Annotated in this window: 49 protein-coding genes (2 of these 49 running past the window's edge); 26 read left to right on the top strand and 23 right to left on the bottom strand. The window is 72.5% G+C overall.

From position 1 onward, the window contains the following. A protein-coding gene (locus ACQPZK_RS04065; RefSeq protein ID WP_433537006.1) for an acetyl/propionyl/methylcrotonyl-CoA carboxylase subunit alpha crosses the window boundary here: on the top strand, window positions 1–1,477 show its 3' portion. Its footprint begins 275 nt before the window's first position; the window shows 1,477 of its 1,752 coding nt (coding positions 276–1,752); the start codon falls outside the window, past its left edge; it ends in the stop codon at window positions 1,475–1,477. A gap of 104 nt (window positions 1,478–1,581) precedes the next feature. Continuing rightward, a complete protein-coding gene (locus ACQPZK_RS04060) occupies window positions 1,582–3,021 on the top strand; it encodes a GuaB1 family IMP dehydrogenase-related protein (protein ID WP_433537005.1) in 1,440 nt (479 codons plus the stop codon). Between the two features lie 212 nt (window positions 3,022–3,233). Here ACQPZK_RS04060 and ACQPZK_RS04055 read toward each other — a convergent pair whose 3' ends face one another. Continuing rightward, window positions 3,234–3,785, bottom strand: coding sequence for a TetR/AcrR family transcriptional regulator (locus ACQPZK_RS04055; RefSeq protein ID WP_433537004.1), 552 nt, complete (start codon window positions 3,783–3,785; stop codon window positions 3,234–3,236). Window positions 3,786–3,869: 84 nt separating this feature from the next. Between ACQPZK_RS04055 and ACQPZK_RS04050 the strand changes: the two genes are divergently transcribed. From ACQPZK_RS04050 to ACQPZK_RS04035, 4 genes are all read left to right on the top strand, one after another. Then, window positions 3,870–4,316 carry a DoxX family protein gene (locus tag ACQPZK_RS04050; protein WP_433537003.1) on the top strand — a complete coding sequence of 149 codons (447 nt, stop codon included), beginning with the start codon at window positions 3,870–3,872 and terminating at the stop codon, window positions 4,314–4,316. Window positions 4,317–4,340: 24 nt separating this feature from the next. Further along, window positions 4,341–4,823: a MarR family winged helix-turn-helix transcriptional regulator gene (locus tag ACQPZK_RS04045; protein ID WP_433537002.1), complete on the top strand. Its 483-nt coding sequence runs from the start codon at window positions 4,341–4,343 to the stop codon at window positions 4,821–4,823. Next, a complete protein-coding gene (locus ACQPZK_RS04040; RefSeq protein WP_433537001.1) occupies window positions 4,817–6,550 on the top strand; it encodes an ABC transporter ATP-binding protein in 1,734 nt (577 codons plus the stop codon). The genes ACQPZK_RS04045 and ACQPZK_RS04040 overlap by 7 nt, the downstream gene beginning before the upstream one ends. A gap of 185 nt (window positions 6,551–6,735) precedes the next feature. Further along, window positions 6,736–8,655 (top strand): ABC transporter ATP-binding protein, encoded by a 1,920-nt coding sequence (locus ACQPZK_RS04035; RefSeq protein WP_433539103.1) that lies wholly within the window; start codon window positions 6,736–6,738, stop codon window positions 8,653–8,655. 4 nt (window positions 8,656–8,659) lie between these two features. On the opposite strand, the gene thrS is transcribed toward ACQPZK_RS04035, so the two are convergent. Then, complete coding sequence (gene thrS, locus ACQPZK_RS04030) at window positions 8,660–9,874, bottom strand: threonine--tRNA ligase (RefSeq protein ID WP_433537000.1); 1,215 nt, start codon at window positions 9,872–9,874, stop codon at window positions 8,660–8,662. 506 nt (window positions 9,875–10,380) lie between these two features. Between thrS and ACQPZK_RS04025 the strand changes: the two genes are divergently transcribed. Together ACQPZK_RS04025 and ACQPZK_RS04020 are read left to right on the top strand one after the other, a co-directional pair. Further along, the gene (locus ACQPZK_RS04025) at window positions 10,381–10,995 is read left to right on the top strand and encodes a DedA family protein (protein ID WP_433536999.1); all 615 of its coding nucleotides are present in this window, start codon (window positions 10,381–10,383) and stop codon (window positions 10,993–10,995) included. Window positions 10,996–11,227: 232 nt separating this feature from the next. Then, window positions 11,228–11,854 (top strand): DUF998 domain-containing protein, encoded by a 627-nt coding sequence (locus ACQPZK_RS04020; protein WP_433536998.1) that lies wholly within the window; start codon window positions 11,228–11,230, stop codon window positions 11,852–11,854. Here ACQPZK_RS04020 and ACQPZK_RS04015 read toward each other — a convergent pair. Beyond that, on the bottom strand, window positions 11,832–13,235 hold the full coding sequence (locus tag ACQPZK_RS04015; RefSeq protein WP_357130303.1) for an NAD(P)H-quinone dehydrogenase: 1,404 nt from the start codon (window positions 13,233–13,235) through the stop codon (window positions 11,832–11,834). The genes ACQPZK_RS04020 and ACQPZK_RS04015 overlap by 23 nt on opposite strands. Window positions 13,236–13,400: 165 nt before the next feature. Here ACQPZK_RS04015 and ACQPZK_RS04010 point away from each other — a divergent pair, with 165 nt between their 5' ends. Beyond that, window positions 13,401–13,856: a gamma-glutamylcyclotransferase gene (locus ACQPZK_RS04010; protein WP_433536997.1), complete on the top strand. Its 456-nt coding sequence runs from the start codon at window positions 13,401–13,403 to the stop codon at window positions 13,854–13,856. Between the two features lie 72 nt (window positions 13,857–13,928). Here the strand turns inward: ACQPZK_RS04010 and ACQPZK_RS04005 are convergent, their stop codons facing one another. From ACQPZK_RS04005 to ACQPZK_RS03990, 4 genes are all read right to left on the bottom strand, one after another. Next, a complete protein-coding gene (locus ACQPZK_RS04005; protein WP_433536996.1) occupies window positions 13,929–14,888 on the bottom strand; it encodes a GNAT family N-acetyltransferase in 960 nt (319 codons plus the stop codon). A 63-nt stretch (window positions 14,889–14,951) separates the two neighbouring features. Next, complete coding sequence (locus ACQPZK_RS04000; RefSeq protein WP_433536995.1) at window positions 14,952–15,686, bottom strand: SCO6745 family protein; 735 nt, start codon at window positions 15,684–15,686, stop codon at window positions 14,952–14,954. Window positions 15,687–15,762: 76 nt separating this feature from the next. Beyond that, window positions 15,763–16,734 (bottom strand): hypothetical protein, encoded by a 972-nt coding sequence (locus tag ACQPZK_RS03995; protein WP_433536994.1) that lies wholly within the window; start codon window positions 16,732–16,734, stop codon window positions 15,763–15,765. 4 nt (window positions 16,735–16,738) lie between these two features. Further along, on the bottom strand, window positions 16,739–17,371 hold the full coding sequence (locus tag ACQPZK_RS03990) for an MBL fold metallo-hydrolase (RefSeq protein WP_433536993.1): 633 nt from the start codon (window positions 17,369–17,371) through the stop codon (window positions 16,739–16,741). Window positions 17,372–17,464: 93 nt separating this feature from the next. On the opposite strand from ACQPZK_RS03990, the gene ACQPZK_RS03985 reads away from it, so the two are divergent. Then, window positions 17,465–18,424, top strand: a complete 960-nt coding sequence (locus ACQPZK_RS03985) for a DUF4349 domain-containing protein (protein WP_433539102.1) — start codon at window positions 17,465–17,467, stop codon at window positions 18,422–18,424. Here ACQPZK_RS03985 and ACQPZK_RS03980 read toward each other — a convergent pair. Further along, window positions 18,381–19,640, bottom strand: a complete 1,260-nt coding sequence (locus tag ACQPZK_RS03980; RefSeq protein WP_433536992.1) for an amidohydrolase — start codon at window positions 19,638–19,640, stop codon at window positions 18,381–18,383. The two genes, ACQPZK_RS03985 and ACQPZK_RS03980, sit on opposite strands and share 44 nt — an antisense overlap. A 443-nt stretch (window positions 19,641–20,083) precedes the next feature. Further along, window positions 20,084–21,667, bottom strand: a complete 1,584-nt coding sequence (locus ACQPZK_RS03975; RefSeq protein ID WP_433536991.1) for an acyl-CoA mutase large subunit family protein — start codon at window positions 21,665–21,667, stop codon at window positions 20,084–20,086. Between the two features lie 205 nt (window positions 21,668–21,872). Here ACQPZK_RS03975 and ACQPZK_RS03970 point away from each other — a divergent pair, with 205 nt between their 5' ends. Both ACQPZK_RS03970 and ACQPZK_RS03965 read left to right on the top strand, forming a co-directional pair. Continuing rightward, window positions 21,873–23,936 (top strand): serine/threonine-protein kinase, encoded by a 2,064-nt coding sequence (locus ACQPZK_RS03970; protein WP_433536990.1) that lies wholly within the window; start codon window positions 21,873–21,875, stop codon window positions 23,934–23,936. Between the two features lie 47 nt (window positions 23,937–23,983). Beyond that, window positions 23,984–25,645, top strand: a complete 1,662-nt coding sequence (locus tag ACQPZK_RS03965; RefSeq protein WP_433536989.1) for a phospho-sugar mutase — start codon at window positions 23,984–23,986, stop codon at window positions 25,643–25,645. 132 nt (window positions 25,646–25,777) lie between these two features. On the opposite strand, the gene ACQPZK_RS03960 is transcribed toward ACQPZK_RS03965, so the two are convergent. Next, on the bottom strand, window positions 25,778–26,455 hold the full coding sequence (locus ACQPZK_RS03960) for a GOLPH3/VPS74 family protein (RefSeq protein WP_433536988.1): 678 nt from the start codon (window positions 26,453–26,455) through the stop codon (window positions 25,778–25,780). A 74-nt stretch (window positions 26,456–26,529) separates the two neighbouring features. Beyond that, entirely contained in the window at window positions 26,530–27,162 is a 633-nt protein-coding gene (upp, locus tag ACQPZK_RS03955; protein ID WP_357130340.1) for a uracil phosphoribosyltransferase, read from the bottom strand. Between the two features lie 124 nt (window positions 27,163–27,286). Here upp and deoC point away from each other — a divergent pair, with 124 nt between their 5' ends. The 10 genes from deoC (at window position 27,287) to ACQPZK_RS03905 (ending at window position 38,989) form a co-directional block, all read left to right on the top strand. Beyond that, window positions 27,287–28,246, top strand: coding sequence for a deoxyribose-phosphate aldolase (gene deoC / locus ACQPZK_RS03950; protein WP_433536987.1), 960 nt, complete (start codon window positions 27,287–27,289; stop codon window positions 28,244–28,246). Window positions 28,247–28,252: 6 nt separating this feature from the next. Further along, the gene (locus ACQPZK_RS03945) at window positions 28,253–29,683 is read left to right on the top strand and encodes an aldehyde dehydrogenase family protein (protein WP_433536986.1); all 1,431 of its coding nucleotides are present in this window, start codon (window positions 28,253–28,255) and stop codon (window positions 29,681–29,683) included. Next, the gene (locus ACQPZK_RS03940; RefSeq protein ID WP_433536985.1) at window positions 29,676–30,500 is read left to right on the top strand and encodes an aldehyde dehydrogenase family protein; all 825 of its coding nucleotides are present in this window, start codon (window positions 29,676–29,678) and stop codon (window positions 30,498–30,500) included. Before ACQPZK_RS03945 ends, ACQPZK_RS03940 begins: the two co-directional genes overlap by 8 nt. Before the next feature lie 411 nt (window positions 30,501–30,911). Beyond that, window positions 30,912–31,409, top strand: coding sequence for a BlaI/MecI/CopY family transcriptional regulator (locus tag ACQPZK_RS03935; protein ID WP_433536984.1), 498 nt, complete (start codon window positions 30,912–30,914; stop codon window positions 31,407–31,409). A gap of 7 nt (window positions 31,410–31,416) precedes the next feature. After that, window positions 31,417–32,322 carry a M56 family metallopeptidase gene (locus ACQPZK_RS03930; protein WP_433536983.1) on the top strand — a complete coding sequence of 302 codons (906 nt, stop codon included), beginning with the start codon at window positions 31,417–31,419 and terminating at the stop codon, window positions 32,320–32,322. A gap of 183 nt (window positions 32,323–32,505) precedes the next feature. Next, window positions 32,506–33,759 carry a cytochrome ubiquinol oxidase subunit I gene (locus ACQPZK_RS03925; RefSeq protein ID WP_433536982.1) on the top strand — a complete coding sequence of 418 codons (1,254 nt, stop codon included), beginning with the start codon at window positions 32,506–32,508 and terminating at the stop codon, window positions 33,757–33,759. Window positions 33,760–33,770: 11 nt separating this feature from the next. Continuing rightward, window positions 33,771–34,778 carry a cytochrome d ubiquinol oxidase subunit II gene (locus ACQPZK_RS03920; protein ID WP_433536981.1) on the top strand — a complete coding sequence of 336 codons (1,008 nt, stop codon included), beginning with the start codon at window positions 33,771–33,773 and terminating at the stop codon, window positions 34,776–34,778. Further along, a complete protein-coding gene (gene cydD, locus ACQPZK_RS03915; protein ID WP_433536980.1) occupies window positions 34,775–36,451 on the top strand; it encodes a thiol reductant ABC exporter subunit CydD in 1,677 nt (558 codons plus the stop codon). The genes ACQPZK_RS03920 and cydD overlap by 4 nt, the downstream gene beginning before the upstream one ends. Then, a complete protein-coding gene (gene cydC, locus ACQPZK_RS03910; protein WP_433536979.1) occupies window positions 36,448–38,247 on the top strand; it encodes a thiol reductant ABC exporter subunit CydC in 1,800 nt (599 codons plus the stop codon). Before cydD ends, cydC begins: the two co-directional genes overlap by 4 nt. Before the next feature lie 67 nt (window positions 38,248–38,314). Then, window positions 38,315–38,989: a permease prefix domain 1-containing protein gene (locus ACQPZK_RS03905; RefSeq protein ID WP_433536978.1), complete on the top strand. Its 675-nt coding sequence runs from the start codon at window positions 38,315–38,317 to the stop codon at window positions 38,987–38,989. Between the two features lie 11 nt (window positions 38,990–39,000). On the opposite strand, the gene ACQPZK_RS03900 is transcribed toward ACQPZK_RS03905, so the two are convergent. Continuing rightward, window positions 39,001–39,342, bottom strand: a complete 342-nt coding sequence (locus ACQPZK_RS03900; protein WP_433536977.1) for a PadR family transcriptional regulator — start codon at window positions 39,340–39,342, stop codon at window positions 39,001–39,003. 160 nt (window positions 39,343–39,502) lie between these two features. On the opposite strand from ACQPZK_RS03900, the gene ACQPZK_RS03895 reads away from it, so the two are divergent. Further along, window positions 39,503–40,471 (top strand): DNA primase, encoded by a 969-nt coding sequence (locus tag ACQPZK_RS03895; protein ID WP_433536976.1) that lies wholly within the window; start codon window positions 39,503–39,505, stop codon window positions 40,469–40,471. A gap of 39 nt (window positions 40,472–40,510) precedes the next feature. After that, window positions 40,511–42,919 carry a transposase gene (locus ACQPZK_RS03890; protein ID WP_433539101.1) on the top strand — a complete coding sequence of 803 codons (2,409 nt, stop codon included), beginning with the start codon at window positions 40,511–40,513 and terminating at the stop codon, window positions 42,917–42,919. Between the two features lie 225 nt (window positions 42,920–43,144). Here the strand turns inward: ACQPZK_RS03890 and ACQPZK_RS03885 are convergent, their stop codons facing one another. From ACQPZK_RS03885 to ACQPZK_RS03870, 4 genes are all read right to left on the bottom strand, one after another. After that, window positions 43,145–43,738 (bottom strand): GTP-binding protein, encoded by a 594-nt coding sequence (locus ACQPZK_RS03885; RefSeq protein ID WP_334628720.1) that lies wholly within the window; start codon window positions 43,736–43,738, stop codon window positions 43,145–43,147. A 1-nt stretch (window position 43,739) separates the two neighbouring features. Next, window positions 43,740–44,117, bottom strand: a complete 378-nt coding sequence (locus ACQPZK_RS03880; protein WP_357130437.1) for a DUF742 domain-containing protein — start codon at window positions 44,115–44,117, stop codon at window positions 43,740–43,742. Window positions 44,118–44,215: 98 nt separating this feature from the next. Beyond that, window positions 44,216–44,620: a roadblock/LC7 domain-containing protein gene (locus ACQPZK_RS03875; protein WP_007455462.1), complete on the bottom strand. Its 405-nt coding sequence runs from the start codon at window positions 44,618–44,620 to the stop codon at window positions 44,216–44,218. Then, window positions 44,617–48,234, bottom strand: a complete 3,618-nt coding sequence (locus tag ACQPZK_RS03870; RefSeq protein WP_433536975.1) for a nitrate- and nitrite sensing domain-containing protein — start codon at window positions 48,232–48,234, stop codon at window positions 44,617–44,619. The genes ACQPZK_RS03875 and ACQPZK_RS03870 overlap by 4 nt, the downstream gene beginning before the upstream one ends. 502 nt (window positions 48,235–48,736) lie before the next feature. Between ACQPZK_RS03870 and ACQPZK_RS03865 the strand changes: the two genes are divergently transcribed. Further along, entirely contained in the window at window positions 48,737–49,042 is a 306-nt protein-coding gene (locus ACQPZK_RS03865; protein WP_433536974.1) for a hypothetical protein, read from the top strand. Between the two features lie 8 nt (window positions 49,043–49,050). Here the strand turns inward: ACQPZK_RS03865 and ACQPZK_RS03860 are convergent, their stop codons facing one another. Beyond that, complete coding sequence (locus ACQPZK_RS03860; protein ID WP_433536973.1) at window positions 49,051–50,124, bottom strand: adenosine deaminase; 1,074 nt, start codon at window positions 50,122–50,124, stop codon at window positions 49,051–49,053. Window positions 50,125–50,217: 93 nt separating this feature from the next. On the opposite strand from ACQPZK_RS03860, the gene ACQPZK_RS03855 reads away from it, so the two are divergent. Continuing rightward, on the top strand, window positions 50,218–51,228 hold the full coding sequence (locus tag ACQPZK_RS03855; RefSeq protein WP_433536972.1) for a putative RNA methyltransferase: 1,011 nt from the start codon (window positions 50,218–50,220) through the stop codon (window positions 51,226–51,228). Between the two features lie 2 nt (window positions 51,229–51,230). On the opposite strand, the gene ACQPZK_RS03850 is transcribed toward ACQPZK_RS03855, so the two are convergent. The 6 genes from ACQPZK_RS03850 to ACQPZK_RS03825 form a co-directional block, all read right to left on the bottom strand. Beyond that, window positions 51,231–51,911, bottom strand: a complete 681-nt coding sequence (locus ACQPZK_RS03850; RefSeq protein WP_433536971.1) for a DUF4272 domain-containing protein — start codon at window positions 51,909–51,911, stop codon at window positions 51,231–51,233. Between the two features lie 91 nt (window positions 51,912–52,002). Next, entirely contained in the window at window positions 52,003–53,283 is a 1,281-nt protein-coding gene (locus ACQPZK_RS03845; RefSeq protein WP_433536970.1) for a thymidine phosphorylase, read from the bottom strand. A 138-nt stretch (window positions 53,284–53,421) separates the two neighbouring features. Beyond that, complete coding sequence (locus ACQPZK_RS03840) at window positions 53,422–54,132, bottom strand: cytidine deaminase (protein WP_433536969.1); 711 nt, start codon at window positions 54,130–54,132, stop codon at window positions 53,422–53,424. A 319-nt stretch (window positions 54,133–54,451) separates the two neighbouring features. Continuing rightward, window positions 54,452–55,729 (bottom strand): ABC transporter permease, encoded by a 1,278-nt coding sequence (locus tag ACQPZK_RS03835; RefSeq protein ID WP_433536968.1) that lies wholly within the window; start codon window positions 55,727–55,729, stop codon window positions 54,452–54,454. A 3-nt stretch (window positions 55,730–55,732) separates the two neighbouring features. Beyond that, window positions 55,733–57,082 (bottom strand): ABC transporter permease, encoded by a 1,350-nt coding sequence (locus ACQPZK_RS03830; RefSeq protein WP_433536967.1) that lies wholly within the window; start codon window positions 57,080–57,082, stop codon window positions 55,733–55,735. Continuing rightward, on the bottom strand, window positions 57,079–57,671 hold the final stretch of the coding sequence (locus tag ACQPZK_RS03825; RefSeq protein ID WP_433536966.1) for an ABC transporter ATP-binding protein. The gene runs 982 nt beyond the window's last position; the window shows 593 of its 1,575 coding nt (coding positions 983–1,575); the start codon falls outside the window, past its right edge — the gene reads right to left on this strand; its stop codon occupies window positions 57,079–57,081. Before ACQPZK_RS03825 ends, ACQPZK_RS03830 begins: the two co-directional genes overlap by 4 nt.

Genomic DNA, 57,671 nt, shown 5'->3' with positions numbered 1-57,671 from the left:
GGCCGTTCTCGACGCCGGGCTGACCTGGATCGGTCCCACCCCCCAGGCGATCCGCGACCTGGGCGACAAGGTGACCGCCCGGCACATCGCCCAGCGCGCCGGCGCGCCGCTCGTCCCCGGCACCCCGGACCCGGTGGGCAGCCCGGACGAGGTGATGGCGTTCGCCGTCGACCACGGCCTGCCGGTCGCCATCAAGGCCGCCTTCGGTGGTGGCGGTCGCGGCCTCAAGGTCGCCCGCACCATGGAGGAGATCCCCCAGCTCTTCGAGTCGGCCACCCGCGAGGCCGTGGCGGCGTTCGGTCGCGGCGAGTGCTTCGTCGAGCGCTACCTGGACCAGCCCCGCCACGTCGAGGCGCAGGTCCTCGCCGACCAGCACGGCAACGTGATCGTGGTGGGCACCCGGGACTGCTCGTTGCAGCGCCGACACCAGAAGCTCGTCGAGGAGGCCCCCGCGCCGTTCCTCACCGACGCCCAGCGCGCACAGATCCACGACAGCGCCAAGGCGATCTGCCGCGAGGCCGGCTACCACGGTGCCGGCACCGTCGAGTACCTGGTGGGCAGGGACGGCACGATCTCCTTCCTGGAGGTCAACACGCGACTCCAGGTCGAGCACCCGGTCACCGAGGAGACCGCCGGCATCGACCTGGTCCGCGAGCAGTTCCGGATCGCCGACGGCGAGAAGCTGCGGATCACCGAGGACCCGACGCCGCGCGGGCACGCCATCGAGTTCCGGATCAACGGCGAGGACCCGGGCCGCAACTTCCTCCCCGCCCCCGGCACGGTCACGGCGCTGCGCCTGCCCAGCGGCCCGGGCGTGCGGGTCGACACCGGCATCTCGGCCGGCGACGTGATCGGCGGCAACTTCGACTCGCTGCTCGCCAAGGTGATCATCGTGGGCGAGACGCGTACCGAGGCACTGGAGCGGGCCCGCCGCGCCCTCGACGAGATGGTCGTCGACGGCATGGCCACCGCGCTGCCGTTCCACCGGCTCGTCGTGCGGGACGAGGCGTTCACCGCCGAGCCCTTCACCGTGCACACCCGGTGGATCGAGACCGAGTTCCACAACACCGTGCCGCCGTTCGTCGCCGCCGCCGGCGCCGCCGAGGCACCGGCCGAACGCGACACCGTCGTGGTCGAGGTCGGCGGCAAGCGCATCGAGGTCAGCCTCCCCGCCGGCTTCGGCGGGAGTACGACCACAGCCTCACAGGCCTCCCGCAAGCCGACCCGGCGCGGGGGCGGTGCCAAGGCCGGCGTACCGGTCGGCGGCGACGCGCTCACCTCCCCGATGCAGGGCACCATCGTCAAGATCGCGGTCGCCGACGGCGACACGGTGGCCGAGGGCGACCTGGTGGTGGTGCTCGAGGCGATGAAGATGGAGCAGCCGCTGCACGCCCACAAGGCGGGTACGGTCAGCGGGCTCGCCGCAAAGGTCGGTGCCGTGATCACGGCCGGCGCACCCATCTGCACCATCTCCTGACCCGTACACCGACAGGGCGGTTTCGTCCGCGCGGGCGGCCTCGGTGAGGGTGGTTTGCCGCACCGAGTTGGGCGCGGCTGGCCGCGGGCGGGAATGATGGCCGGGTGCGGTTTCTCTCCGGCGCGGCCCCCGCGCACGACCTGACCTACACCGACGTCTTCATGGCGCCGGCCCGCTCCGACCTCGGCTCCCGCCTCGACGTGGACCTGTCGACCGGCGACGGCACGGGCACCACCATCCCGCTGGTGGTGTCGAACATGACGGCAGTGGCCGGCCGGCGGATGGCCGAGACGGTGGCCCGGCGGGGGGCCATCGCCGTGATCCCGCAGGACATCCCGATCGAGGTCGTGGCGAACGTCGTCGCCTGGGTCAAGCAGCGGCACCTCGTCTACGACACGCCCATCACCCTGGGCCCGACCGAGACCGTCGGCGACGCGATCCACCTGCTGCCGAAGCGGTCGCACGGCGCGGTGATCGTGGTCGACGAGGCCGGCCGACCGATGGGCGTCGTCACCGAGGCGGACACCATGGGCGTGGACCGCTTCGCCCAACTGCGCCACGTCATGTCGACCGAGCTGCACACGGTGCCGGCGGACGCGGATCCGCGTACGGGGTTCGACCGGCTCTCCGCCGGGCGGCGTCGGCTCGCCCCGGTGGTGGACGCCGACGGTCGGCTGGTCGGGGTCCTCACCCGGCAGGGCGCGCTGCGGGCCACCCTCTACACGCCCGCTGTGGACGACCGGGGTCGGTTGCGCATCGCGGCGGCGGTCGGCATCAACGGCGACGTCACCGGCAAGGCCGCCGCGCTGCTCGAAGCCGGGGTGGACACCCTCGTCGTGGACACCGCGCACGGCCACCAGGCACGCATGATCTCGGCGTTGCAGGCCGTCCGCAAGCTGGACCCGGGCGTACCGGTGGCCGCCGGCAACGTGGTCACCGCCGAGGGCGTACGCGACCTGGTCGAGGCCGGCGCGGACATCATCAAGGTCGGCGTCGGCCCGGGCGCGATGTGCACCACCCGGATGATGACCGGCGTGGGCCGGCCGCAGTTCTCCGCCGTCCTCGACTGCTCGACGGCCGCCCGTGAGCTGGGCCGGCACGTCTGGGCCGACGGCGGCGTACGCCACCCCCGGGACGTGGCGCTCGCGCTCGCCGCCGGCGCGTCGAACGTGATGGTCGGCTCCTGGTTCGCCGGCACCTACGAATCCCCCGGCGACCTCTACACCGAGCCGGACGGACGGCGGTACAAGGAGAGTTTCGGAATGGCCTCGGCCCGCGCGGTCAGCGCCCGCACCGCCGACGACAGCCCGTACGACCGGGCTCGCAAGGCGGTGTTCGAGGAGGGCATCTCCTCGGCCCGCATGTACCTGGACCCGGCCCGGCCCGGCGTCGAGGACCTGATCGACGAGATCATCGCCGGGGTACGCAGCGCCTTCACCTACGCCGGCGCCCGCAACCTGACGCAGTTCCACGAGCGGGCGATCGTCGGAGTCCAGAGCGCAGCCGGCTACACCGAAGGAATGCCCCTCCCCACCAGCTGGTGACGCCCCACCCACCCCCACCGGCCCGCACTCCCGCCTCCCGCCTCCCGCGCTCCCGCCCGCGTTGATCATGAAGTTATTGCCGCCTGCATCGGCGCGTCATGGCAATAACTTCATGATCAACCGGGGCAGGGGCGGGTGGGGCCCGGCCTGGATGGAAGGCGCGGGGCAGGGCGGGGCCCGGCCCGGCCTGGGCGGGGCGGGGCGGGCGGGGGTTAGGCGGTTAGGCGGCTCAGGACTTTTCGGGCTGCCTTGCGGGGGTCTTCGCCTACCCGGTCCGGGAGGGCGCCGGCCAGCCAGAGGGTGGCGAAGCCGTGGGCGATCGACCAGGCGGCGAGCGAGTCCCGGCCGGTGTCCGCGGCGGCGCCACGGGCGGCCACCCCGGAGCGGAGCGCCGCTCCGGCGCGCTCGCGTGCGGCAGCCAGCTCGGGGTCGTCGGCCCGGTGCAGCTCGGGCCGGAACATCACCTCGAAGTACGCGCGATGGGCCACGGCGAAGTCCACGTACGCGACGCCGGCCTCCAGCAGGTCGTCGCCGGCGGCGACCAGCGCCTGAGCCAACCGGTCGAAGCCCTGGGTGGCGAGGGCGGTGAGCAGGCCCGCCTTGTCGCCGAAGTGGTGCGCGGGCGCGGCGTGCGAGACACCGGCCCGGCGAGCCAGGTCACGCAGACTTAGCGCGGTGGGTCCGACCTCCTCGATCGCCTCCAGCGCCGCGTCGAGGAGGGCGCGGCGGAGGTCGCCGTGGTGGTACGCACGCGTCTCGGTCATGCCCGAATCCTAATCTTGCCATTGACAAGATGCCATCGGCGGCCGCAATCTTGTCAGCGACAAGTTCCCGCGAGGAGGATTCCGATGGCACCCCTGATCGCCCTGATCGTCGGCAGCGCGCTGGCCCGACTGGCCGGCCTGGCCGGCGTGTCCGCACTCGACGGCTGGCATCCCGCCCTGCGGGTGGGCCTGGCCCTGATGTTCGTGCTGACCGGCATCGCGCACTTCGTCGGCCAACGTCGAGCCGACCTGATCGCGATGGTTCCGCCCCGACTACCCCGGCCGGATCTGCTGGTGACGCTCACCGGCGTACTGGAGCTGACCGGCGCGGTCGGGTTGCTGATTCCGGCCACCGCCCGCCTCGCCGCAGCCGGCCTCGGCCTGCTCATGCTCGCGATGTTCCCGGCGAACGTCTCGGCCGCACGCCGAGGGCTGCTCCTCGCCGGACGCCCGGTCACCCCACTGGGTCAGCGCACGATCCTGCAACTCGTGTTCGTCGCCACCGCTGCGGCAATTTCGTTTGGCCCCTGACTATCAGGGAGCTAATGTGCTCTCGTGGAACTCGTCACCCTCCAGGATGTGCCGCTCGGCCGGCTGCTGGTCGTGGCCGGGCACCTCGTCGGGCAGCGGTGGAACCGCTACCTCGCCGAGGAGCACGGCCTCACCCAGGCCGGCATGATCACCCTGATGACGCTCGCCCGGCACGGCGAGCTGCCCCACCGCCAGGTCGCCGAGAAGGGCTTCGTCCGCCCGGCAACCCTGACCGGCATCGTCGACACGCTCGAACGCGACGGCCTGGTCGAGCGCCAGCGCGACGACAGCGACCGGCGCAGCATCCGACTTGCCATCACCCCCGCCGGTCGGGAGCGGGTGGCCGCTCTCGGCGCTCTCATGCACTCCGGACGCCCGCTCACCTCGGTCGACGCCGACCCGGCCAAGGCCCAGGTGATCCGGGAGTTCCTACTCGAAGTCATCGGCAGCGGCCACGACCCGCGGATGACCGGACGACCCACCGACGCGGAGGACCCGTCGTGCTGATCCGACTGTTGCGCGGCCAGCTGAGCCCGTACTCCAGACCGTTGCTGGCGGTGGTGCTGCTCCAGTTCGTGGGCACCATGGCCTCGCTCTACCTGCCCAGCCTCAACGCCGACATCATCGACAAGGGCGTGGCCCGGGGCGACACCGGCTACATCGTGCACACCGGCGGCTGGATGCTGCTGGTCAGCCTGATCCAGATCATCTGCTCGATCGCGGCCGTCTACCTGGGCGCGCAGGTCGCCATGGGCTTCGGCCGGGACGTCCGCGCCCGACTGTTCTCGCACGTCAACCGCTTTTCGGCCCGCGAGGTCGCCCGATTCGGGGCACCGTCGCTGATCACCCGCAACACCAACGACGTCCAACAGGTACAGATGCTCGTGCTGATGAGCTGCACCATGCTGGTCGCCGCACCGATCATGAGCGTCGGTGGAGTGGTCATGGCGCTTCGCGAGGACATCGGGCTCTCCTGGTTGATGCTGGTCAGCGTGCCGGTGCTGGCCGTCGCGCTGAGCGCGATCATCCGCCGGATGGTGCCGGGCTTCCGGCTGATGCAGACCCGGATCGACACGGTCAACCGGGTGCTGCGCGAGCAGATCACCGGCATCCGGGTGGTCCGCGCGTTCGTCCGTGAGCCGTACGAGACGGAGCGCTTCGGCGTCGCCAACGCCGACCTGACCGCCACCGCCCTGCGTACCGGACGGTTGTTGGCGTTGATCTTCCCGGTGGTCATGCTGGTGCTCAACGTGTCCAGCGTGGCGGTGCTCTGGTTCGGCGCGCAGCGGGTCGACTCCGGCGCGATCCAGATCGGCGCGCTCACCGCGTTCCTGGCGTACCTGATGCAGATCCTGATGGCCGTCATGATGGCCACCTTCATGCTGATGATGGTGCCCCGGGCTGCCGTCTGCGCCGAACGCATCGTCGAGGTGCTGGACACCGACTCCTCGGTGGTCCCCGCCGCCACGCCGGTCACCGAGCTGCCCAGCCGGGCCGAGTTGGAGCTGCGCGGAGTCCGGTTCCAGTATCCGGGCGCCGTCGAGCCGGTGCTGCGGGACATCTCCTTCCGCGCCACCCCCGGCACCACGACGGCGATCATCGGCAGCACCGGCGCCGGCAAGACGACCCTGCTGTCGCTCATCCCCCGGCTGGTCGACGTCACTGACGGCGCGGTGCTGGTCGACGGCGTCGACGTACGGGAGCTGGAACCCGACGAGCTGTGGCGACGCATCGGGTTGGTGCCGCAGCGGCCGTACCTGTTCACCGGCACGGTCGCCAGCAACCTGCGCTACGGCAACCCGGACGCCACGGACGAGGAGCTGTGGGCGGCGTTGGAGATCGCCCAGGCCCGGGACTTCGTGGCCCAGATGCCCGGAGGGCTGGACGCGCCGATCGCCCAGGGCGGCAGCACCGTGTCCGGCGGGCAGCGGCAACGCCTGGCCATCGCCCGGGCGCTGGTCCGGCAGCCGGAGATCTACCTGTTCGACGACTCGTTCTCCGCGCTGGACCTCGGCACCGACGCCCGGCTCCGGGCGGCGCTGCGGCCGGTCACCGCGCAGTCGGCGGTGGTGATCGTCGCCCAGCGGGTGTCCACGATCGTCGACGCCGACCAGATCATCGTGCTCGAGAACGGAGGGGTCGTCGGAGTGGGACGACACGAGGAGCTGTTGGAGACCTGCCCGACGTACGCCGAGATCGTGGCTTCCCAGCAGACGGCGGAGGTGGCGGCATGAGCGAGCGTGACGAGTCGCGGACCGCGGCCGTACCCAGTCAGAAGCCGGCCGGCGACCCGCGGACGCCGGCCGACGAGGCGGGCCAGCCCGGCGGCGCCGCGCAGCAGCCCGGCGGGGACGGGCAGACGCCGAAGCGGCTGCCGGCGGGCCGGCCGGGCGGCGGCCCGCCCTGGATGAGCGCGGGGATGCCCGCCGAGAAGTCGATGAACTTCGGGCCGTCGGCCCGGCGGTTGCTCGGCCGGCTGCGCCCGCACCGCCTGCACCTGAGCGCGATCATCACGCTCGCCGTGGTGAGCGTCGGTTTCAGCGTCGCCGGCCCGAAGATCCTGGGCCACGCCACCGACATCATCTTCAGCGGCGTGATCGGTCGGCAGCTGGAGCCGGGCACCACCGTCGACCAGGCCGTCGCCGGGGCGCGGGCCGGCGGCAACGAGAGCTTCGCCGACATGCTGGCCCGGATGGACGTCGTGCCCGGGGTGGGCATCGACTTCGACGCGCTGGCCCGGGTGCTGCTGTTGGCGCTCGGGCTCTACCTGGCGTCGAGCGTGCTGTCGTGGTGGCAGGGCTGGCTGCTCAACGGGGTGGTCCAGCGCACGGTGCTGCGGCTGCGCGCCGAGGTGGAGGAGAAGCTCAACCGGCTGCCACTGCCCTACTTCGACCGGCAGCCCCGCGGTGAGCTGCTCAGCCGGGTCACCAACGACATCGACAACATCTCCACCAGCCTCCAGCAGACCCTCAGTCAGCTGCTCACCTCGCTGCTGACCGTGGTCGGCGTACTCGGCGTGATGTTCTGGATCTCGCCGCTGCTGGCCCTGGTGGCACTCGTCGCGGTGCCGCTGTCGGTGCTGGTCACCCAGCGCATCGCCAAGCGCTCGCAGAAGCAGTTCATCGCGCAGTGGACGCACACCGGCGCGTTGAACGGTCAGATCGAGGAGGCGTACACCGGGCACGAGCTGGTGAAGGTGTTCGGCCGGCAGCGTGAGGTGGAGGCCGCCTTCCACGCCAAGAACGAGGAACTGTTCCGGGCGAGCTTCGGCGCGCAGTTCATCTCCGGGATCATCATGCCGTCGATGATGTTCATCGGGAACCTGAGCTACGTGGCGATCGCCGTGGTCGGCGGCCTGCGGGTGGCCTCCGGGGCGATGAGCCTCGGTGACGTGCAGGCGTTCATCCAGTACTCCCGCCAGTTCACCCAGCCGCTCACCCAGCTCGCCTCGATGGCCAACCTGCTCCAGTCCGGGGTGGCCTCGGCCGAACGGGTCTTCGCCGTGCTCGACGCCGACGAGCAGAGCCCCGACCCGGCCCAGCCGGCCCGGATCGCCGATCCGCACGGCCGCGTCGAGTTCGCGCACGTCTCCTTCCGGTACGCGCCGGACAAGCCCCTGATCGACGACCTGTCGCTGGTCGCCGAGCCGGGGCACACGGTCGCGATCGTCGGCCCGACCGGCGCGGGCAAGACCACCCTGGTCAACCTGATCATGCGCTTCTACGAGCTGGACGCCGGCCGGATCACGCTCGACGGGGTGGACATCACCACGATGCGCCGCGACGACCTGCGTGGACGGATCGGCATGGTGCTCCAGGACACCTGGCTGTTCGGCGGCACCATCCGGGACAACATCGCGTACGGCCGGCCCGACGCCACCGAGGAGGAGATCGTGGCGGCGGCCCGGGCCACCTTCGTGGACCGGTTCGTGCGCAGCCTGCCGGACGGCTACGACACCGTCATCGACGAGGAGGGCAGCAACGTCAGCGCGGGCGAGAAGCAGCTGATCACCATCGCTCGGGCGTTCCTCGCCGAACCGTCCCTGCTCATCCTCGACGAGGCCACCAGCTCGGTGGACACCCGTACCGAGGTGCTGCTCCAGCGGGCCATGGCGGCGCTGCGTTCGGATCGGACGAGCTTCGTCATCGCGCACCGGCTCTCCACCATCCGGGACGCCGACCTGATCCTGATGATGGAGGACGGCCGCATCGTCGAGCAGGGCACCCACGAGCAGTTGCTCGCCGCCCACGGCGCGTACCACCGGCTGTACCGCTCCCAGTTCACCGGCGCGGTGGTCGACGAGGAGCCGGCCACCGCCGCTCAACCGGCGTCGGTCTAGCGTGTCAGCCCGGGAGCAGATCCGCCGAGCGGGCGGCGACCTGCCCGCCGATCAGGGCGAGCGCGGCGGCGGCCGGCATCGGGGCCAGGGCACGACCGTCGCGCAGCCGGAGGGCGAGCCCGCCGTCGGCGGCCTCCCGGGCACCCAGCACCCCGAGGTACGGGACGCGGCGGCGGGCCGCGTCCCGGACCCGGGCACCCAGCGAACCGGCGGCGTCGACCTCGACCCGCAGCCCGGCGTCAACGGCCCGACGGGCCAGGTCGGCCGCCGCGTCGACCTGCCCGTCGTCGACCGGCAGCAGCACCAACTGGACGGGCGCGTACCAGGCCGGGAACGCGCCCTCGTGCGCCTCGATGAGGTACGCGAACAGCCGTTCCATGCTGCCCACCAGGCTGCGGTGCAGCATCACCGGCCGACGCCGGCTGCCGTCCGAGTCGGTGTACGACAGGTCGAACCGCTCCGGCTTGTCGAAGTCCACCTGGATGGTGGAGATGGTCGACTCCCGGCCCGCCGCGTCGACGATCTGGATGTCGATCTTCGGGCCGTAGAACGCGGCCTCGCCCGGAGCCTCCACGTACTCCGCCCCGGCCAGCGCGCCGCGCAGCAGGTCCTCGGCGCGGGCCCACTGCGCGTCGTCGCCGACGTACCTCTCGCCCGGCCCGCGCAGCGACAGCCGGAACCCGGCCGGGCGGACGCCGAGCGCGGCGTGCGCCTCCCGGATCAGCCCGAGGATCTCGGCGACCTCCGCGCCGACCTGCTCGGGAGCGCAGAAGGTGTGCGCGTCGTTGAGGGAGATGGCCCGTACCCGGGACAGCCCGCCGAGCACCCCCGAGCGCTCCGCGCGGTACATCCCACCCAGCTCCGCGACGCGCAGCGGCAGCTCCCGGTAGGAGCGACCCCGGGCGCGGAACACCAACGCGTGGTGCGGGCAGAGCGCCGGCCGGAGCACGAACTCGTCGTCCGCGCTGAGCCGCAGCGGCGGGAACATGTCGTCGGCGAAGTAGCCGAGATGGCCGGAGAGTTCGAAGAGTTCCCGCTTGCCCAGCGGCGGCGAGTAGACGTGCTGGTGGCCGGAGCGGCGCTCCAACTCCCGGACGTACTCCTCGACGGCGTGCCGGGCGGCGGCGCCCGCCGGCAACCAGATGGGCAGGCCGGCGCCGGCCAGCGGATCGGAGACGAACAGGTCCAGCTCGCGGCCGAGCCTACGGTGGTCGATCATGTCGGGCTCCTGGATCGGGTACGACCCGGAGGCGACCTGGACACCGAACGCCGAGCGGCCCTCGGGGGCGGATCGCCCCGGGGCCTGGTCGACGGTGGTTACGTCAGCGCGGCACGCCGGGGATTCCCGGCGTCGTCGTCATCACCACCGCGCTGCGCATGCCGCGACGCTACCCGTCGGGCGGTCGGGGACGCACCCGGATTTGCGGCGGCGGGAAGAGAGGCGGGCCGCCGGCGCGGGACCCGCCGGCGGCCCTGGGCGGCCCGCGTCGTCAGGAACGGGGGACCCGACGTGCTGGGCCGCGCCGACCACGGTACGCCGACGGACGCCCATCCGGCGACCGCCTCGGGCCGGGCTGGGACCGTCACCAGCGAGGGCCTGCCTCGTTGGGACAGGGTGGCCCTGTGGTGTCGGCCGTCACGACGCCCCGGGCCCGTCCACGGTGACGCCGGCCATGCCGTCAGGCTCAAGACACCCAATCGGCCGCATCCGGCGAGGTGGCAGGCGTGCCCGAACTACTGACTGACGTCGCATCGCCGACGTGGGCTTACCTGGTGCTGCTCGGGCTCCTCATCGCGGACGCCTTCGTACCGGTCATCCCCACCCAGATCGTCATGATCACCAGTGGCGCGTTGACCGTGTACGGCGGCCTCAGCCTGCCGGTCACCATCGCCGTGGGCGCGCTCGGCGTGTTCGCCGGCGACCTCGCCTGCTACCTGCTCGGCCGCCTCGCCCCGGACCGGCGGGCACCCCGGCACGCCGAGCTCAGCCGCGCCCGCCGCGTCGCCAGCCGTGTCACCCAGGGCCTTCGACAACCCGGCCCGCTGGTCATCCTGCTCTGCCGGTTCGTGCCCGGCGGACGGATGGCGGCCTGCTTCTCGGCCGGCCGCAGCCGCTACCCGTACCGGCTGTTCGCGCTCTACGAGATGATCGCCGCGCTGGGCTGGGCAACCTACGGCGCACTGATCGGGCACCTGGGCGGCACCGCGCTCACCGAGTCGGCCTGGCGGCTCGCCATCATCGCCGCCGCCGCGGCGGCCGGTTTCGCCGCGGCCGGATGGGCGATGACCCTGGTCAGCGCCCGCCACGCCCGTACGGCCGCCGAAGTGCCCGTGGACTGAGAGTGGAGCTCTCCGCGATCTTGCACTTTCGGTGGCGACAACTGTGGTGAATGGCCTCATAACGGCAACCGAAAGTGCAAGATCGCGGGGGCGAGGGCGAGGGCGAGGGCGGGGGCGAGGGCGAGGGCGAGGGCGGGGGCGAGGGCGGACCGGCCTCTAGGGGTGGGTTTTGGGGGCCGGGTCGGTGGGCTTCCCGGATCTGGCTGGGGTGTCCACGGCGACAGGCTGAGGCATGCCTGGAACCCGGAGCACCGGCCTGCTGGCCCTCGGCGGGATCGCCGTGGCGGCGATTCTCACCGTGATCGGCCACCTGGAAGTCAACGACGACCTCAACCCGTGGGCGCTGACCATCAGCGACTTCGCCGTCTCCGACCGGGGCGGCGTGATCGACGTCGCCATGGTGGTGCTGGCGCTCGCCACCGCGGCACTGATGTACGGGCTACGCCGACCCGGCACGCCGCTCGGACGGGCGGTGGACCTGCTGCTCGGCGCCTGGGTGGTGGGACTGCTGCTGGCCGCCGTGGTGCCGACGAACGAGCCCGGCACCGCCATGCACACGTCCGCCTACGTGCACCGGTACGCGTCGGTGGTGGCCTTCCTGGCCCTCCCGATCGGCGGTTGGCTGCTCGCGCGACGCCCCGACCTGACGCCCGTTGCCCGGACGCTGCGCCTGCTCGTCGTGCTGAGCCTGGGTCTGGCGGCGGGGATGGTCTGGTCCGCCTACCCCGGCGACCGCCTGCTGATCGGCCTGGCCGAACGGCTGCTGATCCTCACCGAGGTAGCGGTCCTGGCGACGGTCGCGGTGACCCAGGCCCGGCGCGCACGAGGTCGGGTGCTCACTCCAGCTCGTGAAGCATGAGCTGGCGGGCCGACTCGGTGATGGATCCGGACAGGCTCGGGTAGATGGTGATCGTCTGGGCCAGCTCGTTGACCGTTAGATTGTTCTCCACGGCCATCGTGATGGGCAGGATGAGCTCGCTGGCCTTCGGGGCGACCACCACGCCGCCGATCACCTGGCCGCTGGCCGGCCGGCAGAACAACTTCACGAAACCGTCGGAGAGGTCGTCCATCTTGGCGCGAGCGTTGCCGGACAGCGGCAGCATCACCTGCCGGGCCGGCACCTTGCCCGCGTCGACCTCGTCCTGCGAGACGCCGACGGTGGCCAGCTCCGGGTCGGTGAAGACGTTCGCGGCGACGGTCCGCAGCCGCAGCGGGCGGACGGCCTCACCGAGGGCGTGCCACATGGCGATCCGACCCTGCATGGCGGCGACGCTCGCCAGCAGCAGCACGCCGGTGCAGTCGCCGGCGGCGTAGATGCCGGGCACGTTCGTGCGGGAGACCCGGTCGACCGTGACGTAACCGCCCCGGCCCAGCTCCACGCCGTACTCGGCCAGGCCCAGGTCGGCGGTGTTCGGGATCGAACCGACCGCGATGAGGGCGTGCGAGCCGGTGACCCTGCGCCCGTCGGACAGCTCCACCTCGACCCCGTCGGCGGTACGCCGCACCGCGTCGGCCCGGGAGTTGTTGAGGATGTTCATGCCCCGGTTGCGGAACACCCGCTCGATTGCCGACGCCGCGTCCGCGTCCTCGTGGGGCATCACCCGGTCGCGGCTGGAGACGAGGGTGACCTCCACCCCCATCGCGAGGTACGCGCTGGCGAACTCGGCGCCGGTCACGCCCGAGCCGACCACGATCAGGTGCTCCGGCAGCTCCGACAGGTCGTACACCTGACGCCAGGTCAGGATGCGCTCGCCGTCGGGTACGGCGGTGGGCAGCTGCCGGGGCGTCGAGCCGGTGGCCACCAGCACGGTGGACGCGTCGATCGGATACTCCTCGCCACCGTCGGCGGGCGTGACGATGACCCGGTGGGTGTGCCCGAGCGCGTCCTCGCCGAGGCGGGCGGTGCCGGCCACGAAGGTGACACCCGCCTTGAGCAGCTTGGCGTGGATGTCGGCGGACTGCGCCAGCGCGAGCCGCTTCACCCGCGCGTGCACGGCCTGCGCGTCGACGGTCACCGCTTCCAGGCCGTCCGAGTGCACCCCGAACTCCTCGGTGTCCCGATAGCCGGTGACCACCTGGGAGCTGGCGATGAAGGTCTTCGACGGCACGCAGTCGGAGAGCACGCAGGCCCCGCCCGCGCCGTCGGCCTCGACCACGGTGACATCGGCGTCCAGTTGGGCGGCGACCAGTGCCGCCTCGTACCCGGCCGGCCCACCGCCGATGATCACGATCCGGCTCACAGAGCCATCCTTTCGCTCGCGACTGCGGGGCTCCGCTGCGCTGCACTCCTCGCGCTCACCACGTTCGCCCTTCTTTGATGCTCACAGTGACTTTCTTCTCCCGAGCGCATCCGACACGCACAGTCGTATTCTCCCCCACCCACCCGCCGGGCTATCGTCATCGCCGTGGGTCATCACGCCGCCTACGGCTCAAACCTCGATCCGTCCCGGATGCGGGCCTACTGCCCGCACTCGCCGATGGTCGGCACCGGCTGGCTGGAAGGGTGGCGGCTGACCTTCGCCGGGGAGGACGTGATCGGCTGGGAGGGCGCGGTGAGCACCGTCGTCGAGTCCCCCGGCGACCGGGTGTTCGTGGCGATCTACGACATCCACCCGTACGACGCGGCCCAGCTCGACGAGATCGAGGGCGTGACCGCCGGCACCTACCGCAAACTGCACGTACGGGTCTCCACCCTCGACGGCGACGTCACGGCGTGGATCTACGTGTTCGACGGGTACGAGGGCGGCCTGCCGACGTCGTGGTACCTGTCCGAGATCGCGAACGCCGCCGAGAAGGCGGGCGCGCCCGACGACTACGTCAGCGAGCTGCGGTCCCGTCCCACCGGCACCGCGTCTCCCTAGCGCGTATCCCACGCCCCCAGTCTGCAACCGTCGCCGCCCCGGACGCCCGCCGGGCCCGGTCGGGGTCGTCAATCACACACCGGCGGCGGGAACGACCCGCTCGTACATGTCGGTCCACCCGGTCTCCCGCAGGCCCACCGAGCCGTAGAGCGACAGCGGTGCGGTCGGATTGGTGAGGTCCACGCCGAGGCCGGCGAACTGCCGGCCCTTGTCGGCGTAGCGGGCGAACGCGCGGCGCAGCAACGCCGCACCGACACCCCTGCGACGGTACGCGGGCAGCACCGACAGACTCTTCACCCAGCCCTCCTGCCGGTCGAGCGCCTGGTCCGAGGACTGCAACGCGCCGGCGAGCACCCCGTCCACCTCGGCGACGAACCACTCGTCCCAGGCGGTCACGTCACCGATGCGGGCCCGCCACCTGCCGTACGACAGCGGCTCGTGGTCCGGGGTGTCGCCGAAGGCGGCGTCGTGGATCCGGTGGAACTCCCGCAGCTCGGCCTCGTCGTCGGAGCGGACCGGCCGCACCGTGACACCGGTCGGAGTGGCGGGCTCGGCGGGCAGGTCGGCCAACGGGCGGCGCATCCGCACGTACCGCTTGGCCAGGGCGAACCCGGCGGCCCGCAGGTCCCGGTCCCAGTCGCGTTCCGGGGCGAACACCGCGCAGCGGACGGTGAGCGCCGGCAGTCGCCGCTCCGCGGCGCGCTCGGCGACCCGGTCGAGCTGGCGGGCCAGCAGCGGCGCACGGAGGGTGGCGCCCCGCTCGGGGTCGACGTAGACCTCCACGAACTCCCGGCCGACCCCGGTCGGATTGTCCACCGTCGCCCAGGCGACGACGGCGCCGTCCGGGTCGACCGCCAGCCAGGAGTCCCGGCTCGGGTCGAAGTAGGGGGCGGTCAGGGCCTCCTCGACGTCCTCGGCGTCGAAGTCGGGGTGGCCGATGGCGAAGGTGTCGGCGGCGTGCACCACCGCGAGGATCGCCGGTACGTCGTCGAGGGTGGGCCGGCGCGCGGTCCAGCCGGCGGGAAGGGTCACGGCAGGAGATCCTGGCAGCCGACGGCCGGGAGCGCCGCCCATTTTCCGCCGGCGCGGAACCGTTCAGGCGAGGCCGGTGCGGGTGTGGTGCAGCAACTCCACCAGCTCGGCGCCGTCGGCGGGACCGAGCGCCGCGAACGCCGGCGCGGCCAACCGGTTGGTCACCGCCTCCGCCCACAGCCGCCGACGCACCAACGGCCCGACCGCGGGGTACGGCGGCGGCCAGCCGCACGCCACCGCGCCGGCCTCACCCTCCGGCCCGGCCAGCACCGCCTCCAGCGGCGTCATGCCGGCAGCCCGTACCGCCAGCAGGTAGGCGCCCGTGAAGTGTTCCCGCAGCAGTCGCAGCCCGGCGGCGCTCCGAGCGCCGGGAGAGCGATCCGGCAGCGGCATGGCCCGCCACGCGGCGAAGAGCGGCATACCGCTGGTGTCGGCGGCGGCGACCGCCCGTTCGACGAGGTCGGCCAGGCGCTCGGTCCCCGGCAGCGCGCCCAGCATCTCCGTCCCCCACCGGCAGCACTCGGCGAGGCTCGCGGCGGCCACCTCGACCGGCGGCAGGACCCGGGCGGCGGCGTCCCAGCCGTCGGCGACGGCGTCCGGCGCGACGAAGCCGATCGCCGCGGCGGCTGTCTCCGCGCGTACGTCGCCGAGCGCGCCGGCCCGACCGCTGATGTAGAAGGCCCAGCCGGAGATGCCGAGCAGCCGAGCCCGACGCAGCGTGCTCGGACACCTGCTGAACCCGTCGCCGAGGTCGAGGACGGCGGGTTTGCTGGCAGCGGCGAGCTGCTCCGGCGTCATCCGGACGCCCCCCGCGCGCGCCGCTCGGGGGCGGCCGGCCACCGACGGTCCACCCACTCGTCGTCGTCCATCAATGTCAGTCTGCCGCCCCACCGCCCGCGTCCGCATCCCCCTCTTCGGCCACCAACGCCTCGACGGCCGCCTCGACCTCGCCCGCTCGACGGCGGGCCACGGTCACCGCCCGTTCGGCCGCACGCCGGGCCAGCTTGGCCCGGCTCAGGTCCTGTTCCGCCACCGCGCGACGGCGTTCCAACTCGGCCAGCTCGGTCTCGATCCCATCGAGTACGGCGACACCGTCGCGCTCCTGCCCGGCAGCCTCGGCCAACTCGTCCTCGACCCGCTGCTGGTCGGCGCGGGCGCGGTCCAACTCGCGGTCCAGGGCCCGACGGCGGCGGGCCCGCTCGGCCCGGGCCGCCCGCTGCGCCGCCCGCTCGGCCTGCGCGGCACGCTCCCCGGCCCGGTCGGTACGGCTGGTCGGCTCCGGGCTCTCCCGCTGGACGCCGGGGCGTCGGGGCGGTGGCTCCTCCTCGTCGCCGGTGACCAGCCGCAACTGCGGTCGGGGCACCTCACCGAAGCCGGCGTAGGTGGCCGAGCGGAGCAGACGTCCCGCCCGCACCTGCTCGGCGACGTCGGCGTCGGAGAGCGCCGCGTTCAGGGTCGCCTCCACCTCGGCGAGCGGCAGCCGACCGGCCGGCGGCGCCTCGGGCTCCCCCGCGGCGAGCGTACGGACCTCGGCCACCAGGGCCGCCACCACCGCGCGGCGTTGGGCCGACAACTCCCGCAGTCGAGGGCCACGCAGCTCCCGCTGGGCCGTCCGTAGCGCGTCGGCGAGACCGACCAGGTCGGCGACCAGCTCCGGGCGTTCGATGGCGAGCAGGTTGACCAGCCAGGCGGCGACGGTCGGGCGGCGCAACCGGGCCAGTTGCCGGGCGGTGGCCGCGTCCCCGGCTCGCCGGGCCTCGGCCACCGCGGCGTCCCGGGCGGCCACGAACCGGTCCGGTGGGGTGCGGTAGAGCTGCCGCACCAGTTCCGCGGAGGGGCCGGGCATCGCGTCAGACGTCCACCCGGGTACCGGGCTCCAGACGCTGGTACTCGGTGCCGGACATGGCCGCGTACTGCCGGTTGAGCACACCCAACCCGTTGTGGTTGAGCAGGGCGTCGTGCAGGGCGTACGCGCGGCGCGGGGCGACCGCCCGGATGAAGTCGAGCACCTCGGAGAACTTCGACCAGGGTGCGTGGATCGGCGCGAGGAGCGTGTCGACAGGCGTCTCCTGCGGTACGACGAGCGAGTCGCCCGGGTGGTAGACCACGTCGTTGATGAGGTAACCGATGTTGTCGATCACCGGGATGTCCGGGTGGATGACGGCGTGTCGCCCCCCGTACGCGCGGACCGCGACTCCGGCGGCGGTGAACGACTCGCCGGGCTCGACGGGGCACAGCGCCTCGGCCGCGTCGCCCAGGGCGTCGGCGAGCGAGGCGGGGCCGTAGATCGGGAACGGCCGCCGGTCGAGCTGGAGGCGGACCGCAGCCGGATCGAGGTGGTCCGGATGCTCGTGGGTGACGAGCACCGCGTCCGCACCGTCCAGCGCCGTCGCGGGATCGCTGAACACTCCGGGATCGACCACGAGCACTCCGCCGTCGTGTTCCACCCGGACACAGGAGTGGGCGTACTTGGTGAGCCGCATCGTGACTCCTCGACTATCGAATCGTGATGTCCTCAGCGCAGTCTGCCGGAACCAGCCGGTGGACGCGTCGCGTCCGAACTATCGCCACCGAAGCTGACGACGATGGGAGCGGGGATGGACGAACGGAGAGGACGACGCCGGGGCGCACTCCTGGCGGCGGGAACACTTGTGGCGGCGCTGGCCCTCGCGGGGTGCGGCGCCGGCGACAGCGGATCGGATTCGGCTGGTACGGCGGCCGAGGCCCCACCGGGCGCGCAGGGCGCGCTCGACAAGGGCAGCGGCGCGGAGGCGGCGGGAACGGCCGGGGCCGGCGCTCCGGATCTACGGGTCGACCAGCGGGCGATCATCTACACCGGATCGATGCGGGTGCAGGTGGCCGATGTGGACGCCGCGGCCCGCGAGGTCAGCGCGGTGGTCACCCGGGCGGGTGGTTTCATCGGCGGAGACCAGCGGCGCAGCGCCGAGGCCGACGCGGTCGCCGAGCTGGAGTTGCGGGTGCCGGCGGCGAAGTTCGCCGCGGTGGTGGAGGAGGTCGCGAAGCTCGGTCGGCAGCAGAGCCGCGAGATCAACACCCAGGACGTCACGGAGGAGACCGTCGATCTGGAGGCCCGGATCGTCACGCAGCGGGCACGCGTGGACAGCGCGCGACGGCTGCTGGCCCGGGCCAACTCGATCACCGACCTCGTCTCACTGGAGAACGAGTTGGGTCGCCGGGAGGCGGACCTGGCCTCGCTGGAGGCCAAGAAGCGACGGCTGGCCGACCTGACGGCGCTGTCCACGATCACGGTGTCACTGGCCGGGCCGGCCGCCAAGACCAGCGAGGAGAAGGCCGAGACCGGCTTCCTGGTCGGGCTCAAGGGCGGCTGGGAGGCGTTCGTCACCTCGATGACCATCCTGCTCACCGTCCTGGGCGCGCTGCTGCCCTGGCTGGTGGCGTTCGGCGTACCCCTGGCGGTCCTGCTGCTGGCGCTGCGCCGGCGACGCAGGTCGCCGGCGCTGGTCGCCGAGGTCAGCGCGCCGCCGCCAGTGCCCGCAGCGCGGTCTGCACCATGACGCGTACGCCGGCCGGGATGGCCCGCTCGTCCACGTCGAAGGACGCGCGGTGCAGGTCGACGTTGGGTCCGATACGGCCCACGCCGAGGCGGGCGAGCGCGCCGGGGACGTACTCCAGGTACCAGGAGAAATCCTCGCCGCCCATGCTCTGCGGCGTCTCGGCGACGCCGTCCGGGCCGAGCGCCGCGCTGGTGGCGGCGGTCAGCACCTGGATGGCCCGCGAGTCGTTGCTCACCGGCGGTCGGCCGCGCAGGTACTCCAGGTCCACCGTCGCGCCGGTGGGGGCGATCACGTCCCGCACCACCTGAGCCACGATCTTGGGAGCCTGCTCCCAGGTGTCGCGGTCCATCACCCGCAGGGTGCCCGAGGCGCACGCCTCGGAGGGAATGACGTTGTAACGGGTGCCGGCCGAGGCGTGGCCGAACACGAGCAGCAGCCCGCTGTTGGCCGGCACCCGACGACTGACCAGGGCCGGAACCTCGGTGATCAGGCGGCCGAGAGCGTCGACCAGGTCGACGGTCAGGTGCGGACGGGCGGTGTGCCCGCCGGGCCCGGAGAGCCGGACGGTGACGTTGTCGGCCGCCGCCGTGATCGGGCCGACGCGCAGGCCCACCTGGCCCACCGGCAGGTTCGGGTCGCAGTGCAGCGCGAAGATCTGCACGACGTCGTCCAGGCCGCCGGCCTCGATGACCTCCAACGAGCCGCAGGGCAGGATCTCCTCGGCCGGCTGGAAGATCAGCCGAACCCGCCCGTCCAACTCGCCGAGGTCGGCGAGCTGGGCCAGCAGCATGCCGACGCCGAGCAGGATCGAGGTGTGCACGTCGTGGCCGCAGGCGTGGCAGACGCCCTCGACGGTCGAGCGGTACGGCACGTCCTTGGGGTCGTCGAGCGGCAGGGCGTCGATGTCGGCGCGCAACGCGACGACGGGGCCGTCCGGGCGTCCGTTGACGTCACAGATCACACCGTTGCCCTTGGGCAGCAGTCGAGGGTTCAGACCCGCCAGGGAGAGTTCCCGGGCGATCAGGGCCGCCGTCTCGAACTCCGTACCGGACAACTCGGGGTGCGAGTGGAGGTGACGGCGCGTGGCGATGAGTCCGGGTACCCGAAGAGCGAGCAGGTGGTCCAGGTCGCGGGGCAGGGGCTGGGACCCGGGCGGAGTCTCCAGCCAGGACGACGCCAGCTGGCCGCCGGTGGGCAGCGTCAACGCACTCGTCACGTCGAATTCTCGATCACTAGAGATGGATGGATCATCGGGGACAGCAGACAGCCTAGACCTCCGACGGTGACGCTGCGCAACCTCGTTACGGTGATGATCAGACCGCGTAGCGTCACGTATGCCCTGCTGAGCGCGCTCGTCGAGGTGCGGGACCGCAGGTAGATCGCGTTCGAACGCCGCCATCTGCCCCCTCACCTCCTACAACGCGTAACCAGATCGAGTGGCCACGAGCTGCGACGCCGCCCATGGACCCACGCTGCGAATTGTCGCATTAGTCGGGGTGATGAACTGACACTCCGACAATAAGACGACCACGCTCCGCAACGGGCCGGACAAGGACGCTCACATAATCTCGCCGACGCCGACCGCACACCGTGTGCGTTCGGCGTCCACCTGTCGGCGTACCCCCGGAGCCGGGCGGACACACCCGGCGGCCGGTCGCGTCAGAACCGGTCGGTCGGCCGGTACTGCCCCCACACCTCGCGCAGCGTCCCGCAGACCTCGCCCACCGTGGCCCGGGCCCGCAGGGCCTCGCGCATCGGGTACAGCACGTTGTCCGAGCCCTCGGCGGCGGCCCGCAGGTCGGCCAGAGCCCGCGTCACCGCGTCGGCGTCCCGCCCGGCGCGCAGCCGGGCCAACCGCTCGGCCTGCGCCGCCTCGATCGCCGGGTCGACCCGCAGCGGCTCGTACGGCTCCTCCTCGTCGACCGTGAACCGGTTGAGCCCCACCACGACCCGCTCACCGGAGTCGATCTCCTGGGCGATCCGGTACGCGGACTGCTCGATCTCCCGCTTCTGGAACCCGGCCTCGATGGCGTCGACCGCCGAGCCGTGATCGGCCACCCGCTCCATCAACTCCACGGCGGCGGCCTCGATCTCGGCGGTCATCGCCTCCACCACGTACGAGCCCGCGAACGGGTCGACGGTGGCGGTCAGGTCCGTCTCGTACGCCAGCACCTGCTGGGTGCGCAACGCGAGCCGGGCGGCCTTCTCGGTGGGCAGCGCGATCGCCTCGTCGAAGCTGTTGGTGTGCAGCGACTGCGTGCCGCCGAGGACCGCGGCCAGGCCCTGCACCGCGACCCGGACCAGGTTCACCTCCGGCTGCTGGGCGGTGAGCTGCACACCGGCGGTCTGGGTGTGGAAGCGCAGCATCATCGACTTCGGATCCTTCGCGCCGAAGTCGTCACGCATGAGCCGGGCCCAGATCCGCCGGGCGGCGCGGAACTTCGCCACCTCCTCCAGCAGCGTGGTCCGGGCCACGAAGAAGAACGAGAGCCGGGGCGCGAAGTCGTCCACCGCGAGACCCGCGGCCAACGCCGCCCGCACGTACTCCACGCCGTTGGCCAGGGTGAACGCGATCTCCTGCGCGGGCGTCGCGCCGGCCTCGGCCATGTGGTAGCCGGAGATGGAGATGGTGTTCCACTTCGGCACCTCCTTGCGGCAGTACGCGAACGTGTCGGCCACCAGGCGCAGCGACGGCTTCGGCGGGAAGATGTACGTCCCCCGGGCGATGTACTCCTTGAGGATGTCGTTCTGGATGGTGCCGTTGAGCGCCGAGCCGGCGACCCCGTTCTCCTCGGCGACGAGCTGGTAGAGCAGCAGCAGCACCGAACCGGGAGCGTTGATGGTCATCGAGGTGGAGACCTTGTCCATCGGGATGTCGGCGAAGAGCCGCCGCATGTCCTCGATGGAGTCGATGGCCACGCCGACCTTGCCGACCTCGCCGTGCGCGATCGGGTCGTCGGAGTCGTACCCCATCTGGGTCGGCAGGTCGAAGGCGACCGAGAGTCCGGTCGTGCCGGCCCGCAACAGTTGGTGGTACCGCGCGTTGGACTCGGTGGCGGTGCCGAAGCCGGCGTACTGGCGCATGGTCCACGGACGGGAGGTGTACATCGTGGGGTAGACCCCCCGGGTGTACGGGAACTCGCCGGGGCCGCCCAGCCGGGAGTCCAGGTCCTCCGGAAGGTCGGCCGCCGTGTAGACGCCCTTGATCGGGAAACCGGACTCGCTTGACCGCCGTTCACTCATCCCCGGATGGTAGGACGCCCTGGCCCGGGGTCGGGTGAGGGATACCGCACAGTGCGTCTCGACCGGTCGACGGGAGGTGAACGCCCGGGCACGATCTGTCGACTTCGGGAAACGTCCGCCGCGTCGGCTTTCGCATCGGGCGTCGGAACCAGCAAGATAGGGGGGTTGTGTCCCAGCCCCCTCGATTTCTTCCGGTGGCTTTTCTGTGACTCAGATCCCGACGTGGAGCGGCGGACAGGTAAGTCCCGCCAGCGGACGAGCAGCGCCCGGCACCACCATCGGTGACCGGTACTCGCTGCGGTCCGCCGTGGGCAACGGCGGCATGGGCACGGTGTGGCGCGCCACAGACACCCTGCTGCGCCGCGACGTGGCGGTGAAGGAGGTCGTCCTTCCGCCCGGGCTGGCCCCCAGTGACCGCGATGCCATGTACGAGCGGACGCTGCGCGAGGCCCGCGCCGCCGCCGCCATCCAGCACCCTGCCGTCGTGCAGGTGTACGACGTGGTCACCGAGGCCGGTCGGCCGTGGATCGTCATGGAGCTGCTGGACGCTCGCAGCCTCGCCGACATGGTCATCGAGGACGGTCCGGTCGCGCCCCGGGCGGTCGCCAAGATCGGCATCGCGCTGCTCGGCGCGCTGGAGGTCGCGCACGCCATCGGCGTCCTGCACCGCGACGTCAAACCGGCGAACGTGCTGATCTGCTCCGACGGCCGCTGCGTGCTGACCGACTTCGGGGTGGCGCGGATGCCCACCGACGTGCAGCTCACCACGCCCGGCATGGTGCTCGGCTCCCCGCACTTCATCTCGCCCGAGCGGGCCATGGGCCAGGAGTTCGGTCCGCCCAGCGACCTCTTCTCGCTGGGTGTGACGCTCTACACGGCCGTCGAGGGGCGCCCACCGTTCGACAAGGGCGACCCCATCGAGACCATGCACGCCGTCGTCGAGGACCCGCCGGCCCCGCCGCAGCGCAGCGGTCCGCTGACCCGGGTGCTGATGGGCCTGCTCGAGAAGGACCCGGCCCGCCGGCTGGACGTGCACACCTCCCGGGGCATGTTGCGTGAGCTGCTCGCCGGCCCGTTGGGCAGCACCGCCACCGCCGTGCACTCGGTCACCGACCCGTACGCCGTGGTGCCGGTGCAGCAGCGTCCGGCCCCCGTCCACGCGCCGGCCCAGCCGGAGTCGAAGCCGGAGGACCAGATCGGCGGTCGGGCCATGCTCGCCCCCGGCGAGTCGTTGACCGACCGGTTGGCCGCGCAGCGCCGGGGTGAACGCCCACAGCCGGCCGGCGCGGCCGCCGCCGCAGCCCTCGACGAGACCAGCGCCGACGCGCTCGCGGGTCCGCTGCACACCCCCACGGGCGCGATGCCGGCCTCGGGCCGCCCCACCACGGGGCGTACCTACGGTGGCAGCGCGGACGCCACCCAGCGGGTCGACGCCGGCGCCCACCCCGACGCCACCCAGCGGGTCACCTACGGCAACCGGCCCGACGCGGCGCAGCCGGTCGGCTACGGCGCGCCCGAGGCCACCCAGCGCATCGGCGGCACGTACGGCGGCGGCAACCAGTGGTCGGTTCCGGGCACCGGCCAGCCCTGGACGACGACGCCGCCCCCGGCCGCTGGCGGCGGCAGCGCCCTGGACAAGGTCCGCGCGACCGGAGGCCAACTCGTCAGCACGGTGAAGGGCTGGCCGCGCAAGGTGCAGCTCGCCGCGGCCGGTGGCCTGGCCGTGCTGCTGCTGATCAGCATCGTGGCGCTGTCGGGCGGGGACGATCAAGCGCCGAGCACCCCGCAGGCGCAGCCCAGCCCGTCCGCCGCGGCGGGCCCCGGCATCGAGATGCAGGAGCACGCGGCCCGCGGCATCCAGGTCATGGTGCCCAAGGGGTGGAAGAAGTCCACCGGTGGCTCGTACACCGACTACATCGACCCGGAGGACAGCGGCCGCAAGGTGCGCATCATCACCGAGAAGTGGTCCAGCAGCTCCACCCGGTGGGCCGAGACGGCCGAGAACGGCCTCAAGACCAGGACCACCTCCTGCGTCAAGCCGTACGAACAGGTCGCCTCCACCGAGACCGAGCTGGCCGACAAGCCGGCCGCCGAGTTCGAGTACACCTGTGGCCAGGGCGACACGATGCGGCACGGCATCTGGCGCGGTGTGGCGCAGGACGGCAAGGCGTACTCGTTCTACCTGACCGCGAACGACGCCAAGTTCGCCGAGAGCAAGCCGATCTTCGACGAGATGGTGCGCACGTTCCAGCTCACCGGCGACGGCTGAGCCGAGGGAACCGGCAGCGGTGATCCGCCGTCGTGCTATCAAGGGGCATGGCGGCGGACACCACTGACATCGACGACATTCGCGAGCAAGCTCGGCGTTGGCTGGCCGACGACCCCGACCCGGCCAGCCGGGACGAGTTGACGGCGGTGCTCGACGGGCTGCCGGCGAGCGCTCCGGAGCTGGCCGACCGGTTCGCCGGCCCGCTGACCTTCGGCACCGCGGGCCTGCGCGGTCCGCTGCGCGCCGGCCCGAACGGCATGAACCTCGCCGTGGTCACCCAGGCCGCCGCCGGCCTGGTCACGTGGCTCGCGGCCCAGGGCGGCAACGGTCCGCTCGTGATCGGGTACGACGCCCGGCGCGGCTCGAAGCAGTTCGCCGAACGCACCGCCCAGGTGGCCACCGGCGCCGGCCGGGCGGCGCTGCTGCTCCCCCGTCCGCTGCCCACCCCGGTCCTCGCGTACGCGGTGCGTCAGCTGGGCGCGGTGGCCGGTGTGATGGTCACCGCCAGCCACAATCCACCGCAGGACAACGGCTACAAGGTCTACCTCGGCGCGGAGCTGGGCGGTGAGCTGGGCGCCGGCGCGCAGATCGTGCCACCGGCCGACGCCGGCATCGAGGCCGCCATCCGGGCGGTCGGTCCGCTGACCCAGGTGCCGTTGGGGCGGGCCGGCGAGGTGCTCGGTGACGACCTCGTCGCCGCGTACGTCGAGCGGGCCGCCGCCGTGATCGACCCGGACGGGCCACGGGACCTGTCCGTGGCGTACACCCCTCTGCACGGGGTGGGCGCGGCGGTGCTCACCGCGGCGTTCGCGCGGGCCGGTTTCCCGATCCCGGGCGTGGTGCCCGACCAGGCGGAGCCGGACCCGGCGTTCCCGACCGTCTCGTTCCCCAACCCGGAGGAGCCGGGGGCCGTGGACCGGCTGATCGCGCTGGCCGACGCCACCGGCGCGGACCTCGCCATCGCCAACGACCCGGACGCCGACCGCTGTGCGGTGGTCGTCCGGGACAACGGTTGGCGGATGCTGCGCGGCGATGAGGTGGGCGTGCTGCTCGCCGACCACCTGATGCGGCGCGGCGTGACCGGGCTCTACGCCACCACCATCGTCTCGTCGTCGCTGCTACGGGCGATGTGCGCGGCCCGGGGTCTGCCCTACGACGAGACGCTGACGGGCTTCAAGTGGATCGTGCGGGCGGGCGGCGGAAGCGCGCCGCTGGTGTTCGGCTACGAGGAGGCGCTCGGTTACTGCGTCGCCCCGGAGCACGTCCGGGACAAGGACGGCATCACGGCCGCGCTGACGGTGGCCGAGCTGGCCGCCGGTCTCAAGGCGCAGGGTCGTACGCTGACCGACCGGCTGGACGAGCTGGCCGCCGAGTTCGGCGTGCACCAGACCGACCAGCTCTCCGTCCGGGTGGACGACCTGCGGGAGATCACCGACGCGATGGCCCGGATCCGCACGGCCACCCCGAGCACGCTGCTGGACCAGCCGGTCGACAGTGTCCGGGACCTGCTGCCCGAGTCGGACGTGGTGATCCTGCGTACCGCGACGGCCCGGGTGGTCATTCGTCCCTCCGGGACCGAGCCCAAGCTCAAGGCGTACCTCGAGGTGGTGGAGCCGGTGCCCGACGGCGATGTCGCCGCCGCCCGGAGCCGGGCGGGCGCGGCGGTCGCGCGGCTGCGGGCCGACGTCGCCGCCGCCCTCGGCATCTGACCGCGACCACCCCCACCCGCCTGTCACGGGTCCTTTGCTCTGCTTCAGCGGAGGCGACACTTGACGGCCGCCAGTGTTGCGCCGGTTGAAGCAGAGCAAAGGACTCTCAGGGTGGGGTTGGGGCCCCGACGGTCAGGCGCGCTTGCCGAGTGCCTGGTCGACGGCGATGCCCAGGGCGGCGACGACCAGGCCGACCGACGGGCGGACGACCGAGTCGTCGGTGCTCACCTGACCGGAGAAGCCCGCGCCGGTGGCGATCTCCTCCAACCGCCGGCGGGCATTGGCGGCCTCCTCACCGCTCACGCCCAGCGCGGACTCCATCCGCAGCACCGCGACCAGCGTGGCCAGGGCGGCGGTCCGCTCGTCCGGGGCGGCCGCGCCGGCCAGCGCCTCGGCGAGCCGGCGGCGGGTGTCCGCCTCGACGGAGGCGTCCACCACCGGATAACGATGTACGTGGATGAAGCCCAGTTCGGTCTCGTCGACATCGCGGACGACACCCTGGGCGCACAGGTCACCGAGGATCTTGTCGCGCAGGCCGTGCCGCAGGCGCTGCACCCACGACGCCGGGGTGTGCGGCGTGTCGGCGGCGATCCGGGCGAGCACCTCGTCGGTGACCGGCTCACCGGTGGGCGTCGCGTCGATCACGGTCAACGACCCGTCGCCGTACGCGATCCGGCCGGCCAGCGCCAGCTCGACCAGCACCGCGGCGGCCATGCCCAGGTCCAGGCTGATCCGCGGCATGGTCGCCTTGCCGGTCGAGTCGTCGTAGGCGAGGAGCAGCAGTTCCTCGGCGAGCGCAACACCAGTCATGGCCGGAGACGGTAGCGGGTCCGCGCACCACCGCGCGCGGACCCGCCGGACCCGGCACCGACCGGGTGTCACGCTCAGAACCGGGGCATGCCACCGAACTGGCGGTCGCCGGCGTCGCCGAGCCCGGGGACGATGAACATCTTGTCGTTGAGGCCCTCGTCGATCGAGGCGGTGACCAGTCGCAGCGGCAGGCCGCTGCGCTCCAGCCGCTCGATGCCGACCGGCGCGGCGAGTACGCAGAGCACGGTGATGTCGGTGCAGCCCCGATCGGCCAGCAGCCGACAGGAGTGCTCCAGCGAGCCGCCGGTGGCGAGCATCGGGTCGAGCACCAGCACCGGCAGGCCGGCCAGGTCCCGGGGCAGCGACTCCATGTAGGCGCGCGGCTCGTAGGTCTCCTCGTCGCGGGCCAGGCCGACGAAGCCCATCGAGGACTCGGGCAGCAGGCCGAGCGCGGCGTCCGCCATGCCCAGGCCGGCCCGCAGCACCGGCACCAGCAACGGCGGGTTCGCCAGCCGGGTGCCCTCGGTGCCGGTGACCGGCGTCTGCACCGGGTACCGCTCGACGGGGAAGGTGCGCGCCGCCTCGTACACCAGCATGGTGGTCAGTTCGTGCAGCGCCGCCCGGAACGTCGAGGAATCGGTGCGCGCGTCCCGCATGGCGGTCAGCCGGGACTGGGCCAGCGGGTGGTCAATGACGTGTACGTCCACGATCGCTCAACCTACCGGTCCCGTCGCCGTGCCGGTGGGGGTGCGGGCGGACCGGCGACCTCGCTCACGCCGACGCCTGCAGTGACCAAGATCACTCGGCCGTTCCGTGCGTAGACTTCTCGGCATGACGGCGACAACGACGTCGGCCCGGTCGGACCTCTCCGAGCTGGGACGATCCGAGACCGCTCTGCGGACCTTCCTGCACGGCCTGCCCGGCGTGGACCAGGTCGGCGCGGAGCAGCGGGCAGCACAGCTCGGCACCCGCTCCATCAAGACCACCGCCAAGGCCCAGGCGATCGACCTGGCGATCCGGATGGTCGACCTGACCACCCTCGAAGGGGCCGACACCCCCGGCAAGGTACGCGCGCTGGCCGCCAAGGCGCTGCGCCCGGACCCGGCCGACCCGTCGTGCCCACACGTCGGCGCGGTCTGCGTCTACCCCGCGATGGTCCCGTACGTGGCCGAGGTGCTGCGCGGTAGCAAGGTGCACCTGGCCAGCGTGGCGACGGCCTTCCCGTCCGGCCAGGCGCCGTTGGAGATCAAGCTCGCCGACACCCGGGCTGCCGTGGCGGCCGGCGCCGACGAGATCGACATGGTGATCAACCGGGGCGCGTTCCTGGCCGGGCGGTACAAGGAGGTCTACGACGAGATCGTGGCCACCAAGGACGCCTGCGGGGACGCCCACCTCAAGGTCATCCTGGAGACCGGCGAGCTGGCCACGTACGACAACGTCCGCCGGGCCTCCTGGTTGGCCATGCTGGCCGGCGGCGACTTCATCAAGACGTCCACCGGCAAGGTCCCGGTCGCGGCGACGCTGCCGGTGACCCTGGTCATGCTGGAGGCCGTCCGCGACTTCCGGGCGGCGACCGGCCGGCAGGTGGGCGTGAAGCCGGCCGGCGGCATCAAGACCACCAAGGACGCGATCAAGTACCTGGTGATGGTCAACGAGACCGTGGGCGCGGACTGGCTCGACCCGGACTGGTTCCGCTTCGGCGCATCCAGCCTGCTCAACGACCTGCTGATGCAGCGCACCAAGCTGACGACCGGTACCTACTCCGGTCCCGACTACTTCACCCTGGACTGATAGCCGATGTTCGAATACGCCCCCGCCCCCGAGTCCCGCTCGGTGGTGGATCTCAAGCCCTCGTACGGGCTGTTCATCGACGGCGCGTTCGTCGACCCGACCAGCGGCGGCAGCTTCAAGTCGATCAACCCCGCCTCCGAGGAGGTGCTGGCCGAGGTCGCCGAGGCCGACGCCGAGGACGTGGAGCGTGCGGTCAAGGCCGCCCGTAAGGCGTACGACAAGGTCTGGGGTCCGATGTCCGGCCGCGACCGGGCGAAGTACCTGTTCCGGATCGCCCGGCTCATCCAGGAGCGCTCCCGCGAGCTGGCCGTGCTGGAGTCGCTGGACAACGGCAAGCCGATCAAGGAATCCCGCGACGTCGACCTGCCGCTGGTCGCCGCGCACTTCTTCTACTACGCGGGCTGGGCCGACAAGCTGGAGCACGCCGGTTTCGGCGCGAACCCGCGGCCGATCGGGGTGGCCGCGCAGGTCATCCCGTGGAACTTCCCGCTGCTCATGCTGGCCTGGAAGATCGCCCCGGCCCTCGCCGCGGGCAACACGGTGGTGCTCAAGCCCGCCGAGACCACCCCGCTGACCGCGCTGCTCTTCGCCGAGATCTGCCAGCAGGCCGACCTGCCGGCCGGCGTGGTCAACATCGTCACCGGCGCCGGCGACACCGGTCGGGCGCTGGTCGAGCACCCCGGCGTGGACAAGGTCGCCTTCACCGGCTCCACCGAGGTCGGCCGGGCCATCGCCCGGTCGGTCGCCGGCACCCGCAAGAAGCTCACGCTGGAGTTGGGCGGCAAGGCCGCCAACATCGTCTTCGACGACGCGCCCATCGACCAGGCCGTCGAGGGCATCGTCAACGGCATCTTCTTCAACCAGGGGCACGTCTGCTGCGCCGGTTCCCGCCTCCTCGTCCAGGAGAACGTCGCCGACCGCGTGCTGGAGTCGCTGAAGCGGCGGATGGCCCAGCTCCGCGTCGGGGACCCGCTGGACAAGAACACCGACGTCGGGGCCATCAACTCCGCCGCCCAACTGGAGCGGATCCGCGAGCTGTCCGACGCCGGCTCCGCCGAGGGCGCCGAGCGCTGGTCGGCACCGTGCGAGCTGCCCGACCAGGGCTTCTGGTTCGCGCCCACCATCTTCACGGGCGTCACCCAGGCGCACCGCATCGCCCGCGAGGAGATCTTCGGGCCGGTGCTGTCGGTGCTCACCTTCCGCACACCCGCCGAGGCCGTCGAGAAGGCCAACAACACGCCGTACGGGCTGTCGGCCGGAATCTGGACCGACAAGGGCTCCCGCATCCTGTGGATGGCCGACCGGCTGCGCGCCGGAGTGGTCTGGGCCAACACGTTCAACAAGTTCGACCCCACCTCGCCGTTCGGCGGCTACAAGGAGTCGGGCTACGGTCGCGAAGGCGGCCGGCACGGGCTGGAGGGGTACCTCAATGTCTGAGCGGGTCGCCGTACGCAAGACGTACAAGCTCTTCATCGGCGGGAAGTTCCCGCGCAGCGAGTCGGGACGGTCGTATCTCGTGCAGTCCTCGAATGTGTCACTGGCCTCCCGCAAGGACGCCCGGGACGCGGTGGTCGCCGCCCGCGCCGCCGTGAAGGGCTGGGCCGGCGCGACCGCGTACAACCGGGGTCAGATCCTCTACCGGGCCGCCGAGATGCTGGAGGGCCGCCGCGAGCAGTTCGTCGCCCTGGGCATCCCCGGCGACGAGGTCGACGCGGCCGTGGACCGCTGGGTCTGGTACGCCGGCTGGGCCGACAAACTCGCCCAGGTGTACGGCGGCGCGAACCCGGTCGCCGGCCCCTACTTCAACCTCTCCGCGCCCGAGCCGACCGGCGTGGTCGCGGTGGTCGCCCCGGAGCGGCCGGCGCTGCTCGGCCTGGTCAGTGTGATCGCACCGGCGATCGTCACCGGCAACACGGTGGTGGTTGCGGCGTCGCCGTCCGAGCCGCTGGCGGCGGTGACGCTGGCCGAGGTGCTGGCGACGTCCGACCTGCCCGGCGGCGTGGTCAACATCCTGACCGGCGCGATCACCGAGACCGCGCCCACGTTGGCCTCGCACCTGGACGTCAACGCGATCGACCTGAGCGGGGTGACCGACGCGTCGTTCGCCACCGAGCTGGAGGTCAAGGCGGCCGAGAACCTCAAGCGGGTGCTCCGGCCGGCCCCGGCCGACCACGACTGGACCGCCGACCCGGGTGTGACCCGGATGACGACGCTGTTGGAGACGAAGACGGTGTGGCATCCCAAGGGGGTGTGATCTCGTTCCTCTGCCTTGGGGGTTTTCCGGGGGGAGCCCGCCCACTGCGGGCGGTCAGGCTTGATCCCTGCGTGGGCGGGCTCCCCCCGGAAAACCTGACGTGGGCCGGGTCCGTCGGGTGGGTCAGCTTGCGGGTCCCGCCCGACGTTGAGTTGCCGGTCAGCGGGTTCCGCCCGACGCAGAGTCGCCGGTCGGCGGGCGATCGGGCGAAGCCGACGGGCGACGGGTGCGGCCGGATTTGCGGTCATGATCTGCGCAACTACAGGGATGTTGCTGCCTCCGAGGCGTTGGAGGCAGCAACATCCCTGTTCTTGTGCGGATCTTGCACGGTGGGCGGCGGCAGGGCGGCGGCAGTGACCAGCGTCCGGGCCACCCTGGGGCAGGGTCTACTACCGGGGGTAGGATTGGGTGGTGACTCGGCTGGGCGATCTTGAGCGTGCGGTGATGGACGTGCTGTGGGACGTGGTCCCGGGCACGTCGGACGGTGTGACCGTGCGCGAGGTCGCCGACGCGCTCGATGGTCGCGAACTGGCGTACACGACGGTGATGACTGTCCTCGACCGGCTCGCCGGCAAGGGCATGGTGCAGCGCGAGCGCGAGGGCCGCGCCTGGCGGTACCGGCCGGCGGCCAGCCGCGAGGCGCACATCGCCCAGCTCATGCTCGACGCCCTCGACCTGGGCGGCAGCCGGGACGCCGCGCTGGTGCGCTTCGCCCGCTCGGTGACGGGCACCGAGGCCGAGGTGCTGCGGGCGGCCCTGGGCAGCGAGGCCGGCCTGAGCGGGCCGGGTACGACCGGCAGCGAGGCCGGCCTGAGCGGGCCGGGTACGACCGGCAGCGAGGCCGGGCTGACCGACCGCGTGGATCCGCCGGCGGGCCGACGGCCGGCCGACGAGGCAGCGGAGCGGTAGGCGCGCCATGGCCTACGCCGTGCACTTCGCCGCCACCATGCTGGCCTGCTATCTGACCGCGCAGGTGCTGGCCCGTTCCACCTGGACGTGGCGCAGTCCACGGGTGGCGATCGTCTGCTGGCAGGCCGTGGGCCTGGCGGTGGGCCTCTCCGCGATGGGGCTGCCGATGGCGCTGGGGCTGGCCGCGTACGACCGGCCCACCGGGAGCGCCCTGCTCGCCCTGGCCAGCGATCTCGCCCACGGCACGCTGCCGATCGGCGTGACGGCGCTGCACCTCGCCGGCGTCGGAGTGGGCTTCGGCATCGGCGCGGTGCTCGTCACCACGACCGTCCGCAGCATCCACGGCACCATCCGCGCTCAGCGCCGGCACCGGGACCTGCTCACCCTGGTGGCCCGGGACGATCCGGCCGCCCCCGGGGCGCTCGTCCTGGACCATCCGAGCGCCGCCGCGTACTGCCTGCCCGGGGTGAAGCCACAGGTGGTGGTCAGCGCGGGCACACTGAGCCTGCTGGACCGGGCCGAATTGGCCGCCGTGCTCTCCCACGAGCGCGCCCACGCCCACGAGCGGCACGACCTGGTGCTGCTGCCGTTCACCGCGCTCTGCCGGGCGCTGCCGTGGTTCGGCTGGGTGCGTGACGCGCACGAGCGGGTCGCCCTGCTGGTCGAGATGCGGGCCGACGACAAGGCCCGCGAGCTGCACGCCGAGGCGCCGTTGGCGGGCGCGCTGCGCCGCTTCGCCGCCGCCGGGCACCGGGTCACTCCGGCGGGCGCGCTGGGCCTGGGCGATCGCGATCTCGACGTACGCGTCCAGCGCCTGCTGGTCGCCGACCGACCTCCCCGCGCTCTCGGCGCCACGGCCCTGGCAGTAGCCACCACCCTGGTAGCCCTCCCGATAACCCTCTTCCTGACCTAACCCCCCACCCCCACCCACCCCACCCACCCCGGCTTCGGGCGCGGTGATCAAGAGGTTCGCGTCAGGATCCGCTCGATTTCTGACGCGAACCTCTTGATCACCGCTCTTGTCTGGCTCGATGTGTAGGCAAGCTACGTGTAGGGTTGCTATGGCAAGGGAGACAACGCTACGAAAGAGTCGGCCATGGACACGCTGCTCCTCGCACGCCTCCAGTTCGCCACCACCACGTCGATCCACTTCCTGTTCGTGGTCGTCACGCTCGGGCTCGTCACCCTGCTGGTCGGCATGCAGACCGCCTGGACACTCACCGGCAACCCGAAGTGGGAGCGGCTGACCCGGTTCTGGGGCCAGCTCTACGTGATCAACTACGTGCTCGGCATCGCCACCGGCATCGTGATGGAGTTCCAGTTCGGGCTGAACTGGAGTGGCCTGTCGCGCTACGTCGGCAACGTCTTCGGCGCGCCGCTGGCGATCGAGACGCTCGTGGCGTTCTTCCTGGAGTCCACGTTCCTCGGGATGTGGATCTTCGGTTGGCACCGGCTCCGCAAGGGCGTCCACCTCGCTCTGCTCTGGGGCGTGGCGCTCACCGCGTACGCCTCGGCCTTCTGGATCATGGTGGCGAACTCCTGGCTGCAGAACCCGGTCGGGTACGAGGTCCGCGACGGCATCGCCCACCTCACCGACTTCGGCGCGCTACTCACCAATCCCAGCCTCGGCATGGCATTCGGGCACGTGGTGTCCGCCGCGCTGCTGGTCGGCGGGATGCTGATGGCGGCCGTCAGCGCGTGGCACCTGATCCGCCGTACGCCGGACTTCCTGCTCTTCCGTACCTCGCTGCGGATCGGCCTGGTCACCGCGGCGCTGGCGATCACGCTGGTGCAGGGCTTCGGGTTCGCCCAGTTCGGGCCGGTCGGCGCGGCACAGCCGACCAAGTTCGCCGGGGACACTCCTGAGGCACAGGCGCTGATCGCCGACTGGACGGCCCGGTTCGGCCCGGGCGACTACACCCCGCCGGTACTGGCCAACGTCGGGCTCGGCTTCATGATCCTGATCGGCTTCACGCTCGGCTGCGTCTGGTTCCTGCTGCCGCTGCTCTTCCGGGACTGGATCATTCGGCTGCGCTTCCCGCTCTGGCTGATCCTGCTCGGCGCGCCGCTGCCGTTCGTCGCGGTGATCCTCGGCTGGATCGCCCGGGAGGTCGGCCGCCAGCCCTGGGTGGCGTACGGGCTGCTCCCCACCGACCAGGCCGTCTCCGGCGTGGGCGCGCCGGTGATGCTCACCTCGCTGATCGGCTTCAGCCTGCTGCTGGGCACCCTCGCCGTCACCAACTGGGTGCTGCTCGCCCGGCACGCGGGCCGCGGTGCGGTCGACCCGGCTCTCGGTCGCCCGCCGGCGCCACCCACCGAACCGGCTCAGCCGGAACCCGTGCTCGCCTGAGGAGATCACCCGTGGACCTCGCCTGGTACGCCCTGCTCGGCCTCTTCTTCGCCAGCTACCTCGTGCTCGCCGGCTACGACTACGGCGTCGGACTGCTGCTCGCTCGGGGCGGCACCCCGGCCGGACGGCGGGCCACGCTCACCGCCCTCGGGCCGTTCTTCCTCGGCAACGAGGTCTGGCTGGTCGCGGCCGTGGGCATCCTGTTCGGCGCGTTCCCGGTGTTGGAGGGCGAGCTGCTCGCCGGCTGTTATCCGGCGGTCGCCGGGGCACTGGCCGGAGTCGTCCTGGTCACCGCCGGGGTCCAACTGCGCAGCCGGCCGGGCGACGAGCGGGTCCGCGCCCGCTGGGACCGCGTGATCGTGGTCGGCAGCGCGCTCGCCGCGCTGGGTTGGGGTGCCTTGCTGGCCGCTCTGCTCCAGGGCGTGCCGCGCGGGATGGACGGCCACGTCGCCGGGGTGTCGCACCTGGCCACCCCGTTCGCCGCCGCGGCCGGGCTGGCGATGCTCGCCCTGGTCGCGGTGCACGGTGCGACGTTCCTCACGCTGCGCCTGCCATCCGATGCCGCCGCCGTGGCCGGGCGCACGGCCCGCCGACTGGTGCCGGTGGCGCTCTGCGCGGTCGGCCTGGCCACCGTCGCGGGCCTGCTCTCCTCGCGGGTACGCGACGCCGTCCAGCGACCGGCGGTGGCCGTACTCCTGCCGGTGTTGCTGGTGGCGGCGCTGCTGGCGGCCCGCGCGGCCCTGGCTCGGCGGCGGCCGGGGTGGGCCCTGGTCGCCACCGGCGCGGCCCTGGCGCTGCCGGTGGCGCTGGTCGGCGCGGCCCTCTGGCCCTACGTGCTGGTGTCCACGGCGGACCCGGGCGCCTCGCTGACAGTGGCCGACGCCGCCGCCAGCGCGCCGACGTTGCGTCTGCTCGGCTGGGTGGCGCTGCCGCTCCTGCCGGCCCTACTAGGCTTCCAGGCGATGTGCTGGTGGGTTTTCCGGGGACGGACCGACGGTAGGGCACCGGTGTACTGGTGAACCGCCGTCCGTTCGACCCGCGTCTGCTGCGTCGGGTCCCTGCGGCCCGGCGCGATCTCGCCGTGCTCGCGCTCCTCGGCGTGGTCGCCGCCGCGCTGATCGTCGCGCAGGCCACCGCCCTGACGGCGGTGCTGGCCACCGCCTTCGACGGGCACCTGAACCGGCCGGCGCTGACGGGCTTCGTGCTCGCCGTCGCCGCCCGTTCCGCGCTGGTCTGGGCACAGGGCACGGTGTCCGCGCGGGTCGCCGCCACGGTCAAGGCCACCCTGCGGGCCGACCTGCTCGGCGCGGTGGGTCGGCACGGGCCGGCCTGGGTGGCGGGGCAGCGGGCCGGCGAGCTGGCCACCCTCACCGGGCGCGGGTTGGACGCGCTGGACGCCTACTTCACCGGGTACCTGCCGCAGTTGGTGCTCAGCGTGACGGTGCCGGTGGCGGTGCTGGCGCGGATCGTCCTCGCCGACTGGAGCTCGGCGCTGATCATCGCGTTGACGCTGCCGCTGATCCCGGTCTTCGGCGCGCTGCTGGGCTGGCAGGCGCAGGCCGCCACCGAGCGGCAGTGGCGGCGGCTCTCCCTGCTGGGCGGGCACTTCCTGGACATGGTCGCCGGGCTGCCGACCCTGCGGGCCTTCGGGCGGGCCCGGGCACAGACCGAGGTGGTACGCCGGATGGCCGACGGGCACCGGGTCGCCACCATGAAGACGCTGCGGATCGCGTTCCTCTCCGCGCTGGTGCTGGAACTGGTCGCCACCCTCTCGGTGGCGCTGGTCGCGGTGCCGGTCGGCATCCGGCTGCTCGGTGGCGGGCTGGCCCTGCACACCGCGCTGCTCGTGCTGCTGCTGACCCCGGAGGCGTACCTGCCGCTGCGGGCGGCCGGCAGCCGCTTCCACGCCAGCATGGAAGGGCTGACCGCGCTGGACGAGGCGCTCACCGTCTCGGCCGCGCCGCCCACCCCCCGCGCCGCCGAGGGCGCGGCCGTTCCCGACGGGCGCGGTGAGATCCGCCTCGAGGCGGTGACCGTGGCGTACGAACGGACCACCGCGCTGCGCGACGTGACCCTGACCATCCGGCCCGGCGAACGGATCGCCGTCATCGGGCCCAGCGGCGCCGGCAAGAGCACGCTGCTCGGTCTGCTGCTCGGCTTCGTGACGCCGACCAGCGGCCGGGTCACCGTGGACGGCGTCGACCTCACCACCGCCGACCTCGACGCCTGGCGTCGACAACTCGCCTGGGTGCCGCAGCGCGCCCACCTGTTCGCCGCCTCACTGACCGACAACATCCGGCTCGGCGCCCCGGACACCCGGGAAGAGGCGGTCGCCGCCGCGGTGCGGGACGCGGCCCTGGACGACGTGGTCGCCGGCCTGCCCGAAGGCTTGGCGACCCGGCTCGGCGAGCGCGGCCACGGGCTGTCCAGTGGGCAGCGGCAGCGGGTGGCGCTGGCGCGGGCGTTCCTGCGGGACGCGCCGGTGGTGCTGCTCGACGAGCCCACCGCGCAGCTCGACACGGCCAGTGAGGCGGTGGTGCTCGACGCCACCCGCCGGCTGGTCGCGGGCCGGACCGCGCTGCTGGTCGCGCACCGACCGGCGCTGCTGGCCGACGCCGACCGCATCCTGCGCGTCGAGGACGGGCGGGTCACCGAGCTGACGCCCGAGCCGACCCCGAAGGTGGCCCGATGAACACCGTGCCAGAGCCGGTGGACGCCGCACCGAGCGCCGACGCGGCACCGACCGGGCGGGTCGCCGCCGAGCGTGCCGTCCTGCGGCTGGCCCGCCCGTACCTGGGTCGCCTGGCCGGCGCCGGGCTGCTCGCCGCGGCCACCGAGCTCGCGGGTCTCGCCCTGATGGCCACCGCGACGTGGCTGCTGATGAGCGCCGCCGGCCGGCCTCCACTGGACCGCCTCACGGTGGCGATCGTCGCGGTCCGGGCCCTGGCCATCAGCCGGGGTGTCTTCCGGTACGCCGAGCGGCTCGCCGGGCACGACGCGGTCCTCCGCATGATCACCGACGTACGCGCCCGGGTCTTCGCCACCCTCGCGGCCCGTCGTCACACCCGGCACCGCTCGGGGGACGTCCTGAGCCGGCTGGTCTCCGACGTCGAGGCGGTCCAGGATCTGCTGCTGCGGGTCCTGGTGCCCGGCGCGGCGGCGGCCCTGGTCGGGGTGCTGGCAGTGATCGGGGCGGTACTGATCTCCCCGCCGGCCGCCGGTGTGCTCGCCGTCGGCCTGGTCGTCGCCGGGGTGGCGCTGCCGGCGCTGGCCACCGTGGTCACCCGACGCAGCGCGGCGGAGGTGGCGCCTCTTCGTGGTGCGTTGGCCACCGACGCCGTCGACCTCACCCACGGCGCCGCCGACCTGGCCGCGTTCGGTGCGACCGACGCCGCGCTGCGCGCCGCCGAGCAGCGGGCCGGCCGGCTGGCTCGCCTGGAACGCCGGTTGGCGGCCACCGGCTTCGCGGTGGACGCGGCCGGGGTGCTGGTCGCCGGGCTGACCGCCGCCGCCGTGGTGCTGGTCGCGTTGGCCTCCGACGTACGGGGTGTACTCGTCGGGGTGCTGGCCGTCGGCACCCTGGCCGCCGTGGAGGTGGCGCTGGCCCTGGTCTCGGCCGCCCGGCAGTGGACCCAGTTGCGGCCCGGCCTGAGCCGGGTCGCGGCCCTGCTCGACGCCGCCCCGCCCGCCCACACGCCCCCCGCCGCCGGGGTCGAGCCGTCCGGCCCGCACGACCTGCGCTTCGCCGAGGTGAGCGTGCGGTACCGGGCCGGCGCCGCGCCGGCGCTGGACCGGGTGAGCCTGGACCTGCCCGCCGGCCGGCGCATCGCTGTCGTCGGCCCGAGCGGCGCCGGCAAGAGCACCCTGGCCGCGGTGCTGACGGGTGCGGTCCGCCCCACCGCCGGCCACGTCACCCTGGCCGAGCGAGACCTGTCCGCGTACGGGGAGGAGGAGTTGCCGCGCCTCGTGGGTGGACTGCTCGCCGAGGCGTACGTCTTCCACGCCACCGTCCGGGAGAACCTGCTGCTCGGCCGGGCCGGCGCGAGCGAGGCCGAGCTGACCGGGGCGATGACGGCCGCCGGCCTGCTGGACTGGGTCCACGCCCAGCCGGCCGGCTGGGACACCCTGGTCGGCGAGGAGGGCGGCCAACTCTCCGGCGGTCAGCGGCAGCGGCTCGCGCTCGCCCGGGCCCTGCTCGCCGCGCCGCCGGTGCTGGTGCTCGACGAGCCCACCGAAGGGCTGGACCCGGCCGCCGCGGACGCGGTGCTCGCCTCCACTCTCGCCGCCACCCCCGCCGGGCACTCGGTCCTGCTGATCAGTCACCGGCTCAGCGGACTGGCCGGCCTGGACGAGATCGTGGTCCTCGACGGCGGTCGGGTGATCCAGCGCGGCCGGCACGTCGAGTTGGTCGCCGCCCCCGGCTGGTATCGGGACCAGTGGCTTCTCCAGGAAGCGGCGGAGCGCGGGTACCTGGCGCTCGCGCCCTGAGCTGTCTCGGGGACGGACCAGGGTTCTCCCCGACGTGGACGTCCACGCGCCGTGGCAGGGTGGTGCCATGCGACATGCGGACGACTTCCTGGTCGAGGAGCACCTGCGGGACCTGGAGTCCCGGTTGCAGGGCCCGGCGCGGTTGAAGTCCGAGCTGTTGACCGAGGCGCGTCACGACCTGCTGGACGCCGTCGAGGCGTACCGCGACAGGGGTGTGCCGTCCACGGAGGCGCAGCGCCGCGCGGTGGCCGAGTTCGGCGTGCCGGCGCAGGTGTTGCCCTCCTGGCAGGCGGAGCTGGCGGTGGCCGCCCTGCGCGGCCTCTCCCTGCGGATGCTGGCCGTCGCCGGGGTGGCGGTGGTGGCCGGCGACCTCACCTGGCGGGGATCGAGTTGGAGTGCGGGTCCGCCGCCGCCCGCCACCTACCGGTTGCTGTCCACCTCGGTCGACTGGCTCTGGTCTGGTGGGCTGCTGCTCGCGGTGACCGGACTGCTCGTGATCTGGGCGGGCGCGCGGTCGGCACGACCCCATCTCGCGATGGCACAGCGGGCGGTGGGCGTCGCCCTGACCGGCAACCTCGTGCTCGGCATGGTGGCCAGTGCCGCTCTCTTCGCGTGGTCGATCGACATGTGGGACGCGGCGCTGACGTGGCCGCCGATGGTCGTCGGCATGGTGGTGGCCGGTGCCGCGTACTTCTCGCTGACGCGCGCGGCGCGCGGTTGGGTACGGGCCACCGCCCGCTGACCTGTCGCCGCTCAGGCGGGGGTGACCGGTGGGCTGCCGGGGTCGAGGAACCGCCCGACCGTCGCCCGGAACTCCTGCCACCCGGCCCGCTCCCCGGCCAGCGCGCGGCGGCCGGAGTCGGTGAGCTGGTACGTCCGCCGCTCCCGACCGTTGACGGTGCTCCACGTGCTCGCCACGTGCCCGGCACGCTCCAGCCTGCGCAGGGCGGGATAGATCGTGCCGGTGGGCAGGTCGAGGCTGCCGTCGCTGCGTGTCCGCAGGGACTCGATGATGGCGTAGCCGTGCAGCGCGCCCTGTTCGAGGACGGCGAGCAGAAGGGCGTCGAGGTGACCGTGCAGCGACTGGGCCTTCATGTGTAGCTACGCTACTTGTCGGACGGCCGGTCCGCCACCGTCGCGCACCCGCAGGTGCGGGACGTTCCTCGGCCGGCCACCGGGGTGCGGGCTCCGAGCTTCCCGAGTCGCCGACTAGGGTATGTGCCCAGAGTCACTCGCCGGTCGGAGACCCCGGTGGGTGGGCAACCCGAAGCACACGGAGGTCAGCGTGGCCCGCCAGTCGCCCCAACGGCCCGACGCCGACGAGCCAGAGCTCGACGACACCACCGGCCCGGCCGAGCCAGACGAGGCCGATGAGGCCGACGACACCCCCCGCGCGGCGATCGACAGGTCGCTCTGGGAAGAGCTGCGGATCGACCCGGTGGAGATCGCCCTGCCCGCGGGCACCGGCTTCACCCTGCGCGCGTACCGGCCGGCCGGCTCGCTGACCCCGACCGACGTGAGCGAGCGCGACCAGGACGACCCGTTCCTCGCGCGCCGTCAGGTCGTCGAGGAGGAGGACGACGAGACGGTCGTCATCCTCGACGAGGAGTTGGCCGAGGAGTTCGCCGACGCCGACGAGGAGGAGAAGTCCTCGCGCCGTCGCCGTGACGCCGACGCCGACGCCGACGCGACCGCCGACGAGGACGAGGACGAGGACGCCACCGACGAGGCGGACGACGAAGAGGTGCCCGTCTTCCTCAGCCACCGTGGCAAGCTGCTGCTGTTCAAGACCCCCGAGTCGCTGGTCAGTTTCGTCCGTTCCGGCGCGCCCAACGACCTGTCCCAACTGGACAGCTGGAATGAATTGTCCGAACGGGTGGAGCCGGCCGACATCGTGCCGCTCGACGAGGACACCTACGAACTCGACCTCGTCGTGGAGAACCTGCGGGGCGGCCACGACAGCTGGGATTCGACCCTGCTGATCGAGGCCGGCGAGGTCGCCCGCGACGTGTCGTACGCGTTGCGCCTGCCTGCGGTCCTGGACATGCTCTCCGCCGGCTCCAGCCTCGACAACCTGGACGAGGCGCTCCGCGCCACGGCCAACGGCGGCATCGGCGCTTTCATGGGCCGGCGACGTCTGAAGAAAATCGGGGCACAAACCGCAAGTTTGGGTTGGCGCACCATTGTCGGCAAGATCTCTGCGGTGGTGGACTGGCGCGACTGACCCGTACCGGGGAGCATCAGTTGCTGGCAGTAGGAAGACCTGTCCCGGGAGGAGGACGACGCCGTGGCGCTCGTGCGCGTGTACTGCGGTCTGGCCTCGGCGGATCCGGCTGACCGACCGGCCTCGGCCGGTTCGACGCTGACGTCCGCTGTGGTCGACGACGCAGGCCGTCTGCTGCATGTCTGCGAGATCGGCGACGACGCGGCTGGCTACGCCCAGCTCGTCGCGCTGCTCGTGGAGCGGTCGGGCGGGCCGAGCGGTGCGGCCATCGCCGCCGACAGCGACGACCACACGGTCACCTCGCTGTTGAGCGCGGCGGGTCGGCCCCTGGCGATCGCCGACGACGACTCGGTCGACGACTTCGCCGAGCGTTTCGCCGACGACGACTCGCTGGAGGAGATGCAGTCACCCCCCGCCGAGCGCCGTGCCGTCGGCCTGGCCCGCGCGTTGCAGGCCGGCGCCCTCTCCGCCGTCACCCTGCCGGCACCTCGGGACCTGGCCGGCTACAAGCAGGTGCTCGCCGCCCACGCCGCCCTGGCCAGCGGCCGGCACTCCGCCGCCGTGGCGCTGCGCGAGGTGCTGCGGGAGCTGTACCCGGCGGCGCTGCGCGCGTATCCGGACCCGGCCGAACCGGTGTCGCTGGCCGTGCTGGACGCGCTGCCCGAGCCGGGCATGCTCGGCGGCACCATCGCCCGCGGCCGCGAGGTCTCGGTCGCCGCGGACGCCATCGCCGCACACCTCGCGGCGGACGGGGTCGCCGACGCCGAAGAGATCAACGAAGCGGTCACGGCGCTGCGGGTCGCCATCTCGGAGACGCCACGTCGCGCCGCCGTCAACCGGGCGCTCACCTCCGCCGTGGCCGAGACGGTCCGGCAGGCCGTCGCCTCCGTACGGGCCTGCGACGCGGGCTGCGAGGCGCTGGTCAGCGCGCTCAGCGCCCGCGTCAGCACCCCCGCGCCGACTCCCGGCCGCCGGGCCGCCGCCCGACGCGGCGAAGCGGTCGGCGAGTTGACCGGCCTCGCCGGCACCGGCAGTGGCCTGCGCTCCGTCCGCCCGACCCCGACCCCGACCCCCGCCGAGCCCACGCCCGTCGGCGGCCGACGCAGCAGGCCGGAGCCCGCGCCGGGCAGCGCCCCCCTGGCGTCGCCACGTCCACTCGGCCCGCCGCCGGTCGCACCCGCGCCGGTCACCCCGCCACCGGTCGCGCCCGCGCCGGTCGCACCGGCCGCCGCGGCCGGTCCGCCGGTGTCCGCGCCACCCGGTCGCGCCGAGCCGCTCCCGAGCCGGATCGACGGCCCGACCAACCGACCGGTCTCGTCGCCCCCGCCCCCGCCCCCGGGGATCACCCCGATCGCGCCGGCCCAGCGGGGCGCGGTGCCGCCGGCCGAAGCGGGCGAGCCGTTCCGGCCGACGCTGACCACCGCCGCCATCAACAGCGCTCGGGCCGAGCGGCAGCGTACGGTCATCCCGCCCCGCCCGAAGACCAATGGCGAGCGGCAGGGCCAGCCGCAACGACCGTCGGTCCAGGACCCTCCCACCGGTGGGTTCAGCGTCACCGACCTCAGCATCCCGGTGCCCGCTCCCCGGCCGGAGCAGGAGTTGTCCGCGCCGCCGGGCTCCCGGGCGAACTGGCCTCTGGTCAACAACCCGGAGGACCCGGCCGACAGCTCGCCGAACAACCCCGTCGCCTACCCGTACGGCGGCAACCGTGGCGTCGAAGCCCCGACGGAACCGGGTCGCGCCGACGGGCGGGTCACGCCGCCCTGGCTGGCCGACGACCTGCCCCAGGAGCCTCCCATGCTGCGGCTGGTCGAGCCGCCGCCGCTGGCCGACCGGGCTCTGCGGGAAGGGCTGAACCCGCCCTCGGGCGAGTCCCGCCTGGACGCTCCGCCGCTTCGGCTGGTCGACCGCGAGCAGGCCAACCGCAACGGTCGTCCCGCACCGCTCGTCGAGCGGGCCGCCGAGCACCGGCCGCCGCCCCCGGTCGAGCACCGGCCGCCGCCGGTCGCCGACGAGGGTGACGGCGACCTGCTGATCTTCGCGCAGGCCAAGTCCGCCTGGTTCGTGGGCCACGGCGACGACGAGTCCGACCTGGACTGGTCGACCACTGCCGACACCGGTTGGCAGGCTGCCGAGCAGGCCGCCCGTCCCGCGGTCGGCGCCGAGACCAACGCCGGTCTGCCGAAGCGCGTTCCGCAGGCCAACCTGGTGCCGGGTTCGCCACTGCGCGAGGAGCGTCCACTCCGGATCGTGCGTGACGCGGCGAGCCTCGCGGAGAACACCACGGGCTACTTCCGTGGCTGGCGTCGCGGCCAGGAGATCGGCGGGTTCGCGGTGGGCGGCCGCCCGGGCCGCGAGGCCGCCGGTGGTTGGGACTTCAGCCGCGACCACGGGGACCGCGACGACGACCGCGAGTACGAGTACCGTTCCGCCGGCTACCAGTCCTGAGCGCCTCTGTAGCGCCCGTTCCTCCTCCCGCCCTCACGCCACGTGGCTGAGGGCGGGAGTGCTTTCAGGGGCGAACTCAGCGGGCCGCAGGAGCGCGTACGTCGTCGACACCAAAAATCCTGGAAGGGCTTCGGAAGCCGTTCCAGGATTTTGTGATTCGTATGGTGGGCAGCATCTCCCGCCCGGTGGTGGCCGGAACCACCACCGGGCGCGGGAGCCTACCGGTCAGGCCGGGGCGACGGCGCGGGTACGACGCATGGTCAGCACGTACTCGACAAGCGAGATCAGCACGTGCTTCGTCGACTCCCGGTTACGGGCGTCGCAGGCCACCACCGGCACGTCGCTCGAGATCGCCAAGGCGTCCCGGACGTCCTGCGGGTCGTGGTACTGCATCCCGTCGAAGCAGTTGATGGCCACCAGGTACGGCAGCCGCCGGTGCTCGAAGAAGTCGATCGCCGCGAAGCAGTCGGCCAGCCGGCGGGTGTCCACCAGCACGACCGCACCGATCGCGCCCCGCACCAGTTCGTCCCACATGAACCAGAATCGGGTCTGACCCGGCGTACCGAACAGGTACAGGATCAGGTCACGGTCGATCGAGATCCGGCCGAAGTCCATGGCCACCGTGGTCGTCGTCTTGCCCGGCACCTGCCGGGTGTCGTCGACGCCCACGCCGGCCGAGGTCATGATGGCCTCGGTGGTCAGCGGCGTGATCTCCGAGACCGAGCCGACCAGCGTCGTCTTACCGACGCCGAATCCACCGGCGATAACGATCTTCGCCGACGTCACGCGCCCACTCGGGGTCGGTGGGCGGTGCGACATGTCAGAGCCTGCGAAGTCCACTCAGCACCCTCTCCAGCAGTTCAGTGCCCACCGCGTCGTCGGAGTCGTCCAGGATGGTCGGCTCGTGGACCGCGACCAGGCCGTCCGTCGCCATGTCGGCGATGAGCACCCGGGCCACACCGAGCGGCAGCTGCATCCGCGCCGCGATCTCGGCGAGCGATTGCACGCGTCCGTCACACAGCGCGGCAATGTACTGGTGTTCGCGGCCCTGGCCGCCACTGCCGTTGGCAGTGGCGCGGCCGCGCACCGTCGTCTCGACGAGCGCCTCCAGCGCGATGTCGAGCCGGGGACGGGTTCGACCACGGGTCACGGCGTATGGACGGACCAACGCTCCGGTCGGTTCGTCACGATCGGCCATGTCGCCGCTCACCTCCTTCGCACCCCGTACCGGCTCCCACCGGTGGAACTCGTCGTTCTTGTCGTATCAGTTGCGCCGACCGCACGATCGGCGAGACGTCAGCCCAGCATGCCCGCGGCCGCGCGCGGCTGCGGGGTCAGGGCGTCGCCCACCCGGTCGACCAGTAGCGCCATCTCGTAGCCGACCTGCCCGACGTCGGAGCTGCGGGCCGCCAGCACGGCGAAGGACGAACCATCCGAGATGGACATCAGGAACAGGAAGCCATTGTCCATCTCCACGACGGTCTGCAGCACCGCGCCTCCCTCGAAGCAGCGGGCCGCTCCCTGGGTCAGGCTGACCAGTCCCGAGGCGATCGCGGCGAGCTGGTCTGCCCGGTCCCGCGGCAGGTCCCGTGACGACGCGAGGAGCAGGCCGTCCGCCGAGACGGCGACCGCGTGTGCGACACCCGGAACCCGATCGGCGAAGTTGGCCAGCAGCCAACCAAGATCCTGCGTAGTTGTCATCCTTCTTGCTCCTTCTGCCCGCTCCCGGCCGCTGAGCCTGAGCCAGACTGCGAGGATTGCTGCCCTCCCGGAGTCTCCTCCGGGCTGGTCGGGTTGTCCGAGGTGCTACGCCCACGCTGCACGCCTCGATGGTAGGCGGAGAGCAGGCCACGGACCGCCTCCGGGGAGCGCCGCTGGACCGAGGTGGTGGGCTTCTCCACCGCGCCCGGCACCAGCTGCGCCATCGGCTTGCGCTTGGGCAGGCCGGTAGTGGTGGTCTCGTTCACCGGCGCCGCGCTGGCCGCTGCCGAGGCGGCACGCCAGCCGTCGTCGGCGGCGGTCTGCCAGCCGTTGCTCTGCGGTTGGGGCCGGCGGTTCGGTAGGCCCTCGGCGAGGTCGGCGCGTGCGCCGCCGTTCGCTGTCGACCCGTTGTCCCGCGGCGCTCCTCCGGCCGTCGGAGTGTCTGCCATCGGTGTGTTACCTGTCGTTCCGGGTGGTGTCTTGGCTGCCCGACCGGTGGCATCGACCGTGGCGAACTGCTGGGTCGCGTCGCCGCCGTTCGTCGACGGGGTGGCGGCGGCCTCCTCCGAACCCGGACGGCGGGTACGGAACCAGGCGGACTCGAGCTCCCGGAAGATCGGCAGCTCCATGGTCTCGTCCGCGTACCGCTGGCGGTTCTGGGCCTGCGGCTGCTGGGGCGCGGGGCGGGCCGACGATGCCGGAGCCTGCGGGGCCGGCCTCGACGGTGCCGACGCCTGCGGGGCGGCGACCGGCGGCGCCTGCGGCGCGGGCGCCGGCGACTGGGCCGCGGTGGTCGGCTGGTCGCCGGGGCGCGGCACCCGGGGCAGCTCCGTCGTCATGTCCAGGGCGGCGGCGAGCCGCTCGGGCACCGGCGGGGTCTGCGTGTCCCGCTCGCCACCGGGTACCGGCGGCCAGGCCGGCGGCGCCGGGGTGCTGGGCGCCGGTGCGGGCGGGGCGGACCGGGGGGTGAAGCCGCTGAACGACTGGCCGGAGACCGGCGGCGCCGAGTACGGCTGCCCGGAGGCGGGCGACGCCGAGACGGGCGAGGCGGACACCGGCGGACCGGCGTACGGCTGACCGGAGGCGGGCGCGGCGGAGACCGGCGGGCCGCCGTACGGCGCACCCGAGTAGGGCTGACCGGAGTACGGCTGGCCGGAGGCCGGCGAGGCAGAGACCGGCGCGCCGGAGTACGGCTGGGCGGAGACCGGCGGAGCGGAGTACGGCTGCGCCTCCGGGCTGCTGGGCAGCTGCCGGGGGATGTTCGGCTGCTGGCCGCCGTTCGGCTCGTCACCGGCCCGGCGCTGCGGCAGCGGGTCGATGGACTGCCCGTTGGACGTCCGGGGGGTGAACCCGTCGCCGCCGTTGACGCCGTTCGTCGCGCTCGCGCCGGTCAGGTCCGACCAGGCGGGCATCGAGCGGTACCCGCCGGTGTTGGCGGGCGTCCCGGAACCGTTGCGCGACGCCGGGTCGAACGGCCGACCGCCGAGGGTGACCTGGTTGCCGGACTCGCCGGGACGTGACCCGTTGCCCAGCGCGGGCAGCGCGCCGAGGACCGGCGACGGCGGGGTGGTCTGCGGGCCGGCGGCGGGCAGAGCCGGCGGCTGCTGGACCCGGCCGGAGAGCGCCCGGGGCACCAGCACCGAGGTGGGCATGGTCACGTCGGCGACCGTGCCACGGTCAGCCCCGGGACGCAGCTCGACGCGCACGCCGTGCCGCGAGGCCAGGCGGGCGACCACGACCAGGCCCATCATGCGGGAGACGGCCACGTCCACCTGGGGCGGCGTCGCGAGCTTGTCGTTGAGCTCGTGCAGCTGCTCGCGGCTGATGCCGATGCCGCGGTCCTCCACGTAGAGCGAGGCACGGTCACCGACCCGACGGGCCTCCACCATGACCTGCGAATCCGGCGGGGAGAACGCGGTGGCGTTGTCGAACAGCTCGGCGACGAGGTGCACGAGGTCGTTGACCGCGTGCGCGGCGACCTCGATGTCCCGGTCGATGACACCGAACTCGATGCGGGTGTAGTGCTCGACCTCGGACTGCGCGGCACGCAGCACGTCGATGAGCGCCGCCGGCTCGCGCTGCACGCGGGTGGAGTCGGCGCCGGCGAGAACGAGCAGGTTCTCGTCGTTGCGCCGCATCCGGGTGGCCAGGTGGTCGAGCTGGAACAGCTCGGCCAGCCGGTCCGGGTCCTCCTCGCCGCGCTCCAGTCGGTCGAGGTGCCCGATGAGGCGGTCGACCAGGATCTGCGAACGACGGGCCAGGTTGACGAACATGGTCGCGACGGAGGCGCGCAGCGCCGCCTGCTCCGCGGCCGTCCGGACGGCTTCCAGGTGGACGGCGTTGAACGCCTCGGTCACCTGACCGAACTCGTCCTTGCTGCGGACCGGCAGCGGCTCGGCGATCTGGTTCGCCAGCTGCACCGGGGAGAGCTGCCCGACGACCTGCGGGTCGCGCAGTCGGGCCACCGCCTGCGGCAGGCCGTACTGGGCGACGGAGAGGGCGCCCTGGCGCAGCTCGCGCAGCGACCGGGCCATCGAGCGGGCGACCAGGTACGCGAAGAGGATGGCCAGCAGCAGCATGCTCAGCAGCAGGCCGGTCTCCAGGAACACCTGGCGCTGGACGTCCGACCGGAGGTTGTCGGCCTCGGCGACCACGTCACCGTCGAGCTTCGTCTCCACGGCGCGGATCAGCTTGGCGTTGGCCGTCATGGCCGATTCCCACTGGTCGGGGCCGAACGGAGCACCGCGCATGTCGCCGGTGGTGTTGCCGTCGATCCAGCCGATGTAGTTCTGCGCCTCGCGCCGGTCACCGCCGGCGACCGTCTGGTCGTGGAACTTCGCCTCGTCGGAGCTGGCCACCGCCTTGAAGCTCTGCAGCGCCTGCTGCTGGCCGGTGCCGCTGGCGATGTAGTCGGTGCGCAGCGCCGGGGTCATCCGCTGACCACCCTGCACGCCGAGCGCGCGGTGCACGACGACCCGCCGGAGCGAGAGGAACTCCTTCTCCCGGGCGACCGCAGCCGCGGCCCGCATCCGGTCGCTCAGCTCGTTGTCGCCGGCGAGCTGGGTGGCCGAGTCCCGGATGGCGAGCAGGTCGTTGATCAGACCCTCGTACGCCTGGACGGCCTCGGCGAGCTTCAGCTTGCCGTTGAACACCTGGCTGCGGACACCCGGCAGGTCCTTGAGACTCTGGTCGATGCCGCCGAGCAGGCCCTCGAGGCTGCTCGGCAGGTCCTCCACGTCGCCCCGCTGCTGCCGGTAGGGGGTCATCGACTGGTCGACCCGGGTGTTCGCCCGGTTGTAGGCCTCCTGGTACTGCGCCTTCGGCTGCGTCCCGGTCGCCTGCAGCAGCAGCACGGCGGAGGTCCGCTCGTCCTGGAGCTTGTCGACCAGTTCACCCGAATAGCTCGACAGATTCGCCAGGTCGCCGGCCCGGTTGGCATTGTTGAGCGTCTCCAGGTGGTCGACGAGACCACTGGTGCCCACAACGACCGTGGCGATGGTCGGCACGATCATGATGAGACCGAGCTTGGACCAGATCGGCATGTCCCGGAGTCGACTGGCCGGCCGGCGCAGTCGCGACAGGAAGGAGCCCGCCGTCTTTGGCCGTTTGCTCACGTCACCGCCCTCGCGATTACAGCTTGAACGCGTTGCCCCGGGCAACGCCCAGCGACCGACCCGGCGGGTCGGACCCCCGAGATTCCATCACGCCGCTCGGCAAGAAGAAAGCCCAGGTTGTCACCGGCCGAAGGTGTGATGAGATGTTGATGCGATTTGATAGCAGTCCGTCTGGCCGGAGTAACTGAAGGTAATGGATCATCCCCACCGCGTCGTCCTGCTCGCCGGCCCCTCAGGCTCCGGAAAGTCGTACATAGCGCAGCAAACTGGCCTGCCGGTGCTGTGTCTTGACGACTTCTACAAGAACGGCGATGACCCTACGTTGCCGCGACGAAACGGCCAGGTCGATTGGGAATCGCCGCAGTCCTGGGACGCCTCGACGGCCGTCGAAACGATTGCGCGACTGGCCCGCGAGGGCCGGGCCGATGTGCCGGTTTATGCGATCGGCGCGGATCGACGGGTAGCCACCCGGCCATTTGATGTCGACGGATCGCCACTTTTCGTGGCCGAAGGGATTTTCGCCGCCGAGATCGTCGAGGAGTGCCGCCGTCGCGGGCTGCTCGCCGGGGCGTACGCGCTGCGCCGCCCGCGCGGAGCGACGTTCCTGCGCCGGCTGGCCCGCGACCTGTCCGAGCAGCGCAAGGCGCCCCGGGTGCTGGTCCGGCGCGGCGTGGCCCTGCTGCGCGCCGAACCCGAGGTGTTGCGCCGCCAGACGGGGCTGGGCGCCGAGGCGGCCCGGGCCCGGGAGGTGCTGCGCCGCGTGGCCGGCCTCCTCGCCGGCCACCACAGCCACCACCGGCAGGGCTGACGAGGGGGTCAGGGCAGCAGCTTGGCGTACGCCGGCTTGATCACCTCGTCGATGATCCGCAGCCGCTCGTCGAACGGGATGAAGGCGCTCTTCATCGCGTTGATGGTGAACCACTGCAGCTCACGCCAGCCGTAGCCGAACGTCTCCACCAGCAGCGACATCTCCCGTGACATGGACGTCCCGCTCATCAGCCGGTTGTCGGTGTTGACGGTGGCCCGGAACCGCAGGTCCCGCAACAGACCGATCGGGTGCTCGGCGATCGAGGCCACGGCACCGGTCTGCACGTTCGACGACGGGCACAGCTCCAGGGGAATCCGCTTGTCCCGGACGTACGCAGCCAGCCGACCGAGCGTGCCGTCCGGCGCGATGTCGTCCACGATCCGTACGCCGTGACCGAGCCGGTCCGCGCCGCACCACTGGATCGCCTGCCAGATCGACGGCAGCCCGAACGCCTCACCGGCGTGGATGGTGAAGTGGAAGTTCTCCCGCTGGAGGTACTCGAAGGCGTCCAGGTGGCGGGTGGGCGGGAAGCCCGCCTCCGCGCCGGCGATGTCGAATCCGACCACCCCGGCGTCCCGGTGCCGCACGGCCAGCTCGGCGATCTCCTGGGAGCGGGCCGCGTGCCGCATGGCGGTGAGCAGCGTGCCGACCCGGATGGTCAGACCTGCCTCGACGGCCTGGGCGGTTCCCTCGGCGAACCCGGCCAGCACGGCCTCGACGACCTCGTCCAGGGTCAGGTCCTGCTCCAGGTGCTGCTCGGGAGCGAAGCGGACCTCGGCGTAGACGACGCCGTCGGCGGCCAGGTCCAGCGCGCACTCCCGCGCCACCCGGCGCAGGGCCGGTCCGGTCTGCATGACCGCCACGGTGTGCGCGAACGTCTCCAGGTAGCGCTCCAGCGACCCCGAGTCGGCGGCCTCGGAGAACCAGCGTCCGAGCGCCTCGGGGTCGGTGGTGGGCAGCTCGTGCCCCACCTCCGCCGCCAACTCGACGATCGTCGCCGGACGGAGCCCGCCGTCGAGATGATCGTGCAGCAGCGCCTTCGGGACCTTGACGATGTCCTCGTACCGGATAGTTGCGACCATCCCCAGACCCTAGTCAGCGGCCGTGGACGGCCGGAGCGGGGCGGCTGGTTAGGCTGCCCGGTATGCGCGCATCAGACACGTTGGCGGCCTGACGTGGATCCGCGCATCCTCGACCGGCTCCGCTGTCCGGTCTGCGGCGAACCGCTGGCCGAGACGACCGCCGGCACCGCCCGTGCACTGCGCTGTCCGCGCCGGCACACCTTCGACGTCGCCCGCCAGGGCTACGTGAACCTGCTCACCGGTCGGTCGCCGCACGTCGGCGACAGCGCCGAGATGGTCGCCGCGCGTGCCGAGTTCCAGGCCGCCGGCCACTACGACATCATCTCGACGGCGCTCGCCGCCGCCGCGACGGAGGCAGTCGCGCGGCTGCGCGCCACGCCCGCGTCGCCCGCCGCCCGCACCACTTCCGCCCTTTGCTCTGCTTCCACCGACGCAACACTTTCCGCACCGCACTGTCGCGTAGAGGGAAGCAGAGCAAAGGACGCAACGGCAGGGGTACGGGTCGGAGCGCCGACCACGGACTCTGACGCGTACCCCTTGGTGGTGGATGTCGGCGCGGGCACGGGCCGCTACCTCGCCGCGGTGCTGGCGGCGCTGCCGGACGCCGTGGGTCTGGCCCTGGACGTCTCCAAGCCGGCGCTGCGTCGCGCGGCGCGGGCGCACCCCCGGGCGGCCGCGGCGCTCGCCGACACCTGGCAGCGGTTGCCCCTGGCCGACGGCGCGGCGGCCGTGCTGCTGAACGTGTTCGCCCCGCGCAACGGCCCGGAGTTCCACCGCGTGCTCGACCGCGCGGGCACGCTGCTGGTGGTGACGCCCGCCGACGACCACCTCACCGAACTGGTGGACGCCCTGCGCCTGCTCCGGGTGGACCCGGACAAGGCGGACCGGGTGACCGCCACGCTGGGAGGGCACTTCACGCCCACCGGCTCGACGGTGCACCGCGCGGAGTTGGCCCTGACCCGACCGGAGGTCGCCACGCTGGTCGGGATGGGTCCGAGCGCCTGGCACACCGACCCGGCCGCGCTCGCCGAACGGCTGGCCGCGCTGCCCGAGCCCGTCCGGGTTTCCGTGGCGGTCCGGCTGGACGCCTACCAGCCCCGCTGACCTCAGGTCGAGAGGTCGACCTCTTCCCAGCCGGGCGGCTCGTCGTGGTAGGGCCCGCGCAGGATCACCGCCCACTCCAGCGCCCAGCGTCGCTGCCCGATCGCGTTGGCGTCGACGAGACCCGGCAGGGGGCGGCCGTTGCGCTCGGTCTCCAGGTACGCCCAGTCCAGGCAGTAGTGCAGGTCGAGCAGGGCCGCCGCGTCGGCCGGATGCTGCGGCGCGGCGAGGATCCTGGACTGCCAGCGCCCGAACGTCTCCCCCTCGGCGATGTGCGGCAGCCGCTCGACCAGCCGCTCGTCCACCGCCAGGGTGGGGTCGAGCTGCTTGCTCAACCCCAGCACCCAGGCCAGCGCGAAGAGCGCGTCGTGGTGCAGCACGAACGAACGGTGGTCACCCTTTCCGCCCATCACGAACTGCCACTCGGGTGGGGTGACCATCTCGACCAGGTGCGAGCCGAGCAGCCAGCTCATCGCCGCCTGCGGGGGCATCCCGAAGCAGCGGGCCAGGATGAGGTGCAGCACGGCGATGCGCGCCTCGATCTCGGCCCGGGGACGCAGCTCGATCGCGTCACCCGGCTCCCACACGAGCGGAAACTGGACCGGCGGCAGCGGCAGACCGAGCCGGGACAACTCGTCCAGGCTCGCCTCACGCACCTCGCGGGGGTCGGGGGCAGGTACGGTCACGGGGCAACTTCCTGTCTGCGCGCCACGCCTTTGGCCTGCGACAATAGCGCTCCCAGGGGACCGACACCATGCCGCCCCGACCCCGGTGCGGTCAGCCGATCCGCTCGATGACCAGGGGTGCCGTGGTCGCTGCGGTCGGCGCAATGTGCACCGCGCGACTTGCCTCCGCCAGAGCCGCCGGAATTCGGGTCGAATCCTCCGCGCGCAGCTCGTAGAGAGGGTCACCAACCCGCACCGCGTCACCCGGCCGCCGGTGCAACACCACACCCGCCGGGACGCTGACGGGGTCCTCCTTGCGGGCCCGGCCCGCGCCGAGCCGCCAGGCCGCAACCCCCATGGCGTACGCGTCGACGGCCGCCACGTATCCGTCCTGCTCGGCCCGGACCACCTCGACCTCCGGCGCAGCCGGCATCGGCGCGTCCGGGTCGCCACCCTGCGCCCGGATCATCGCCCGCCAGGAGTCCATCGCCCGCCCGTCGCGCAGCGCGGCCTCCGGGTCGGCGTCCGGCAGGCCGGCGGCGTCGAGCATCTCCCGGGCCAGCGCGAGGGTCAGCTCCACCACGTCGGCGGGCCCACCCCCGGCCAGCACCTCGACCGACTCGGTCACCTCGACCGCGTTGCCGATGGCCAGGCCGAGCGGGGTCGACATGTCGGTGAGCAGGGCGACCGTCCGTACGCCGTGCGCGCCACCCAGCTCCACCATCGTGCGGGCCAGTTCGCGTGCCTGGTCGACGGACTTCATGAAGGCGCCCGAGCCGACCTTGACGTCGAGGACCAGCGCGCCGGTGCCCTCGGCGATCTTCTTGCTCATGATCGAGCTGGCGATCAGCGGGATCGCCTCGACGGTGCCGGTCACGTCGCGCAGCGCGTACAGCTTCCGGTCGGCGGGGGCGAGCCCGGCGCCCGCCGCGCAGACCACCGCGCCGACGTCATCGAGCTGGCTGATGAACTCGTCGTTGGTCAGCGCCGCCCGCCAGCCCGGGATGGACTCCAACTTGTCCAGCGTGCCGCCGGTGTGCCCGAGGCCGCGTCCGCTCAGCTGCGGTACGGCGGCCCCGCAGGCGGCGACCAACGGGGTGAGCGGCAGGGTGATCTTGTCGCCGACGCCGCCGGTCGAGTGCTTGTCGACGGTCGGACGCCGTACCGCCGACAGGTCGAGCCGCTCACCGCTGGCGATCATCGCGGCGGTCCACCGGGCGATCTCCGGGCCGGTCATACCGTTGAGGAGGATGGCCATGGCCAGCGCCGACATCTGCTCGTCGGCGACGACGCCCCGGGTGTACGCGTCCATCACCCAGTCGATCTGCGCGTCCGACAGCACACCCCCGTCCCGCTTGACCCGAATAACATCAACAGCAGCAAACCCACTCATCAAAAGATCTTTCCTAGTCCGTTGCAGATCCCGCCCGACGGCCAGTAACCAGGTCGGGGGCGGGGGCCGACCGTGCCCGGCGGAGGGATCAAGCCTGACCGCCCGGAGCCGGGCACGGTCGGCCCCCGCCCCCCAACCTCAAGAAGCAGACCACCGAACCGGGATCTCCAAAGGCGGCTCCCCCTCGCCCGCCCAGAAGATCGTGCCGGTCTCGTCCACCACGACGACCCGTGGCGTCCGGGCCATTCCCCAGGTGATCGCCTCGGCGGGATCGTCCCAGGTCGGCGCCTCCTCCAGCACACCGGTCTCGGCGCCCGAGTCGTCTCCGGCCGACCGCTCCCAGTACGCCGTCCAGACCTGCTGTCCGGCGGACATGTCCGGGTGCACGAAGACGGTGCCGCGACCCCGCCAGGCGGCCAACCGCTCCGGGACGACCGGCACCGGCGTCTCACCGGTCACCGCCTCCAGGTCCTCCACACCGAAGGCGTGCGGCAGCAGCTCGGCCATCCGCAGTGGGCGGGTCTTCGTCTCGATCAGACAGTCCGGGCCACCGTTCTCCCAGAGCAGTTGCCGACACCGGCCGCACGGCATCAGCGGCTCACCGGTGGCGTCGACGCAGGAGAGCGCGACGAGTCGACCGCCACCGGTGGCGTGCAGGCTGGACACCACCCCGCACTCGGCGCAGAGCGTCACCCCGTACGCGGCGTTCTCCACGTTGCAGCCGACCACCACACGACCGTCGTCGACGAGCGCGGCCGCGCCGACGGGAAACGTCGAGTAGGGCGCGTACGCGTGCCGCATCGCCTCGGTGGCGGCGGCGCGCAACCGCGCCCAGTCAATGTCGGTCATGCCGTCATTCTGCCCAAGCGGCCCAGGTCAGGCGCGGGCAGGGCGGGGTTCGCGACCTCGGCTACCCACGGCCAGGAGGGGTGCACGGTGATCACACTGCCCCTGCTCCGCGATCTTGTTACCCACCACCACGCACCTGATCGAGGTCGGGATGCTGAGGGGCCATCTTCGTACTCGGTCGTCCTGCACAAGACGAACGGTGGACCGTCGTGGCTGCGCACCACTTCGACGACGTACCCAGGGAGGGTGTTGGTGGGCGCGGACGGCGAGCACCGCGTCGTGCCCGGCAGGTGAGTCCTGCCGGGCACGCCTGCTGGTGTCAGCCCTTGATGTACGGCTTGCCGTCGGCGGCGGGCGCCCGGACCCGGCCGACCAGGCCGGCGACCGCCAGGATCGTCGCCAGGTACGGCAGCATGGCCAGGAACTGACTGGGGATCGAGCTGTTGATCGCGCTCAGGTAGGTGGCGAGCTGGTCGGCGAAGCCGAAGAAGAGCGCGGCGAGCAGCGCCCCGGTCGGGTTCCAGCGGCCGAAGATCAGCGCGGCCAGCGCGATGAAGCCCTTGCCGCCGATCATGTTCTTGGTGAACGAGTAGAGCGCCAGCGTGTACGACGCGCCACCGATACCGGCGACCACACCGGCCAGCAGCACGTTGCGGTAGCGCACCCGCAGCACCTTGACGCCCAGCGTGTCGGCGGCGATCGGGTGCTCGCCCACCGACCGGGTCCGCAGCCCCCACCGGGTACGGAACAGACCGATGTGGATCACCAGCACCAGCAGCAGGCCGAGGTAGAGGAAGATGTTGCCTCGGAACAACGCCGGCCCGAGCACCGGGATGTCCTTGAGCAGCGGGATCTCCCAGTTGCTGAAGCGCGGCGCGCTGTTGTACTTCTCCGCGTCGGTCTGCATCAGCCGCTCGTAGAGGAAGCCGGTGACGCCGACCGCCAGCAGGTTCAGCACGATGCCCATGACGACCTGGTCCACCAGGTAGCGGATGGCGAAGACGGCCAGCAGCAGCGAGATGAACGCGCCACCGATGGCGGCGGCGACCAGACCCACCCAGACGCTGCCGGAGATGCTGCCGAACAGGGCGCCGCTGAACGCGCCCATCAGCAACTGCCCCTCGATGGCCACGTTGACCACACCGGACCGCTCGCAGAGCACACCGGCGAGCGCACCGAAGATCAGCGGCAGAGCCAGGATGAACGTGCCCCGGATGATGTTGACCAGCGGCATGAAGTTCTGCCCGGCCGGCGCGGCGGAGACCTGCCAGCAGAGGAAGGACAGCACGAAGGCGACCAGCCCCACTCCGAGCACGGGCAGGAACCAGCGCTTCGGCACCCCGGCGAGGAGCGCCGCGCCGGCGGCGATCGCGATGATCCCGAACAGGATCGCGCCGATCGTGCCGTTGATCTCCAGGGCGGCGCCCGCCGCGTCGTCGCTGAGCGTGAACCGGGCCTCCTGATCGGTGGCGAGCGCCCCGAACAGCACCGCCGCCAGCAGGCCGAGCGCCGTCAGCGTGAGGCCGACCTTGCGGGTCCGGGTCCAGAAACCCTCGTCGACGCCGACCGCGACGTCGGGGACAGCCATGGTGGACATGCGTTACCAGCCCTTCGCCAGGCTCGTCTGCAACCGGGCGGCCCGTGCGGCCCGGAGCTGGAAGATCGCCTTCACCAGTGCGGGAGCGGCGATGAAGATGACGATCAGCGCCTGGAGCACGGTCACCAGCTCCAGCGAGATGCCGGAGTACGACTGCATGCGGTTGCCGCCGGCCTGGAGCGCGCCGAACAGCAGCGCGGCGAGCAGCACACCCCAGGGCTTCACCCGGCCCAGCAGCGCCACCAGGATGCCGTCGAAGCCGATCTGCGCCACCACCAGCGGCGTCAGCGCGCTCGCGGTCGAGCCGAGCACCATGTTCGAGCCGCCGAGGCCGGCCAGGATTCCGGAGAAGACCATGATCAGGATGTACGTCCGGGTGACGCTGATGCCGGCCGTACGCGCGGCGTCCGGGTTGGCGCCGACCGCGCGCAGCTCGAAGCCGAGCGTGGACCGGTTGAGCAGCCAGGCGACCGCCCAGGTGGCCAGGACGGCGATCAGGATGCCGGCGTGCACCCGCAGGTTGTCACCGAGCAGGCGGGGCAGCTGCGCGGAGGTGTCCACCGCCTTGCTGATCGCGTCGGTCCGGGTCGGGTCCTGCACGCCGTTCTGCACGATCAGCCAGGTCAGGAAGTACGTGGCGACGTAGTTGAGCATGATCGTGTTGATGACCTCGTGGGCGCCCGCGCGGGCCTTGAGGATGCCCGGGATGAAGCCCCAGATCGCCCCGCCCAGCGCGCCGGCGAGCACCGCCACCAGCAGGTGCAGACCGGGCGGCAGCGGCAGCAGGAAGCCGGCCAGCGCCGCCAGGATCACGCCGATGGTCGCCTGACCCTGCGCGCCGATGTTGAACAGGCCACCACGGAAGGCCAGCGCCACCGCCAGGCCGGTGAAGACCAGCGGCGCGGCGTACGTCAGGGTCTCGGAGATCGGCGCGAGCACCGCCTGCCAGCCGTTGCTGCCGTTCAGCCAGCCGGAGAACGCCTCGGGGTCGAAGATCGAGCCCTTGAACAGGTTGGCGTACGCCTCGCTGACCAGCGTCCAGCTCGAACTGAACGCGTCCGAGGGGCGGGCGGTGATGTAGGTGTAGGTGTGCAGCACGTCCGGGTCAGAGACGATCATCAGCACCGCGCCGACGACGATCGCCAGCACCAGCGACAACAGGGTCACCGTGAAGGTGTTGGCGGCCCAGAGGTTGTCCAGGAAGAGCCGGCCCAGGGACGGCTTCGGCTCCGGCGTCTTCTCCGTCGTGGTCGTGCCGGCCCGCTCGGTGTTGCCGAGGGCGTTCTGCGCCGCCTGCGCCTCGCTCGCCGGCTCCTTGTCCGGAGAGCCCGACTGCGGATTGGGGTTGGTCATGCCTCGTCCTCGCTCGCGGGGCCTTCGGCGCGCGCCGGACCCCCGTCGGCCACGCCACCGGAGGTGGCCGGGCCGGGCTGGGCTGCGGTGCCGGCGGTGGTCGCATCGGGCTCGGCCGGCGTGCCGGCCGAGGCCGCGTCCGGGTGGATGCCGGCCATCAGCAGGCCGATCTCCTCACGCGGGGTGTCCGGGCCGACGATGCCGATGATCCGTCCGCGGTACATCACCGCGATCCGATCGGCCAGCCCGACCACCTCGTCAAGCTCGCTGGACACCACCATGACGGCGGTGCCGACGTCCCGCTCGTGGATGATCTGGCTGTGGATGAACTCGATCGACCCGACGTCCACGCCACGGGTCGGTTGGGCGGCGATGAAGAGCTTCAGCGGCCGGGACAGCTCCCGCGCCACGATCACCTTTTGCTGGTTGCCGCCGGAGAGGGTGCCCACCGCCGCATCCGCCGATGAGGTACGGACGTCGAACTGCTCGATCCGCTCCCGGGCCGACGACGCGATGGCGTCGGGCTTCAGGGCGAGGCCGCTGCCGAACGGTGGCCGGTCGTAGATGTCCAGCACCAGGTTCTCGGCGA

The sequence above is a fragment of the Micromonospora sp. CA-249363 genome (assembly GCF_050950185.1).
Lineage (GTDB): Bacteria > Actinomycetota > Actinomycetes > Mycobacteriales > Micromonosporaceae > Micromonospora.
Note: the sequence above shows the minus strand (reverse complement) of the source record. Positions and strands in the feature narration are given on the sequence as shown.

Excerpts from the sequence above, each read along its gene's own strand:
- ACQPZK_RS04055 (WP_433537004.1), bottom strand. The coding sequence starts at position 3,785 with ATGACCGAGACGCGTGCGTACCACCACGGCGACCTCCGCCGCGCCCTC.
- ACQPZK_RS03930 (WP_433536983.1), top strand. The coding sequence starts at position 31,417 with ATGGCCTACGCCGTGCACTTCGCCGCCACCATGCTGGCCTGCTATCTG.
- ACQPZK_RS03960 (WP_433536988.1), bottom strand. The coding sequence starts at position 26,455 with ATGACTGGTGTTGCGCTCGCCGAGGAACTGCTGCTCCTCGCCTACGAC.
- ACQPZK_RS03830 (WP_433536967.1), bottom strand. The coding sequence starts at position 57,082 with ATGACCAACCCCAATCCGCAGTCGGGCTCTCCGGACAAGGAGCCGGCG.
- ACQPZK_RS04000 (WP_433536995.1), bottom strand. The coding sequence starts at position 15,686 with ATGACGCCGGAGCAGCTCGCCGCTGCCAGCAAACCCGCCGTCCTCGAC.
- ACQPZK_RS03945 (WP_433536986.1), top strand. The coding sequence starts at position 28,253 with ATGTTCGAATACGCCCCCGCCCCCGAGTCCCGCTCGGTGGTGGATCTC.
- ACQPZK_RS03925 (WP_433536982.1), top strand. The coding sequence starts at position 32,506 with ATGGACACGCTGCTCCTCGCACGCCTCCAGTTCGCCACCACCACGTCG.
- ACQPZK_RS03900 (WP_433536977.1), bottom strand. The coding sequence starts at position 39,342 with ATGAAGGCCCAGTCGCTGCACGGTCACCTCGACGCCCTTCTGCTCGCC.
- ACQPZK_RS03940 (WP_433536985.1), top strand. The coding sequence starts at position 29,676 with ATGTCTGAGCGGGTCGCCGTACGCAAGACGTACAAGCTCTTCATCGGC.
- ACQPZK_RS04050 (WP_433537003.1), top strand. The coding sequence starts at position 3,870 with ATGGCACCCCTGATCGCCCTGATCGTCGGCAGCGCGCTGGCCCGACTG.
- cydC (WP_433536979.1), top strand. The coding sequence starts at position 36,448 with ATGAACACCGTGCCAGAGCCGGTGGACGCCGCACCGAGCGCCGACGCG.
- ACQPZK_RS03875 (WP_007455462.1), bottom strand. The coding sequence starts at position 44,620 with ATGACAACTACGCAGGATCTTGGTTGGCTGCTGGCCAACTTCGCCGAT.
- ACQPZK_RS03845 (WP_433536970.1), bottom strand. The coding sequence starts at position 53,283 with ATGAGTGGGTTTGCTGCTGTTGATGTTATTCGGGTCAAGCGGGACGGG.
- deoC (WP_433536987.1), top strand. The coding sequence starts at position 27,287 with ATGACGGCGACAACGACGTCGGCCCGGTCGGACCTCTCCGAGCTGGGA.
- ACQPZK_RS03905 (WP_433536978.1), top strand. The coding sequence starts at position 38,315 with ATGCGACATGCGGACGACTTCCTGGTCGAGGAGCACCTGCGGGACCTG.
- ACQPZK_RS03975 (WP_433536991.1), bottom strand. The coding sequence starts at position 21,667 with ATGAGTGAACGGCGGTCAAGCGAGTCCGGTTTCCCGATCAAGGGCGTC.
- ACQPZK_RS03835 (WP_433536968.1), bottom strand. The coding sequence starts at position 55,729 with ATGTCCACCATGGCTGTCCCCGACGTCGCGGTCGGCGTCGACGAGGGT.
- ACQPZK_RS03965 (WP_433536989.1), top strand. The coding sequence starts at position 23,984 with ATGGCGGCGGACACCACTGACATCGACGACATTCGCGAGCAAGCTCGG.
- thrS (WP_433537000.1), bottom strand. The coding sequence starts at position 9,874 with ATGATCGACCACCGTAGGCTCGGCCGCGAGCTGGACCTGTTCGTCTCC.
- ACQPZK_RS04035 (WP_433539103.1), top strand. The coding sequence starts at position 6,736 with ATGCCCGCCGAGAAGTCGATGAACTTCGGGCCGTCGGCCCGGCGGTTG.
- ACQPZK_RS04020 (WP_433536998.1), top strand. The coding sequence starts at position 11,228 with ATGCCTGGAACCCGGAGCACCGGCCTGCTGGCCCTCGGCGGGATCGCC.
- ACQPZK_RS03840 (WP_433536969.1), bottom strand. The coding sequence starts at position 54,132 with ATGACCGACATTGACTGGGCGCGGTTGCGCGCCGCCGCCACCGAGGCG.
- ACQPZK_RS03990 (WP_433536993.1), bottom strand. The coding sequence starts at position 17,371 with ATGCGGCTCACCAAGTACGCCCACTCCTGTGTCCGGGTGGAACACGAC.
- ACQPZK_RS03880 (WP_357130437.1), bottom strand. The coding sequence starts at position 44,117 with ATGGCCGATCGTGACGAACCGACCGGAGCGTTGGTCCGTCCATACGCC.
- ACQPZK_RS03860 (WP_433536973.1), bottom strand. The coding sequence starts at position 50,124 with ATGGTCGCAACTATCCGGTACGAGGACATCGTCAAGGTCCCGAAGGCG.
- ACQPZK_RS03995 (WP_433536994.1), bottom strand. The coding sequence starts at position 16,734 with ATGCCCGGCCCCTCCGCGGAACTGGTGCGGCAGCTCTACCGCACCCCA.
- ACQPZK_RS03885 (WP_334628720.1), bottom strand. The coding sequence starts at position 43,738 with ATGTCGCACCGCCCACCGACCCCGAGTGGGCGCGTGACGTCGGCGAAG.